Raw genomic sequence first — 57,139 nt, 5'->3', positions numbered from 1 at the left:
GCCGGTGCCGGGGTAGTCCTCGGCGCGGTTGAGACGCTGGAAGATCTCGAACATGCGCTCCCGGAACGCCTCGTCGAAGCCGATCCCGTTGTCCTCCACCTCCAGACGCACCACCGACGTCCGCCGCTGAGCGGCGACCCGGACCCGGGGTTCGTCGCGACCGGCACTGAACTTGAAAGCGTTCTCCAGCAGGTTGCGCAGGATCAATCCCAGACCGTCGGGATCGGTCTCGACCTCCAGTTCTTCCGGCACGTCGATCGCGGTCGTCGCCGCCGCCGGGTATTCCGGCTCCAGGGCGCGCAGAGTCTCCGCCACCAGGTCACGCAGCCGGATCCGGCGCTGTTCCAGCGGTCGCCGCTCCATGCGCGAGTACGTCAGCAGGTCGCCGATCAGTTCGTTCATCTGCGCCACGCCCTGGCGGATATTGCGCACGAATTCGCGCCCCTCGTCGTCCAGACGCCCGGCATGTTCCGCCTCCAGCAGCTGGCTGTAGCCCTCGATCCCGCGCAGCGGCGCCTTGAGATCATGGGAAACCGCGTAGGAAAAGGATTCGAGCTCCTGGTTGGCGACCTGCAGTTCCGCCGTGCGCCGCTCGACCCGGCGTTCCAGATCGGCGTTGAACGCACGCAACTCCAGCTCGGCCTGGTGCAGTTCGGTGATGTCCAGCACCGTACCCTGCACCCGCCACGCGCCACCGGGGCTTTCACCCGGAAACGACGACGCGCGCTGAATGCCGAACCGCAGCCAGGTCTCCGGCCCGCGCCCCGGGTGTCGGCGTACGTGCAGGTACTGGCTTTGCGGGGAGGTACCGGCGGCCATGCCCCGCAAGGTCGCAGCCAGGCGTGGCCCGTCGGCGGACTCGGTGTCGAGGTCACGCTCCAGCAGCGTGGCCACGTCCGGTTCGGGGCCGTCGGGCGGGCGCCCCAGCAACCGGAAAAGCTGGTCCGACCACCAGAACCCGTTCACCGGATCGTATTCCCAGCTGCCCAGGCCCGCGTCGCGTTCGGCCCGTTCCAGCCGTTCCATCTGCTGCTGACGCTCCAGCTCCAGCCGCCGGCGTTCGGTGACGTCCAGCAGCACCCCGTGGATGCGCGTCACCCGGCCATCCGTGTCCCGGCTGAGCCAGGTCCGGTCCTCCACCCAGACCGTACCCAGCACGGGCAGCACCAGGCGGTAGAGCTGGGTATAGCGATCGGGGCCGTGTGCGAGGTGCATTTGCACCTCCTCGACGATGGACGGCAGATCATCGGGGTGAATCAGGCTGGCGTAATCCGGATCGCCCGCCAGCAGGGCCTCGCGATCCAGCCCCCAGTCCGCGGCATTGGGCGAGACGTAGGTGACCGGCCAGCCGTCACGGGCCTCCCATTCGATCGCCAGCACCGGCGAGTGATCGATGATGCGCGCGGCCCGACCCGCCTCCGCGGCCGCCCGGTCGCGGGCGGCCAGCGCGCGATGGATCAGCACGAACAGCAGCCCGGCGGTCACCACCACATAGGCCCAGCCCTTACCGGTCTGCAGCCGGGACAGCAGTTCCACGTCGTCCACCAGCGCCAGCAGCGCCCGGTCGGAAAACCCGATCCACATCAGGCCGAGCACCAGATAGATCAGGGTGATGCCCAGCGCCGTGATTGCGGCACCGCGGCGGATCCCGGGACTCGCGTCGCGTGTCATGCCCCCTCCTTTCTACGCGGTGCTTCCTTCCCCCAAGAATCCGCCGGACGGCCACAAGACGCAAGATCCGGCCGCGCCGCGGCGCGGAATGTTATTCTCTGACGTTTGCGAACAAGCCGAACGACACGCCATGTTCAAGAACCTGGAAAAAGCCCCGGCCGGCCGCCGCGAGCCGCTCGCCGACGTCCTCGACCGCGTCCGCTTCAACGCCGACGGGCTGGTGCCCGCCATCGCCCAGCAGACCGACAGCGGCGAGGTCCTGATGATGGCCTGGATGAACCGCGAGGCGCTGGAGGAGACCCTGCGCACCGGGCGGGTCTGCTACTGGTCGCGCTCGCGCGGGGCGCTGTGGCGCAAGGGCGAGTCATCCGGCCAGGTCCAGCAGCTGCGGTCGCTGCATCTGGACTGCGACGGCGACACCGTGCTGGCGAAGGTCGATCAGACCGGCCCCGCCTGCCACACCGGGCGGCGCAGCTGTTTCTATCTGCAGGTCGACGGCGATCAGGTTGCCGTGACCAGCGATCCGCAGATCGACCCCGAGACCCTCTACGGCGCCTCCTGAAACCGCGACAAGGAACACCGACCATGGCCGACGCCAGCGCACCGCAGCTCGTCATCCACAACACCCTCGGGGGGCAGCGCGAGCCCTTCGTTCCCGCCGACCCGCAGCGGGTCACGATGTATGTCTGCGGTCCGACCGTGTACAACCGCGTGCACGTGGGCAACGGCCGCCCGGTGGTGGTGTTCGACGTGCTGTTCCGCGTGCTGCGCGCACTCTACGGCCCGGAGCACGTGGTCTACGCCCGCAACATCACCGACGTGGACGACAAGATCAACCAGGCCGCGCGCGAGAACGACGAACCCATCGCCGCGCTGACCGAACGCTTCACCCGGGCCTTCCACGAGGACATCGCGCGGCTCGGCACCCTGGAGCCGACCCTCGAGCCCCGTGCCACCGATCACGTGACCGAGATGATCGCCCTGATCGAGGACCTGCTCGCGCGCGGCCACGCCTACGCGGCGGACGGCCACGTGCTGTTCGACGTGACCTCTTACCCTGCCTACGGCGCCCTGTCCGGGCGCACCCTGGAAGCGATGCAGGCCGGGGCCCGGGTAGAGGTCGCCGACTACAAGCGCCATCCCGGCGACTTCGTGCTGTGGAAGCCCGCCGGCGCGGACGAACCCGGCTGGGACAGCCCCTGGGGCAACGGGCGCCCGGGCTGGCACCTGGAGTGCACCGCGATGATCCGCACCCATCTGGGCCGCAGCATCGACCTCCACGGCGGCGGCCACGATCTGGTGTTTCCGCACCACGAGAACGAGATCGCCCAGGGCTGCGCGGCCGAAGGCTGCGACGAACACGGCGGCCATTACGCGCGTTACTGGATGCACAACGGACACGTGACCATCGAAGGCGAGAAGATGTCCAAGTCGCTGGGCAACTTCCGCCTGCTGCACGACCTGCTGCAGGTCTGGCCCGGCGAGGTCCTGCGCCTGGCGCTGCTGTCGCGCCATTATCGCGCGCCGCTGAACTTCTCCGAGGACACCCTGGAACAGAGCCGCAACGCGCTGGACGGCTTCTACCGTCTGCTGCGCGAGCATGCCGGGGTCGTGGCCACCCCCGCCGATGCGGCGGACACCCCGGTCTTCACCGCATTGCTGGACGATCTCGACACCGCCGGGGCGCTCGCCGCCCTGCACCGCATGGCGGATGCCCTGCAGGCCGCCGACAGCGCGGACGAACGCGCCCGCCGCAAGGGCGAGCTGCTGGCCGCCGGCGAACTCCTGGGTCTGCTGCAGCAGGACCCGGAGGCCTGGTTCCGCGGCGACGTCGCCGATGATGCCGAGCTCGCCGCATGGGTGGAGGAACAAATCGCCGCGCGTGCCGAGGCGCGGCGCGCGCGGGATTTCGCCACCGCCGATGCGATCCGCGACGAGCTGACCGCCAGCGGCATCGAACTGGAGGACACGCCGGATGGCACCCGCTGGCAGCGCGCCTGAGCGGGCTGTCCGCAGCGCCACCCGGGCACGCGCCCGGCTGGCGCTGGCATTGCTGCTCGCGGTGGCGGCCAGCCTGCCGGCGGGTGCTGCCGCCCACCCGCATGCCTGGATCGATCTGCGGGTAACCCTCGACTTCGACAGCGACGGCCGACTGGCCTCCATGCACCAGTTGTGGGTCATCGACCCGACCTACAGCCACATGCTGCTGGAGGAGATGACCCGCGACATGGACGGCGACGCCGGTATCGACTCGGTGCTGAAAAAGGTCGGCCCGCGCATGCTCGACAACCTCGCGGAATACGACCACTTCACCGAACTCGAGGCAGGCGGCGAAACGCTGGACACCCCGCCCGCCGAGTCCCCCGAACTGCGTCTGGAGGACCGGCGCCTGCACCTGGGCTTCGAGATCCCGCTGGACCGGCACGACATCGGCGCCGAAGAGGATTTCACCTACCGCGTCTATGATCCCACCTACTGGATCGAGATCCGCCATGACCCCGGTGACGTGATCCAGGTGAACCGCGGCGACGGCTGCCGGGTCGAACTCGAGGAACCGCGCCCCGATCCACAACTGGTGCGTTATGCCGCCACCCTGGAACGCGAATCCCGCAGCCCGATCGAAGATCTCGGACGCCATTTTGCCGAGATTGCGCGCCTGGAATGTGAATGACATCGGGTTCCTCGCGCCATTGCTACGTTATAAAATAACGAAATGATCCGACACGCCCTCTCTCGCAACCGCCGCCCGGGACGGGCCTCAGCGGTCCTGCTGCTCCTGCTCGGCATCCTGCTGCCCGCGCTCGCGCTGGCCGGCCACCCCCTCGGCGGCGGCCCGGAGTCCGACGCGGATGCCGATGCCACGGAACAGCCACCGCCCGCCGATGCCCCGGACGCTCGCACCGACGCCGGGCTCCCGGGAGGGGATGACGCCGGACCGCTGGAACGGCTGGTCGGCTGGGTCCTGCATACCCAGCGCCAGCTGCACCGCGAACTGACCCGGGGACTGCACGGACTGCGCGACGCGCCCTCGGCGCAGGCGGGCGCCCTGCTGATCCTCGTGAGCTTTCTCTACGGGGTCTTCCACGCCGCCGGACCCGGGCACGGCAAGGCGGTGATCACCACCTACCTGCTGACCCAGCCGCAGAACCTGCGCCGCGGCATCGCCCTGTCGGCGGCGTCATCGCTTGCCCAGGGCGTCACGGCCATACTGCTGGTCGGGCTGCTGGTCGGCCTGCTCGGCTGGCTGACACGCGAGACCCTGGGACAGGTCCGCCACCTGGAGATCGCCAGCTTCGCCCTGGTGGGACTGCTGGGCGTCTGGCTGATGGGGCGCGCCCTGCGGCAGGCCTGGCGGCGCCGTGCGTCCGCCGCGCACGGGCATGACCACGGGCACGACCACGAACATGACTGCGGCTGCGGCACACCCCACCACGTCGACCCCGATCACAAGGGCACCTGGTGGGGCACCGTGCTGGCCGTGGGCATCCGCCCCTGCTCCGGCGCCGTGCTGATCATGGCGGTATCCGCGGCCGTCGGTCTGGTCTGGGCCGGCGTGGCGGCCGTGCTCGCGATGTCCGCGGGTACCGCCATCACGGTCTCCGTGCTGGCCATGCTCGCGGTCTACGCCCGCGACTGGACCCGGCGGCGTTTCACCGGCACCCGCGCCGCGCGCCTGGCCTGGATCGGGCCGGCCTTCGGCCTGACCGGCGGCGCGATCATCGCGGTGCTGGGCTTCAGCCTGGTGCTGGGGGCGGTGGCCGCGGGTCCGGCGATGCATCCGCTCGGCATGTAGGGCTCCCGCCCCGCGCTTGCCCCTGCCCCGCGCCGTCCTCTACTTTGCAGGGCAAGACCAGTCCAGCGAGACCGCACATGTCCAATGCCCGGGTCCACCCCGCGACCATCCGTCCGGAAGACGCCCCCACCCTGCCGGCTCTGTTCCGCGCCCGCGTGGCCGCGACCCCCGATGCCCCGGCCTACCGCCAGTTCGACCCCGAGCGCGAGGAATGGACCTCCAGCAGCTGGGGCGAGATGGGCCGCACGGTCGACCGCTGGCAGGCGGCGCTGGCCACCGAGGGCCTGCGGCCGGGCGACCGCGTCGCCATCATGGTCGGCAACTCGCGCGAGTGGATCGCCGCCGACCTCTCCGCCATGGAAATGGGCCTGGTCACGGTCCCGCTGTACACCGATGACCGTCCCGAAAATGTCGGTTACATCATCGGGCAGACCCAGGCGCGCGCCCTGCTCATCGGCGACACGGTGCATGGCCGCCGCCTGCTGGAGCATCTGGAGAAGATGCCGTCGCTCAAGCGCGTGGTGCGCCTGAGCGACAACGCGGGCACCTCGGGCGATCCGCGGGTCCTGCCACTGGAAGACTGGCTGCAGGGCGGCGACCCGTCCGCGATCCGCTATCCGGAACTGGACCCCGACGCCCTGGCGACCATCGTCTACACCTCCGGCACCACCGGACGTCCGAAGGGCGTGATGCTCTCGCACCGCAACATCCTGGAGAACGCCTGGGCCTCGTCTCTCACGGGCCCGCTCGGGCCGTCGGACCGGTTCCTGTCGTTCCTGCCGCTGTCGCACATGATGGAACGCACCGCCGGCTGTTACATGCCGATGATGGTTGGAGCCGAGGTGGCTTTCGCCCGCTCCATTCAGCTCCTCGGCGAAGACCTGCAGACCATCCGGCCGACGGTGCTGATCTCGGTGCCACGGATCTACGAACGCGTGCGCGGGCGGATCCGGGCCGGTCTCAGGCAGAAGTCGGCGCTCGGCCGCTGGCTGTTCGAGAAGACTGCCGCCGTGGGCTGGCGCCGGTTCGAACACCAGCAGGGCCGCGGTGGCTGGTCCCCCGCCTTCCTGCTGTGGCCACTGCTCGAGCGCGTGGTCGCGCGCAAGGTGCTGGACCGCCTCGGCGGCCAGGTCCGGTTCGCCGTCTGCGGCGGGGCACCGCTGCCGCCTCCGGTGGCGCAACTGTTCATCGGCCTGGGGCTGCCGGTGCTGCAGGGCTACGGCATGACCGAGGCCGGCCCGGTGGTCACGGTGAACACCCCGGATGACAACCTGCCGGCCTCCATCGGCAAGCCGCTGAAGGATGTCGATGTACGCATTGGCGAAAACAACGAGCTGCAGACCCGCTCGAACTGCGTGATGCTGGGCTACTGGAAGAACGAAGAGGCCACGCGCGAGACCATCGACGCCGACGGCTGGCTGCGCACCGGCGACCAGGCGCGCATCGACGACTCCGGCCATGTCTACATCACCGGCCGCATCAAGGACATCCTGGTACTGACCAACGGCGAGAAAGTACCGCCGGCAGACATGGAGATGGCCATCGGCCTCGACGGCCTGTTCGACCAGATCATGGTGGTGGGCGACGGGCAGCCGTTCCTCACCGCCCTGATGGTTCCCGAACCGGACGCCTGGCAGACCTTCGCCTCCGACCAGGGGATCGACCCGGCGACCGCGGGCGAGCCCCCGCGCAAGGTGGAACGCGCGATCCTCGACCGCATCCACCACCAGCTGGAGGACTTCCCCGGCTACGCGCGCATCCGCCACGTGTACGTGATCCACGAACCGTGGAGCGTGGAGAACGGCATGATGACCCCGACCATGAAACTCAAGCGGCCGGTGATCCGGGAGCACTACCGCGAGGCGATCGAGACCATGTACAACGGCCGCGACCGCTGAAGGAAACGCTGATCAGGACGGTTCCCGGGATTCGCCGGCTTCCGCTGCGTCCCCCTCCCCGTCGCCGTCATCGTCGGCCTCGTCGGTCGCCAGTGACAGCCCGGCGTCGGTGGCCACGTCGGCCAGATCGCGGATCTCGTCCAGCGGCGGTAGCTGGTCCAGGGCCTGCAGTCCGAGGTCGTCGAGGAAGCTGCGGGTGGTGCCGTACAGCGCCGGCCGCCCCGGCAGCTCCTTGTGCCCCACCACGTAGATCCATTCCCGTTCCTGCAGCCCGCGCATGATCCCCGAACTGACCGCCACCCCGCGCACCGATTCGATCTCGGCGCGGGTGACCGGCTGGCGATAGGCGATGATCGCGAGGGTCTCCAGCAACGCGCGCGACAGCCGCTGCGGGCGTTCCGGCCGCGCCGCGCGCACGCTGCCCGAGTACTGCGACCGGACGCGGAAACGATACCCGCCGGCCGAACGCACCAGTTCGATCGCGCGGTCGGCATAGCGCGCCTCCAGATGCGCCAGCGCCGCCTCCACCGACGCGCGGTCGACCTCGCCCGATTCCGCGCAGGCGGCGCGCAGATCGCGCAGGGGTACGGGCTCGGTGGCGGCAAACAGAACCGCCTCCAGGGTCAGCTCCAGCGCGTCGGGTGCCGGCGGCTCCGCCGCAGGCCCGGCGTGGTCGGGGACATCGTTGCTGGACATCGGCCCTCCCGGGCATGCCTGGACGAACCGCCGATTATAACGGTGGCGGCGGGCAGACACCGTCGCGACAGCGGGAACGCCAGCGCGAACGGGCGAACACGTTGTACACCCGGTCCATCAGCCAGACCACCGGCGGCAGCCGATGCAGCACCGCCCCCGCCACGCGGTAGTACGGCAGGTGCCGCCAGGTGGCGACGAAGGCGTAAGCCCCGCTCACCACCCGGCCGTGTTCGTCCACCGCATGCATGCGCCGCATGGCGTCCTCCCACGCGATGCCGCGGGCTTCCAGCGCCGCGGCGTCCGCATGGATGTCCCGCCAGTCGATCCGGCCGGCCGTGTCCAGGCGCCGGTAGTGGCCGATCTCGCGGCGGCACAGCGGGCAACCGCCGTCAAAGAACACCACGGGCCGTTCGCGCGTGTCAGGCATGGCCGACGGGCCCGGTCATTTCATGGCGCGCCTCGGGCAGCGCCCGGAGTGCACGCTCCACCACATCGCGCGCGAGACCGCGGGTCATCTCGCCGTCGGCGGGGATCATTTCCGTGCGCACCGCCAGCGCCATCGCCAGCGCCTGCAACAGATCACCGTTGCAGGTGTCACCCAGCACCGCCACTTCGTGATCCACGGTGGTCAGCACGCGATCCAGCAACTGCTGCACGCGCACGGCCGAATCGGTCTCGGGATGCAGCGCGAACTCGAAGGTCAGCTGCTCCCCGCTTCCGCTGGTGTAGCGATACGGCAGGTATTCCATGGCTCGCCTCCTTGTTGTCTCTGATGGGCCGGAACGCGTCCGGCCGGCCTGTCGCGTGATCCGCGGCGAATGGCGATCTCCGTGATCCTTGGGCCGCGCGGAGGTCGCGGAGTTCGCCACAGCCGGACCTTTCCTGCGCTATTCTTGCTTCCGATGAAACGGTACTCCGGGTACAACCACCACGAAACCCCGATGGCGGAGGGGCGCCCGCGATGATGCTCCTGGGTCGACGTCGCCGCGCCCGGCCACCGGGGCCGCTGCGCTACCTCTTGTGGCTGCTCGTCGCCCTGCTGGGGCTGGTGCTGGCCGCGGTGGTCGCGGTGCTGCTGTATTTCGCCCGGGTCGATCCACCTTACGGCATGGCGATGGTCACGGCCACCGACCGCGCGACCGCCTCCCGGCACCGCCCCCAGTGGCGCTCGCTGGACGAACTGCCGGACGCCGTGCTGCTGGCGGTGATCGCGTCCGAGGACCAGCGCTTCCCGCGGCACCGCGGATTCGACTGGTCGTCGGTGCGCCAGGCCCTGACCGACCACGCCCGCGGCGGACGCCTGCGCGGGGCCTCGACCATCACCCAGCAGACCGCCAAGAACCTGTTTCTCTGGCATGAGCGTTCCTGGCTGCGCAAGGCCCTGGAGGCGGGTCTGACCGTGGGCATGGAGGTGCTGTGGTCCAAGGAACGCATCCTGGAAGTCTATCTCAACCTGGCCCAGTGGGGAGCCGGCATCTACGGCATCGAAGCCGCCGCGCAGCACTATTTCGACGTCCCCGCCAGCGAACTGACGCCGCAGCAGGCCGCACGCCTGGCGGCCATCCTGCCGTCACCGGGAAGGCTCGACCCGGTCACTCCGGGCGAAGGTCTGGAGCGCCGCATCGCCTGGATCGAGGAACAGATGCGGGTGCTGGGCCCCGGCTGGCTGCGGCCCGTGCGCGAGCCCGGGCTTTAGCGGGACGCGCTGTAACCTTTACACTCGCAGGCCTTTCCTCCAACCCGTCCGAGGTTCCGCGTGCCCGCACGACTTCCCGTCCCGCATCGCCTCCTGGCCGTTCTCGTCTTCCTGCTGACCGCACTGACCCTGCTGGTCTCGGGCTCGGCGGTCGCGGACGAGACGCCGTCCTCCGCCGAAACACACGCCGCGCTGATCGAACTGCTGGAGGATCCCGAGGCACGCGACCGGCTGCTGGAAACCCTGCGGGCCAGCGACACCCCTGGGGATGAAGGCGCCGCGGACGCTGCACCGGAGAACGCCGACGAGGAAGCCGTGGCCCTGCCGCGGCGCATCGCCCGCATGACCCAGGGACTGGCCGAGGGGGCCGTCGCCGAGATCCGTACTCTGGGGACGGTCGTCGAGGACACCGCCGCACAGCTGCGGGCGATCGAACCGATAGCCTTCGGCATGGCAGTGACGGACCTCGCGCTCGTGATCGTTTTCACGCTGATCGTTTACTGGGTACTGCGCCGCGCCGTCTCGCCGATGTTCGGGGGGCTGAACCGCTGGGTCCTCAATGCCGCAGAACGGTACCGGCTGCTGCGCACCCTTCCCGGAGTCGGGCTGGCCGCGGTCATCGATTTCGTCGCCGTGGTTCTGGCCTGGATCGCGGGTTACGCGCTGGCGCTGTTCGTACTCGGCGAAACCGGCGCCATGGAGACCCGGCATTCGCTGTTCCTCAATGCGTTCCTGCTCATCGAGCTTGCGCGCGCCGCGCTCCGGCTGATCTTCGCGACCCGTTACCAGGGCCTGCGCCTGCTCCCCATGGAGGGCGAGGAAGCGGCCTACTGGAACGCCTGGCTGGCCCGCATCGTTTCCTATATCGGCTACGGCCTGCTGCTCCTGGTCCCGCTGACCAGCCTGCACATCTCGCTGGAGGCCGGACGCACGCTGGGACTGCTGGTGATGCTGACCGCCTTCCTGTACGCCGCGACCATCATCCTGCAGAACCGCCAACGGGTGCACGACCGCCTGATGGTCCTGGCGAACCGTTCGTATTTCTCCTTCACCCGCATCACCACCGGCCTGCTGGCCCGTTTCTGGCACGTCCTGGCGCTGCTGTACTTCCTCGCCCTGACGGTGGTCAGCGTCGTGCGGCCCGAAGACGCACTGCCGTTCATGGCCACGGCCACCCTGCAGACTCTGATCGCCGCGTTCGTCGGCTTCTTCGTGGCGACCCTGCTGACCCAGATCATCGGGCGCAGAATCGCCCTTCCCGAAGAAACGCGGGAAAAGTTCCCGCTGCTGGAAACGCGCCTGAATGCCTACGTACCGAAGGCACTCAAGACCATGCGCCTGGTGATCCTGCTGATCGTGCTCGCGGTCATCGCCGACGGCTGGGGCGCCTTCAACCTGTTCGACTGGGTGCGCTCGGGTGCGGGCACGCTGATCCTGGGCACCGCCATCTCCGTCGCCCTGATCCTGCTCGGTGCGGCACTGGTGTGGCTGGTGTTCGCCAGCTGGATCGAGCACCGCCTCAACCCCAATACCGGCAACGGCGAACCCACGGCGCGCGAGCAGACGCTGCTGACCATCTTCCGCAATGCGGTCGCCATCGCGCTGCTGGTGTTCACGCTGATGATCGTGCTCGCCGAGCTCGGCATCAACATCGGCCCTCTGCTGGCCGGCGCCGGCGTGCTCGGCCTGGCGATCGGCTTCGGCGCGCAAAAGCTGGTACAGGACATCATCACCGGGGTGTTCATCCAGCTGGAGAACGCCATCAACGTGGGCGACGTGATCACCGTCACCGGCATCACCGGCACGGTGGAGAAGCTCACCATCCGCTCCCTCGGGATGCGCGATCTTGCCGGAACCTACCACCTGATCCCGTTTTCCTCGGTGGATGCGGTCTCCAACTACATGCGCGAATACGCCTACCACGTGGGCGAGTACGGGGTGGCCTATCGCGAGGACATCGACGAGGTCATCGTCCGCCTGCGCGAGGCCTTCGAGGAGCTCAAGCAGGACCCGGAACAGGGCCCCAACGTACTCGACGAGATGGAGGTGCACGGAGTCACCGCGCTGGACGACTCCTCGGTCAACATCCGCATCCGCATCATGACCGCGCCCGGCACCCAGTTCGGCCTGGGCCGCGCGTTCAACCGCCTGGTCAAGCGCCACTTCGACGCTGCCGGCATCGAGATCCCGTTCCCGCACACCACGCTGTACTTCGGCGAGGACAAGGACGGCTCGGCGCCGGCCGCCAACCTTCGGGTACTGGAATCGCGGCGCGTGCCCGAAGCGGATACCGACGATACCGATTACTCGCGGGACCGCCGGGCACGCCCCAATCCGAAGCACAAGGGCGACTACGACGACGTCGACGAGTGACCGGCCAGTAACCCGCCGGACAGTGTACGCCCCGCAGGCCGCCGGGGGTTCTTGGACCGGCGGGCCGCTCCGGCGAAGATCATGGCATGCGTCTGCTGATCCTGGTCATACCGCTGCTGCTGCTCGTCGCCTGGCTGCCCGGGTGGTGGGTCCGACGCACGATGGAGAAATATCACCGCCCGGAGGACCGCTACCGCTACAGCGGCGCGGCCATGGCGCGCGAGCTGCTGCACCGCCACGGTCTGACCCATGTGGACGTGGAGACCACGAAAGACGGCGACCACTACGATCCCGGCGATCGCACGGTGCGGCTGTCGCAGGAGAACTATCACGGCCATTCGCTGACCGCGGTCACCGTGGCGGCCCACGAGGTCGGCCATGCGGTGCAGCACGCACGGGGCTACCGCCCGCTGCAGCTGCGCGGCACCCTGGTGGCCGCCACCCGTCACGCCCAGCGGCTGGGCGCGATCCTGATGATCGGCATCCCGATCATCACCCTGATCACCCGCCACCCGGCGCCGGGCATCCTGTTCTTCCTGGCCGGCGTGCTGTCGATGGGCATGGCGGCGCTGGTCCATTTCGTGACCCTGCCCACGGAACTGGACGCGAGTTTCCGTCGGGCGATGCCGATGCTGCGCGAGGGCGGCTACCTGCACGAACCGGATTACCGCCACGCAGAGCGTATCCTGCGCGCGGCCGCGTATACCTATCTCGCCCAGTCACTCGCCAGTCTGCTGAACATCGCCTCGTGGTTCCGCTACCTGCGGCGCTGATCGGGCGAGTCGCCCGCCAATGGAACGCAAGGGCCTCCTGCGCGGTCTCTCCACCACCGCCACAGCCGGCATCATGCCCCGTTGGCGGGCCGACACCCGGCCCTCGAGGCTGTTAAGCTGTGGTTCATCACTCGCCTTCAGAGTGGCAAGAGACATCCTTTCAGGAGAGCAGTACGATGCAGAAACATTCCCGGTCGATCATCGGCCTGACCGCCGCCGCGGTCCTCGCACTGGCCAGCGGCATGGCCCACGCCCAGGGCATGGGCCAGGGCATGGGCGGCCAGCAACAGCAGGGCGGCCCCCAGGTGGAGATGCAGGAACTCCAGCAGACCCTCGCGCAGACCCAGCAGCAGGCCATCGAAAACAACCCCGAGCTGGAGCGCAAGGGCGAGGAACTGGAAGAACTGGTCCTCGACAAGATGGAAGCCGCCGGTTTTGAACCGCGTTCCGATCTGGACACCCTGGAATCCGCCGAGGAAGGCCTGCGTGATCCCGACCTGAGCGCGGAAGAACGCCAGCAGCTGATCCAGTCCGAAGACGTTCAGCAGGCGCAGCGCAACCTGCAGGAAGCCCAGCAGGCCGTGGCCGAGGATCCGGAGATCCTGGACGCCCAGGAATCCCTGCGGGAAGACCTGATGAGCGCCATGCGTGCGGAAAACGCCGACATTGACGATGTCATCGAGCGCATGGAAGCCCTGCAGCAGGAAATGATGCAGCAACAGCAGCCCGGGGGTGGCGGTGGCGCGCCCGGCATGGCGCCCCAGCAGTAGGAGCCTGCTCGCAGGCGAACTCGCAGGCAGCCAGCAAGGCCCGGTCCTCTCAGGACCGGGCCTTTTTCATTGTGGCCCGTGGGGTTCCCCGCGGGGACCGCGAGCTCAGGAGTCGGGCGGAAGGCGCCCGTGCGCCTCGGCCAGTGCCCGCATCTCGCCGGCTCGCTCTCCGGGCACCCACTCCCAGTCAAAACGCCAGTCCCAGTTACCCTCCACCGTCCCGGGACGGTTCATCCGGTGTTTGCTGTCCAGCTCGAGCACGTCCTGCATCGGCAGGATCGCGATACGCGCCGGCGAGGCGTACGCCGTGCGGATCAGCGGCCAGGGCATGGTGTCGGCCGCATCTTCCGGTTCGCCCAGGACATTCAGCACGTGCTGCTGCATGGGTTCATCCAGTGACGCGAACCAGCCTACGGTGGTGTCGTTGTCATGGGTGCCGGTATACACGGCGCTCATCTCGTCATGATTCGCCGGCAGGTACGGGTTGGCCTCGCCGCCCTCGAACGCGAACTGCAGGATCCGCATGCCGGGAAAATCGAAGCGCTCGCGCAGCGCGGTGACCTCCGGCGTAATCACCCCCAGATCTTCGGCCAGCACCGGCAGGTACCCGAGTTCGTCGGCCAGCGCCTCGAAGAATTCGGCACCGGGCCCCTCGAACCAGTAACCCCGGGTGGCATCCGGCTCCTCGGCCGGGATCGCCCAGCTCGACTCGAACCCCCGGAAATGGTCGATGCGCAGGGCATCCACCGTCTCCAGCGCACGCCGAACGCGGCGAATCCACCAGGCATAGCCGGTCTCGGCCAGACGGTCCCAGCGGTATTGCGGATTGCCCCAGCGCTGTCCGGTCTCGGAGAAGTAATCCGGCGGGACCCCGGCGACCGTGCGCGGCTGCCCGCGCTCATCCAGATCGAACAGATCCCGGTGGCTCCAGACATCCGCGGAGTCGTGGGCGACGAAGATCGGCATATCCCCCAGCAGCAGCAGTCCGCAGTCGTTCGCGTGGCGGTGCAGTGCGCGCCACTGATCGGCGAACACGAACTGCACGAACCGCACCTGTTCCAGCGCCTGCGCTTCTTCCCGCGCGACACGCGCCAGGGCCTCCGGCTGGCGATCGCGCAGTTCCGGATCCCATTCCCACCAGGGGCGATCGTCGTGGCGCGCACGGATCACGCAGAACAGCGCGAAATCGTCCAGCCAGACCGGCCCCTGCTCCTCCAGAAAGACGCGGTACGCCGCATGCAGGGCATGCTCTTCCCGCGCCACCGCGGCACCGGCTCGTTCCAGGAGTTCCTCGACCGCCCGCCCGTCATCGACGATCCCGGTCGCCTCCGCCAGCCGGGAGCGATCGATCAGGCGCGGATCACCGGCAAAGGCCGAGATGCTGGCGTAGGGGGAACCATCACTCTGCACCGGGTGCAGCGGCAGGACCTGCCACAGGGTGAAACCCGCCGAGGCCGCCCAGTTGACGAACCGGAACGCCTCGTCGCCCAGGGTCCCCACCGAATGCGGGCCCGGCAGCGAGGTCGGATGCAGCAGTATGCCGGCACGACGCCGCTGCAGCAGGGGATTGGAATGCTGCGTTTCTTCCATGAATCAGTCCTGCCCTTTCCGCATGGTCCCTCCGGCAGCCGGATCGCCACCGCCCACCGACAGCACCTCCTCCAGGGCCTCGGGCACCGCCAGGCCGGCGAGCTGGTACAACCGGGCCAGGTGGCGCCGATAGAGCTGTTCGAAGTCACTGACCGAACCCGCCGGGTTGTAGGCCCCGAACCACCAGCACCAGTCGGAACCCTCGCAGATGGCGAGCTGTTCGCGCAGTTCCGGTGTATCCAGCGAGGGGTCCTTCGCGATCGCCGCATCCACGGCCTCGCGGGCCTCGATCAGCCGATCCCAGCCACGGTTCTTGTCAGGGTCGCCAATCCAGGTGGAAAAGGTCCCGTAGACCCAGGAACCGGCAACCAGGGACGGGAGCTCGACAGGCGCCGCTCCACCGGCGGTACTGGCATGGGCGCACACGTCGTCGAAGGTGCACAGGTTGAGCCGCTCGTGCTGCGCCAGGGCCTCGTACAGCCCGCTGAGGAAATGGAAGCCGTTCTCGGGGTAGTACTCCCAGGCGTTCTCGCCGTCGAGGATCACCGACACCACGCTGCCGGCCGGGGCCACCTCGGCGATGTTCCCGATGTGGTGCACGAAGTCGGCCACCGCGTCGTCGGCGTGCCAGTCGGCGTAGCGGAAACCGATCGCGTCGGACAGTCCGTCATCGCGGAAATACAGCGCAATCTCGGTGTCGCGCAGTCGATAGCCACGGTGCAGCCAGCCCTGCAGGTCGCGGGGCCCGTCTTCCTCGCCCTCGCCGTTGCCGTTACCGTTGTCCTCCGCGTCCGGTGCGCTGCCGGCCGCTTCCAGGCTGTTGCCCAGCACGCCCTGGCCGCTGGCCGTCCATCGCAGGCCGTATTCGTCCAGCAGGCGAATGGTGGCCTCGCTCAGGCTGCCCTCGGACGGCCAGCAACCGGTCGGACGCATGCCGAAGTGCTTCTCGAACACCTCCAGCCCGCGTTCGATGTGCCAGCGCACCCGGGCTTCACCATCGGGATACGCCGGGGCCTCCGGCAGTTCGGCCTCGGGCATGGCCTCGCGGGCCGAAGCCAGGTCCTGCAACAGCGGCATGATGGGGTGCGCGTAGGGGGTGAACGACAGCTCCACCCGCCCCTGTTCCGCCAGCTTGCGGTAGCGCGGGATCACGTTGTGCAGCTCATCGCGCAGGATCTCCAGCAGGCGTCGGCGCACCCCGGACTCGAAACCGGCTTCGGCCTTCAGCCAGCCCTGCAGTTCGGGCCGCGCGCGACGCACGGTCTCGCCGGTCCAGGCCAGATGATAGCAGGTGGCCAGTTCCTGGAAGAAGCGCCCGTCCAGATGCGCCAGCAGAATGTCGTCCTCCAGCGCCTGACGGCCGATCGCGGCCAGGCGCGCGAACAGCGGGAACGGGTCGATCATGCGCGGCGCGTGGGCGCGCAGACAGGCGCGGATGATCTCGCGGCGCTGGTCCGGCTCCACCGGCACGATGTCCATATGGAGCATGTCCAGCACCGGATCCCCGACCGGCACACAGTTCTTCAGGGCCCGGTCCACGCGCCGCGCATAGTCGGCGATCTGTTCCAGCAGGATGGGGGCGAAGTTCACCACCGCCCGCGCCCGCGGGCAGGCCTCCAGATGGGCCGCCATGTCGGTGTAGTCCTTCAGCGCGTGGAGGTAGGTCCACGGCAGGGCATACTCCCGGCGGCCGCCGTCGAAGTACTGCGGCTGGTGCATGTGCCAGCACAGCACCACGTCCAGCTTGTCCGGGACGCGGGCGAGGGCCTTCGAGGAGCGCTCAGCGGACATGGTGACGCGCCTGGCCGAGCATCTCCGGGGTGACCACGCGCACGCCCCCGGGGGAGACGTAGTAATCGCGGGCATCGGCCTCGTCGTCCAGCCCGATCTCGGTCCCCGGCGGGATGCGGCAGGCCTTGTCGATCACCGCGTTGCGGATCACGGCGTTTTCGCCCACCTGCACGTCGGGCAGGATCACCGAGTTCTCCACCTCGCCGCAGGCGCTGACCTCCACGCTGGAAAACAGCAGCGAATGCCGCACCCGACTGCCGGAGATGATGCAGCCCCCGGAGACCATCGAGTCGATCGCCATGCCACGGCGGTCGTCGTCATCGAACACGAACTTGGCCGGCGGGAGCTGCTCCTGGTAGGTCCAGATCGGCCATTCGCTGTCGTACAGGTTGAGTTCGGGGGTCACGCCGATGAGCTCCAGGTTGGCCTTCCAGTAGGAATCGATGGTGCCGACGTCCCGCCAGTAACCCTGACGCTGGCCGGCCTCGTCGCGGAACGGGTACGCCATCACGCGGTGTTTCTCGATGATGCGGGGGATGATGTCCTTGCCGAAATCGTGGCTGGAAAAGGTGTCGTCGGCATCCTGAATGAGCTGTTCGAAGAGGAAATCGCGGTTGAAGACGTAGATCCCCATGGAGGCCAGCGAATGGGTCTCGCTGCCCGGGATGGTCGCCGGATCGTCGGGTTTCTCCTCGAACGAGGTCACGCGCCCCTCGGCATCCACGCCCATCACGCCGAACCCGGTGGCCTCCTCCTTCGGTACCTCCAGGCAGCCCACGGTCATGTCCGCCCCGCTTTCCACGTGCTGGGCGATCATCTGTCCGTAGTCCATCTTGTAGATGTGATCGCCGGCGAGGATCAGCACATAACTGGGGGCGTGCTGCCGGATGATGTCGACGTTCTGGTAGACCGCGTCGGCAGTCCCGGAATACCAGGAGGTCTCGATGCGCTGCTGCGCCGGCAGCAGTTCGATGAATTCGCCGAACTCGCCGCGCAGAAAGCTCCAGCCGCGCTGGATGTGCTGGATCAGCGAATGCGCCTTGTACTGGGTCAGGATCGCCACGCGGCGGATCCCGGAATTGATGCAGTTGGACAGCGGGAAATCGATGATGCGGAACTTGCCGCCGAAGGGTACGGCGGGCTTGGCCCGCCACAGCGTCAGTTGCTTGAGTCGCGACCCGCGACCTCCGGCGAGCACCAGTGCCAGGGTTTCCCGGGTCAGTCGGCTGACGAACCGTTGCGGCTGAGGGTTCATAGGCCCATCCTTGCAGAAAGCTGCTGGTTGCGGGTTCCCCCGCGGATTCCGTTGACCGGCCCCACTCTACGTGAAGCGGATGCCTCGAGTATGACAACTGACCGGAACAATTGCATTACGGAAGTCGCGGATGAAATCCGGCGTCTGGCACAGGCCCGTCTGCACGACGCGCATGCGGTCCTGGGGGCCCACGCCCTTAACCGCCAGACCACCTGCTATCGCGCCTGGTTCCCGCAGGCCGACGAGGTCTGGCTGGTTCCGGAACCCGACGCGCCCCCGGAGCCCATGGACACCACCGACACCCCGGGGCTGTTCGTATGGAAGGGCGCCTCGCGCAAGCTGGCGGAACATCCGGAGCTGCGCTGGCGCCCGTCCGGCCACAAGGAGATCGTCAGCGTCATCGACCCGTGGAGCTTCGCCCCGAACATCCCGGATTTCGACCGCCACCTGTTCGGCGAGGGCCGCCACTGGCACGCCCACCGCATGTTCGGCGCGCACTGCGAAAACCGTGACGGGATCGACGGCGTGCGTTTTGCCGTATGGGCGCCGGCGGCCGAGCGGGTCAGCGTGGTCGGCGACTTCAACCACTGGGACGGACGCTGCCATCCGATGACCGTGCACGGCTCCAGCGGCATCTGGGAGCTGTTCATCCCCGGACTGGGTCCGGAAACCCTGTACAAGTACGAGATCCGCAACCGTGACACCGGCGAGCTGCGTCTGAAGTCCGACCCCTACGCGGCCGCCTACCAGGTACGCCCGGAGACCGCCTCGCGGGTCATCCCGGAGAGCGGTTACGCGTGGAACGACCGCGAGTGGATGGAGAACCGCGACCCCGAGGCCTGGAAACACCGGCCGATGAGCATCTACGAGGTGCATCTGGGGTCCTGGCAGCGCAGCCCCGACGGGGACTGGCCGAACTACGCCGAACTGGCCGAACGCCTGGTGCCTTACGCCCGCGACATGGGCTTCACCCATCTGGAGCTGCTGCCGGTGACCGAACATCCGTTCGACGGCTCCTGGGGTTATCAGTCCACCGGCTTCTTCGCGCCCACCTCGCGTTTCGGCGACCCGGATGACTTCCGCCGCTTCGTCGATACCGCCCATCAGGCCGGTCTGGGGGTGATCCTCGACTGGGTGCCGGGCCATTTCCCGCGCGACGACTTCGCCCTCGCCCGCTTCGACGGCACCGCGCTGTACGAGCACGAGGACCCGCGCCTCGGCGAGCACCGCGAATGGGGCACGCTGATCTTCAACTACGGCCGTCCCGAGGTGCGCAACTTCCTGCTGTCATCGGCGCTGTGCTGGATCGAGGACTTCCACCTCGACGGCCTGCGGGTGGATGCGGTCGCCTCCATGCTCTATCTCGACTACAACCGCGAAGACCACGAGTGGATCCCCAACATCCACGGCGGCAACGAGAACCTGGACGCCATCGAGTTCCTGCGCGACGTCAACGAGACCGTGCAGACCGGCCACCCCGGCGTGGTGATGATCGCCGAGGAATCCACCGCCTGGCCCGGCGTGAGCCGGCCGCCGTCGATGGGCGGGCTGGGCTTCACCATGAAGTGGAACATGGGCTGGATGCACGACACCCTGACGTATTTCGGCATGGACCCGATCCACCGGCGTTACCACCACAGTCAGCTCACGTTCGCGCAGATCTACGCCTATTCGGAGAACTTCCTGCTGCCCTTCTCGCACGACGAGGTCGTCCACGGCAAGCGCAGCCTGCGCGGGCGCATGCCCGGCAACGAGTGGGAGCAGCATGCCAACATGCGCCTGCTGTACGCCTGGCAGTGGCTGTACCCGGGCAAGAAATTGCTGTTCATGGGCCAGGAGTTCGGCCAGGGAACCGAATGGTCGGAGGCCGGGGAGCTGGACTGGTACGTGCTGCAGTATCCGCTGCATCAGGGCCTGCAACAGCTGGTAAAGGACCTCAACGGGGTGTATCGCGAGCAGCCCGCGCTGCACGGTCGCGAGTTCGAGCCCGATGGCTTCGCCTGGCTGAATGCCGACGACGCCGACAATTCGGTGCTCAGCTTCGTGCGCCGGGACGTGGAGGGCCACGAACGCATCGTGATCCTCAACCTGACGCCGGTGGAACGCAGCGCCTACCCGATCCCGAGCCCGCGTTCCGGGACCTGGCGGGTGTTGCTGAACACCGACTCGGAGTTCTACGGCGGGGCATCGCGTGGCCCGCTGCAGTGCGAGGCCACGACCGAGGCGTATCACGGCCAGCCGGCCACCCTCCACGTGGACCTGCCGCCGCTGACCGCACTGCTGCTGGAGCCGACCGGGGGCTGAAGCCCCGCGCAGCGCCGGGGCACGGCCGGGAGGCGTCCGTCAGGACGCCATCCGCGCACGAACCTCCGGCTGCGTCACCGCCTCGCCCAGCCGGGCCTCTATCGGCCCGGCCTCGCGGGTCAGGGCCCCGGACAGGGCGAAACCCGCCAGACGGCCGTTGGCATGGAACTCCATCCGGCGGCCGTCGGCATCGCCCCCCACGAGCACCCACTCACCGGTGGCCGCATCCGCGGCCGATGGCGGGCAGACCTGCATCGGCAGGCTGGTGGTCTTGACCTGCACGGTGCCGGCGTCCGGTTCATAGCGCGCCGTTCCCCCGGCCAGGCGATCGGCGATCACTTCCGCCTGGGCCCGCAGCGTACCCACGTAGGGGCGCAGGACGCCGTCGTATTCGGCGCAGTCCCCGAGGGCGCGGATCGCCGGATCGGAGGTCGCCAGCGTGGCATCCACCCGGATGCCGCGCCCGCAGTCCAGGCCGGCCCCGACAGCCACGTCGATGTTCGGCCGCAAACCGAGGGCGGTAATCACGACGTCCGCTTCCAGGGTCTCGCCACCGGCCAGTTTCAGCCGGGACGCCACGGGACCTTCGCCCGCCGCCGGCAAGGCCTCCAGACAAGCCACCGAGGTCCCGGTGTACAGGGCGATCCCGCGCTGCGCCAGTGCAGCCGCCAGGTCATCCCCCAGCTCGGGCGGCGCGAGCCGCGCCAGCGGGCGCTCGGCCATCTCGATCAGATCCACCGAATAGCCGCCGGCCGCCAGATCATCGGCCAGCTCGCTGCCGACCAGCCCCGCGCCCACGATCGCCACGCGGGCCCCGGGTTGCAGTTCCGCACGCAGCGCGCGGTAGTCATCCAGGGTGTTCACCACCCGCGGCGGGGGTCCGTCGCCCGGAATGTCGAGCCGTATCGGGCTCGCGCCGGTCGCCAGCACCAGATCGCCGTAGGGAATGCCGCCGCGCGGGGTGATCAGGCGCCGGCGTTCACGGTCGATGTCCAGCAGGCGCACGTGCGGCAGCAGCTCGACGCCCAGGCGCGCGGCCCGCGCCACGCCGGATTCCTCCATCAGGTCGTCCGGGTCCACGCCGCGCGCACAGGCCGTGGAGATCCGCGGTTTGGTGTAATAATCGCCGCGATCCCCGGTCACCAGACGAATACTGCGCTCCAGGTCGCGGGCGCGCAGTTCCTCGGCCATCGCCCAGCCGGCCATGCCGCCGCCGACGACCACCACCGCATCCGGGTCGTCCGCCAGCGGGGTGCGCCAGGCCTGCGCCGCTTGTGCCTCGACCGGGTCCTCGGCACGCGGCTGCAGGCGGTCGAAATCGGCCTTGGTGACGTTGCAGTCGGGGCAGTACCAGTCGTCCGGGATGTCCTCGAACCGGGTCCCCGGTGGCAGACCCGAGTCCGGGTCGCCCTTCGCCTCGTCGTAGATGTAGCCGCACACGCGGCAGATGTAGCGTCGATATTCGGTTTCGGCTTCAGCAGACATCACGCAACCTCCGGCAGACGGGCGACAATCGCCTCGAACAGCGGGTCCAGCTCCGCGCCCAGCGCATCCAGCTCGGCGCTGCCCCACGGGGCGAACACCTCCGACGGACGCCGCGCCGTTACATGCAGCTGCTCGCCGTCGCTCCAGACATGGATGCGCAGGGGGATGTCGATACCCGCGGGCTTGCAGGCCTCCCACACGCGCAGGGCATATTTCGGGTGAAATACCTCGAGGATACGGTCGACCGGGACCTCGGCCCCGATCATCGCGGCATTGGCCTGGCCGTTGATTTCTCCGGCCACGCGCAGGCCCTGCGCCTCCACGGCCTCCTTCAGGGCCGCCACGGCCGCTTCGGCATCGAGTTTGGTGGTGGTTTCCAGCATGATGTCTCCTCCGGGCGCCGGTCAGTGGGCGTGGATACGCGCCAGCTCCTTGCGCAGGTGCTTGATGGCGGGCGTAACGATGGCCACGAAATAGGATTCGCGCAGCTTGCGCTGGGCGGCCGCGCTGGACAGGTAACCGCGCGCCCCGCTGTGCAGCAGCGCCGACTGCGAGGCCCGCAGCGCCAGTTCCGAACCGGTCAGACGCATCTGCAGCACGTCGGCAAAGAAGGCGTCGCTGGTGTCGAAGGGATCGCGGGCCAGGGCATAGGTCGCCTGGCGTGCGTCTTCCAGGACCTCCTCCAGCTCGCCCGCCTGGTCATCGAGATAGCCGTTCACGTGCGACAGGGTCTCGTTGGCCTCGTGCATGGTGTTGATGCAGCCCTCGATCAGGCCCAGGCCCATGCCCATCTGCAGCAGCACGAAACCGGGACGGATGCGCTGGATGTACTCCGGCAGCGGATCCGCCAGCACGTGCTCGTCGGGCACGAACACCCGGTCGAAATGGCAACCGAAGGTGCGCGAGCCCTCCAGGGCGATGAACTCGGGGCACGGAGTCAGGCTGAAGCCGGGGTCGGCGCAGTTGATGACCGCCATCAGCGGACGCGGGTTGTCATCGGTGGTACGGAAGATCGCGCCGAAGTAGTGGTCCTCGCCCAGATTCGACACCCACGGCAGCGCCCCGGACACCACGTAGCCGCCTTCCACACGCTCGGCCGAGAGCTTGAGCTCCTCGATGCTGGCGAACCACTTCATCGGATTGGACAGCGCGGTGGCGCCGAACGCCTCGCCGTTGGCCAGCTTCGGCAGCACCTCGCGCTTGAGCGTGGAGGAATCGCTGTTCTCCACGTACCAGGCGCAGGCGTTCTGGCACCAGGCAACGAAGCCGGTGGTCATGCATTCGGCGGAGATCACCTCCTCGGCGCGGATCGCGGACACCAGGTCCGTGACCCCCGCGGGGTTCTGGCTGGCCAGATGGGCATTGAACGCACCCAGCTGACCCGCCTGATGCAGGAATTCCTCGGGGTAATGGCCGTCACGGTCGATGCGGACGGTGAGCGGGGCAAGCTGCCCCGCCACCAGGTCCCGCAGCCCGTCCTCGGCGTACACCGGTGCGGAGACCGGCGCCACCCCCGTTGCTTGTTCACGGGTCTCGAGCATTACGGGTCTCCTCGGCCTCAGGCCTTTTCCACGGCCACGTTGACCGGGTTGCGCATGGTGTTGGCGACCGGCGACCAGAAGTCGGCGTGCGCCACCAGTTCCTGCAGCTCTTCCTCGCTGGCGTCGCCCTCGAGGTCGACCTTCACGCGGATGTCGGTGAAGCCCAGGCGCTTGGACTTGTCGGTGTCGCCCACGCCCCAGACCGCGGTCACGTTGATGTCACCCTCCAGCGAGAGCTCCAGCTTGGTGAGGGTGATGCCGCGATCGATGGCGTTGGCATGCATCCCCACCGACAGGCAGGCCCCCAGGCTGGCCAGCGCGGCCTCCGAGGGGTTGGGCGCAGTGTCGTCGCCCAGCAGATGCGGGGGCTCGTCGATCACGTGGGCATCGAGGTCACGCACGTAGGTAAGGTTGCGGAACTTGCCCTCGCACACGGTGCGCGCCTTGAGGGTCACGACACTGTCGGGGTTGGACTTGCCCTTGTCGGCGAGCTTGTTCAGCCCGTCCTGGTCGATGGGATCCAGGGCATTCATGGAAATCGTGGTGGTGGCTTCTGCGGTCGACATGATCAGGTCTCCTGACGATTGTTTGGTCACTGCCCGAACCTTTTTGGCCGGGTCGCCAGTCCCGTTGCAGAAGCCGTGCCATGTTGGCCCCGATGGCGCCATGCCGCGGTTTTCGGCCGATCGGCAGTCCATCCGGGGAGATTGCCCTGACCCGCAGTCGGACAAAGCGGACACTTTGTCCGCCCCTTGCACCAACATTGTCGACACAATGCCCCGTTGCACCACGACGAAACGTCGGCCACCGCCACCCGGCGTCACCGCCAGCGCCGGCCCGTGACCCCCGCCTGGTCCCCGCTGATCCGCGTCCTGCAGCCGTTTCACCCCCTCCGGAGCCACCCCGTTTCGCGCCCGGTCCGCCGCCGTTCTGCATCTGGCACGCCTCTTGTAAGGGTTCCTGTGAGCGCGCCGTGAGAACCACGGCCCATCAACGTTCCCGGAAGAGGAGCATCGCCATGGGCGCAGCCATCTCCATCGACTACATCACGCATCACTATCCGAAACAGACGGACCCGACGCTCCAGGACATCGAGCTGACCGTCAGCCCCGGCGAGACCATCGCCCTGATCGGGCAGAGCGGCTGCGGGAAATCCACCCTGCTGCACATGCTCGCGGGCCTGCTGATCCCCAGCGAGGGCGCGGTACGCATCAACGGCCACCAGGTCATCAAGCCCAGCCCGCGCTGGAACATGATGTTCCAGAAGCCCTCGCTCTACCCGTGGATGACCGTGCGCCGCAACGCCTCCCTCGGCCTGATCTTCCAGGGCCGTCAGGAAGGCATGAACAAGCGCGTCGACGCCCTGCTGGAGACGGTGGGCCTGGCCGAAAAGGCCGAGGTCAACGTGCAGTCGCTGTCCGGTGGCCAGCAGCAGCGCGTGGCCCTGGCGCGCAGCCTGGCCACCGACCCGGAACTCCTGCTGCTGGACGAGCCGTTTTCCGCCCTGGATGCGTTCACCAAGACCGAACTGCAGGACGAGGTCGTGCGGCTCTCGCGGGATCGCGGCATCACCGTGGTGTTCGTCACCCATGACATCGAAGAGGCCGTCGCCATGGCCGATCGCGTGGTCGTGATGGGTTCCAACCCGGGCACGCTGCAACACCAGCTCAAGGTGGACCTGCCGCATCCGCGCGACCGCACCAGCCCCGGATTCACCGAACTGAAGGCCGAGCTGATGGAGTTCTTTGGCGCGACGCGTCATCCGGCCTCGCGCCCCGACCCGACCGATGACACGTCGTCATCCGCCGAAGCCCCCGAAGCCGACGATCCCGCCGCATCCGGATCCGCCCCCGCCCGTCGCGCGATTCGCGCGGCCTGAACCGTCCCTAGCCCGTCACCCGAGAGGAACCTCACCATGTGCAACTGTGACAACCACCACCACATCGACGCGGAACTCGACCGCATCCTTGGCGGCAGCCTGTCCCGCCGTACCTTCCTGCGCTCGGCGGCGGCCGGCTCGCTGGTCGCCGGCGCCGGCCTGACCGCCCCGGGCTCGCTGCTCGCCCAGCAACCCGACCTGGGTGGCGTCGACCCCGAAGTGGACGACTTCGACGGCGTCGTCCGCATCGGCTACATCCCCATCACCGACGCCGCGGCCCTGCTGGTCGCGCATTCCGAGGGCTATTTCGAGGACGAAGGCCTGGAGGTGGCCGAACCGCAGCTGATCCGCGGCTGGTCGCCGCTGATCGAATCTTTCGCGGCCAACCGCTTCAACCTGGTCCACCTGCTCAAGCCGATCCCGCTGTGGATGCGCTACCAGAACGACTTCCCGGCCAAGATCATGTCCTGGGCCCACACCAACGGCTCGGCGGTGGTCACCGGGCGTCACGTGGAGGTCAACGACTTCTCCGACATGGGTGGCATGAGCGTGGCCGTGCCCTACTGGTACTCCATGCACAACGTCGTCATGCAGATGGCCCTGCGCGACGCCGGCCTGAAGCCGGTCATCAAGGATCAGGGCGACGATCTGGCACCGGACGAGGTCAACCTGATGCTGATGCCGCCGCCGGACATGCCGCCGGCCCTGGCTGCGCGTTCGATCGACGCCTTCATCGTCGCCGAGCCCTTCAACGCCGCCGGCGAGATGCTGGCCCACGGCAATCTGCTGCGCTTCACCGGCGACATCTGGAAGAACCACCCCTGCTGCGTGGTGTGCATGAACGAGACGCTCACCGACCGCCAGCCGGAATGGACGCAGAAGACCATGAACGCCGTGGTCCGCGCCCAGGGGCATATTCAGGACAACAAGAAGGAGGTCGCCCACCTGCTGTCGCGTGACGGCAAGGGCTATCTGCCGATGCCGTCCGGGGTGGTGGAACGCGCGATGACCAACTACGCCGACGACAGCACCTACATCGACTCCGGCGCGATCCGCCACGCCGACTGGGGCAACGGCCGCATCGACTTCTCCCCGTGGCCCTACCCGTCGGCGACGAAGATGCTGGTCGGGGCGATGAACGAGACCCTGGTCGGCGGCGACACCACCTTCCTGCAGGGCCTGGACCCGCAGGAAGTGGCCGATGACCTGGTCAACTACGAGTTCGTCGAGAAGGCCATGGAGAAATACACCGCCTGGCACAACGCACCCGGCGTGGACATGGATTCGCCGTTTGCCCGCGAGGAGATCGTACAGCTATGAACCGTGACGCGACATTCGACCTGCCGGCCACCCCCGGGGAGTGGGGGTGGGCCTCGCTGCGCACCGCCAATCACCTGCGTCGGGCGCTGCAGTATCCGGTACTGGGCATCGCCGGACTGCTCGCCCTGTGGTGGTGGGGTGGCTGGCTGATCGCCAACAACCCCGACACCATGGCGTTCGCCAGCTTCGCCCCCGGGCCCACGCTGACCGCCTTCTGGGACATCGTGAGTTCCGGGCAGGTGTGGTCGCCGATCGAATCCAGCCTGCACCGGGTCGGCTTCGGCCTGCTCTACGCGATCCTGATCGGGGTCCCGCTGGGGGTGATGATCGGCTATTTCAACGTGCTGCGCGAAACCACCCACGTGCCGTTCCAGTTCCTGCGCATGATCTCGCCCCTGGCGTGGATGCCGATCGCGGTGCTGGCCTTCGCCACCTGGGATGCGGCGATCATCTTCCTGATCGCCATCGCCGCGGTCTGGCCGATCACCTACGCCACCGCACACGGGGTGCAGCGCATCGATCCGATGTGGCTGAAGGTCGGCTCCAACCTGGGCGCCAACCCCTACCACACGCTGCGCTACATCGTGATGCCCGCGATCGCCCAGGACGTGTTCGCCGGCATCCGCCTGGCCGTCGGCGTGGCCTGGATCGTACTGGTGCCGGCGGAATACCTGGGCGTGACCTCGGGACTCGGCTACGCCATCAACGATGCCCGCGACACGCTCGAGTACGACAAGCTGGCGGCCTTCGTACTGGTGATCGGCCTGATCGGCTATATGCTGGACGCCATCTGCGTGCGGCTGATCCGGCGCAGCAGCTACCACGCCGAAAGCTGAACCACCCCCTTCCTCCCTGCTCCCTCCATCTGCCCGGCCGTTCGCGGCCGGGCCTTTTTCCCTTTCCACCTGCACCGCCGAAGCACGGATATCGCAGGATTGCACCATTCGCGTGCATTACGGGGCCCCACCGCCGGACCAACCGGGCGCTGCATGGCGCCGTGCCCGGCTCCCTGACACTGGCAGGGTTTCTGCATGTCCACCGGGCATGAACGACACCGCCACCGAAGACCGCACCGACCAGGCGACCCGCGAGCAGGAGATCACCCTGCTGCTGGAGGTCGCCCGGCTGATGGGCCGTTCGCGCGACCCGGACGCCGCCATCTACCGCATCCTCGGCATGATGTCCCAGCTGCTGGGGCTCAACCGCGGCCGGGTCCTGCTGCCCGACCCGGACAGCGGACAGCTGAAGATCCGGCATGCCTACGGCCTGACCGACGCCGAACGCGAGCGCGGCAGCTACTCGCTGGGCGAGGGCGTGACCGGCCGGGTGATGAAGACCGGACAGATCGCGCTGATCCAGGACATCGACAACGAGCCGGAATATCTCGCCCGGGCGGTCGATCGCGCCACCCTGCCGCAGGAGACCGTGGCGTATATCGGGGTCCCCATCGTGCAGGACGAACAGCCGATCGGCGTACTCGGCGTCCACCGTCTGCGCCGGCGCTCGCGCCAGTTCCAGGACGATCTCAACGTGCTGCGCGTTGTCGCCTCCATGATCGGCCAGGTCCTGCGCATCAACCAGCTGATCGCCGAACGCACGGCCGAACTGGTCTCGGAAAACCGCTACCTCAAGAGCGCCCTCGACACCCAGGGGGCGAAATACGGAATCCTCGGCGAGAGCCCCGCCCTGCGCAGCGTCCTCAAGCAGGTCCACCGCATCGCCGACACCCAGGCCACGGTGCTGATCACCGGCGACTCCGGGACCGGCAAGGAAAAGATCGCGCGCATGATCCACCGGATCAGCCAGCGCAACGCGCGACCGTTCATCTCCCTGAACTGTGCCGCGATCCCGGCCGACCTGCTGGAATCGGAACTGTTCGGCCACGAGAAAGGGGCCTTCACGGGGGCCTCCAGCGCCAAGACCGGCAAGATCGCCCTGGCCGACGGCGGCACCCTGTTCCTCGACGAGATCGGCGACATGCCGGAGGCGCTGCAGTCCAAGATCCTGCGCGTGCTGCAGGAACGGGTCGTGCAGCCGATCGGGGGATCGCGCGACATCCCGGTGGACGTGCGCGTGGTCGCCGCCACCCACAAGGACCTGCAGAAAGCGGTCAATGCCGGGGAATTCCGGCTCGATCTGTTCTACCGCCTCAACGTGATCCCGCTGCACATGCCCGCGCTGCGCGATCGCGCCAGCGACATTCGCCTGCTCTCACGGCACTTTCTCGACCGTTACACCCACGTCCATGGCTGGAACGTGGTCCTGGACGACGGGGTGATGGAGCGTCTGGAGACCTTCGACTGGCCGGGCAACATCCGCCAGCTGGAGAACGTGCTGGAACGCGCGGTGCTGCTCTCCAGCGAGGGCCGCATCGGCACCGCCCTGATCGACGAGATCCTGCACGAAGAATCGCGCATCAGCCCGGGGCTGCACGCCAGCGGTCCCGCCGCTTCCCCGCAACCGGACGCCGCACCATCGCCGGACACCCCGGCCTTTCCCGGCACGCACGGCAACGAGGCGCACTCCGACGGGGCGGCCGGCCCCGGCATCGTCCGCCCCTACCGCCGCGTGCACGCCTCCGAGGCCGACCAGCTGCGGGACGCCATCGAACGCAGCGGCGGCAACAAGACCCGTGCCGCCATGGACCTGGGCCTCACCCCGCGCCAGCTGCGCTACCGCCTGAAGAAACTGGGACTGGCCTGAGACCCCGGTGCGGACATTGTCGACACTTTGTCCGCACCGGGAGCGGACAAAGTGTCCGCCTCACCCGACCCGTGCTCCCGTACGGCCGTCCCGGAGCGGATCCGGTGAACGGCGTCCAGCTGGCACGGGATCTGCAGAGCATTGGGTGGCAACACTGATCCGACACCAACCGGGAGGCCACCATGACCCTCAGCAAGACCGAAATGACCGCCACCATCCTCGAAGCCAAGGAGAGCCGGTCCGCGACCTGGGCCGGCATCGCCGAGGCCACCGGCCTGCACGAGGTCTACGTGACCTCGGCCTGCTACGGCATGAATCACCTCGACGCCGAGGCGGCCGACCGGCTCACCGCGTTTCTCGACCTGGGCCCCGACGTGTCGAAGGCCCTGCAGGCGTTCCCGCACAAGCACTGGGACAAGACCATCCCGACCGACCCGGTGATCTACCGCTTCTACGAGGCAATCAACGTGTACGGTGACACCATGAAGGCGCTGATCCACGAAAAGTTCGGCGACGGCATCATGAGCGCCATCGACTTCACCATGGACATCGACAAGGTCGAGGACCCGAAGGGGGATCGGGTGAAGATCACCTGGAACGGCAAGTTCCTGCCCTACAAGAGCTGGTGAACACCGGCCACTCGCCCCCTTGCCCGCCCGTGGCCGTGGCCCGGGCGGGGCTCTGCCAGCCTTTCCTCCCTGCCCTCCCTGCATTTCCCTGCCCCTCGCGGGCACGAAAGGTTCCCGAATCAAACCGTTGTCTGCACGTACGAGCATCCACTGCCCGGTTCGTAGTAGGCTGACCGGCATGCAATGGTTGCCCCGCACCCTCGTCCTGGCCGTGATGCTGCTCCCGTCCCTCCCGGGCGCGGTCGCCGGCGCTCCGGATGGGGCCACGACGGTGGACATCGGTGTGCTCGCGGTGCGCGAGGCAAGTGCAGCCGAGGCCCGCTGGCAACCGACCGCGGACTACCTGACCGAGGCCGTCGGCGAGGATTTCGGCGTCCATTTCCGCATGCGGGCGATGAACTACCCCGAGCTGGAAGACGCGGCTGCGGGGGAAGAGATCGATTTCGTTCTCACCAATACCGGGCACTACGTCCAGCTGGAATACGCCCACGGCATCAGCCGCCTGACCACACTGATCGCGTCACACGAAGGCGAACCGGTCCGGCTGTTCGGCGGCGTCATCTTCACGCGCGCCGACCGCGACGACATCACCGCGCTGGAGGACATCGCCGGCCAGCACCTGTTCGCGGTGCAGGAAGGTTCGCTGGGTGGCTGGCATGCCGGGCACGAGGCCCTGCTGGATGCCGGCGTGGATCCGCGCGAGGATCTCGCCGAACTGACTTTCACCGACATGCCACATGACCGCGTGGTCGAGGCCGTGCTCGACGGCCGCGCGGACGCCGGCACGGTCCGCACCGGCGTGCTCGACCGCATGGCCGGGGCCGGGGCGTTCGAACCCGGCGAGCTGCGGGTGCTGGAACCGCGCGACACCCCCGGCTTTCCGTTCGAGCACACCACCCGCCTGTTCCCGGAATGGCCGTTCTCGCGCATGGAACATGCCGACGAAGCCCTGGCCAACGCGGTGACCGTGGCCCTGCTGGAGATGCCGGAGGGTCACCCGGCAAGCGGGGCCGGCGAATATTTCGGCTGGGCCGCGCCCCTGTCCTACGCCCCGGCACATGACCTGCTGGAACGTCTGGGCGCCCCGCCCTACGAACGCAACCCGGCCCTGGACCCGCTGCTCTACTGGCGCGAGAACCCGGCGGTCACCATCGCCTTGCTGCTGGGGCTGCTGGCGCTGATGGCTGCGGCGACCATGCGCTACCACCGGATCAACCGTGACCTCGGGCGCGAGGTGCAGCAGCGCCGCGAGGCCGAGACCCGCCTGCGCCGGCACGAGGCGGAGCTGGCGCATCGCGCCAGCCACGATCCGCTGACCGACCTGCCCAACCGGGTGCTGCTGACCCAGCGCATGCGTTCGGCGATCAACACCAGTGCCGAAGATGGCGGGCGGGTCGCGATCCTGTTCCTGGATCTCGACCGTTTCAAGACCATCAACGACAGCCTCGGTCACCAGGTCGGCGACGAACTCCTGAAGATCCTCGCCGACAGGCTCAAGGACCGGGTACGGGCCAACACCATCGCCCGCCTGGGCGGCGACGAGTTCATCGTCCTGCTGGACGATGTCGAATCGCTGGAGGCCCTCGAGGAGCGGGCCCGGGAGATCCTGGCGGTGATCGCCGAGCCCTTCGCGGTGGGCGGGTGGCGCTCGCTGCAGGTCGGAGGCTCGCTGGGGATCACTCTGTTCCCCGATAACGGCGGGTCGCCCGAGGCCCTGATCACCCAGGCGGACGCGGCCATGTACCGCGCCAAGGCCCAGGGCCGCAACACCTACAGCTTCTACAGCGAGGACCTCACCGCCGCCGCCAGCGAGCGCCTGGAGACCGAAAATCATCTGCGCGAGGCCCTGAAGAACGGCCATCTCGAGGTGTTCTACCAGCCGCAGATCGACCTGCGCGAACGCCGCGTGTCCGGGGTCGAGGCGCTGGTACGCTGGCGCGACCCGGACAAGGGGCTGATCTCGCCCGGACGCTTCATCCCGGTGGCCGAGGAAACCGGCCTGATCAGCCCGCTGGGCGAGTTCGTCCTGCGCGAGGCCTGCCGCCAGGTGGTGGAATGGGACCGGCAGGGCCTGCCGGAGCTGTCACTGGCGGTGAACCTCTCGGCCCACCAGATGAACGACCCCGCACTGGTCGCGCGCGTGCGCGAGGTGCTGGATTCCACCGGGATGGACCCCGGGCGTCTGGTGCTGGAGATGACCGAAACCACCCTGATCCAGGCCGAGGGCTCGCGCGAGGTCCTGCTGCAGCTGAAGGGCCTGGGCGTGGCGCTGGCCATCGACGACTTCGGCACCGGGTACTCCTCGCTGGCCTACCTCAAGCGCTTCAACATCGACTGGCTCAAGATCGACCGGGCCTTCGTCCAGGATCTGCCGCACGACCCCAACGATGCCGAACTGACCGTAACCATCATCAACATGGCCCACAACCTGGGGCTGGAAGTGCTGGCCGAGGGGGTCGAGACCGAAGACCAGCGCAGCTTCCTCCAGACCCGCTACTGCGATGCCTGGCAGGGCTTTCTGTGCAGCCCGCCGGTCCCGGCGAACGAGCTGCCGCAGCTGCTGGAAGACTGCGAGGGCGGGGTGGCCGCCGCCGGCGTCCCGCGCTGAGGAAAACGCCGAGGGACTCGCCGAAACCCGGGTCGGCGCCGGTCAGCGGGCAAAATCCGCCAGATGCACCGGCTGGCGACGCGGCCCCCAGTCCCCCGGCCGCGCCTCGAACACCCCGGCGACGGCCGCCCCGCAGGCATTGCAGCAGCCATCGGCGGTGAGGTTCCAGTCCGACAGCCGGTACCAGTCGCGCCCGATCAGCCGTTGCCCGCAGGAAGGACACCAGGTGCTCTGCCCGTCGCGGTCGTGCACGTTCCCCGTATACACGTGATGCAGCCCCCGCTCGCGGGCGATGTTGCGCGCCCGTTGCAGGGTCTCCGGCGGCGTGCGCGGATGGTCGGTCATGCGGAAATCGGGGTGGAAGGCGGTGAAGTGCATGGGCACTTCCGGACCCAGATGCCGGTACACCCAGTCGGCCATCGCCACGATCTCGGGATCGCTGTCGTTCTCTCCGGGGATCAGCAGGGTGGTGATCTCGGTCCACACGTCGGTCTCGTGTACCAGCCATTCCAGGGTATCCAGCACCGGCTGCAGATGCGCGCCGGTCAGGCGGTGGTAGAAGCGCTCGGTAAATGCCTTGAGATCCACGTTGGCCGCATCCATCGCGGAGAAGAACTCGCCGCGCGCGGCCTCGGTGATGTAGCCCGCGGTGACCGCCACCGTGCGGATCCCGCGCGCACGACAGGCCGCCGCCACGTCGATCGCGTATTCGTGGAAGATCACCGGATCGTTGTAGGTGAACGCCACCGAGCGGCATTCCAGCTCCTCGGCCGCCCGCGCGATGGTCTCCGGATCCGCCCGGTCGGCCAGGGTATCGACCTCGCGCGACTTGCTGATGTCCCAGTTCTGGCAGAACTTGCAGGCCAGGTTGCAGCCGGCGGTCCCGAACGACAGCACCGGCGTCCCGGGCAGGAAATGGTTCAGCGGTTTCTTCTCGATCGGATCCACGCAGTAACCGGAAGAGCGCCCGTAGCTGGTCAGCACGACCTCGTCGTCCAGCCGGGCGCGCACGAAACAGGCGCCGCGCTGCCCCTCCTTCAGCTTGCAGAAACGCGGGCACAGATCGCACTGCACACGGCCATCGTCGAGGGCGTGCCAATAGCGGGTGGACACCGTGAAGGCGTCATGCTGCGGGGTATCGGTGGTACGGCTCATACCCTTGAATGTGGGCGCCGCGGCGCCACAATTCAAGTTACGAACACCGAGATATTGTGGAGTGAACATGTCCGCCACCGCCGCCATCCGCGAACCCGCCGTCGCCGGGCGCTTCTACCCCGCCGATGCCGCCACCCTGCGGCAGATGGTGGAGGGCTTTCTCGCCGAGGTGTCGCCGCCGGAGGCGGATGCTCCGGCGCCCCGGGCGATCGTCGCCCCGCATGCCGGTTTCCCGTTCTCCGGGCCGGTCGCGGCGGCAGCCTACGCCCGAGTGCGTCCGCTGGCCGGCCGCATCCGGCGCGTGGTCCTGCTCGGGCCCTCGCACCGCGTGCCGTTTCGCGGGATCGCCACCACCGACAGCGCGTACTACCGCAGCCCGCTGGGCGACATCCCCGTGGACCGCGAGGCCGTGAATGCCCTCGCCGGGCTGCCCGGCGTGCAGTCCCTGGACGCCGCCCACGGCCCGGAACACAGCCTGGAGGCGCAGCTGCCGTTCCTGCAGGTGGCCCTCGAGGACTTCCGCCTGATCCCGCTGGTCGTCGGCGATGCGTCCCCGGACCAGGTCGAGGCGGTGCTCGACCGGCTGTGGGACGACCCCGGCACGCTGGTGGTGGTGAGTTCGGACCTGTCGCATTTCCACGACGAGGCGACCGCGCAGCGCCTGGACGCGGCCACCCAGCAGGTCATCGAGCGCATGGATGACACCGCGCTGGGGCCGGAAGACGCCTGCGGCTGCCGCCCGCTGGCCGGGCTGCTGCGGGCCGCGCGACGCCGCGGACTGGGCATCACCACCCTGGACCGGCGCACCTCGGCGGATACCGCCGGACCGCGCGACCAGGTGGTGGGTTACGGCGCCTGGGCCCTGCAATGACGGTCCCGTTCGAACCCGATACTCCGGCGCGTGAACGGCTGACCGGACTGGCCCGCGACGCCATCCGCCACGCCGCCGGTGACGGCCCCGCGCCCGAGCTCCTCGCGGAGGCGGAACCCGCGCCCCTGAATGCCCCCGGGGCGAGCTTCGTGACCCTCAAGTGCGGGGGTGAGCTGCGTGGCTGCATCGGCTCGCTGGAAGCGCGCCGTCCGCTGGCGGAAGACGTGCTGCACAACGCGGTCGCCGCGGCCACCCGCGACCCGCGCTTCCCGCCACTAACCGCGCCCGAACTGGCAGGACTGGAGTACTCGGTGACCCTGCTGGGGCCGTCCGAGCCACTGGAGGCCACCAGTCGCCACACCCTGCTGGACCGGCTGCGCCCGCGCGAGGACGGGCTGATCCTGCAGGCGGGGCCGCGGCGCGCCACCTTCCTCCCGGCGGTCTGGGAATCCCTGCCCGATCCGGAGGCCTTCGTCGACGCCCTGCTGCGCAAGGCCGGCCTGCCGCGCCATCCGTGGCCCGAGGGCCTGCAGGCCTGGCGCTACGGCTCGCTGGAGTTCCCCGGACGCATGGATACGCGCAATGACTCATAGCGCCCGCGCATGCGATCCAGCAGCACCAGCATCGCCGGGGTGAACAGCAGGGTCAGCGGGGTCGCGAACAGCAGCCCGCCGGCGATCGCCGTTGCCAGCTGGATCCAGAAGCCCGTCACCGGTGCACCGATGTAGAAATCCCGGCCGGCGAAATCCACGGTCCAGGCCAGCACCATCGGCAGCAGGCCGAGGATGGTGGTGATCGCGGTCAAAAGTACCGGCCGCATGCGCTGCGCCGCCGCCCGCAGGGCCGCCTCGTGCGCCGTCAGGCCGCGACCGCGCTGTTCGTTGTAGTTGTCGATCAGCACGATGTTGTTGTTGACCACGATCCCCGCCAGCGCCAGCACGCCGATCCCGCTCATCACGATGCCGAACGGCTCGCCGCGCGCCAGCAGCGCCAGCAGCACTCCGGCGGTGGAGAACACGATGGCGGACATCACCAGCAGCGCCTGGGAGAACCGATTGAACTGGGTGACCATCATCGCCAGCATCAGGAACAGCGACATCGCGAAGGCCCCCAGCAGGAAGCGCGCGGCCTCCTCCTGCTCCTCGGCCTCGCCGCGGAACCGGATCTCCACCGCGTCATCCAGCTCGAGGGTGTCCAGCCGTGCCTGCAGCGCCCGCACCCGTTCGTCCACCAGGTAACCGGGCGCGGCATCCGCCTCGATGGTGTAGGCGCGCTGGCCGTCGAGGCGCTTGATCAGCCCGGTGGCCGGGACCGGCACCAGCTCGGCGAAATTCGCCAGCGGCACCAGCCCGCCCGGCGCCGGCAGGTTGAGATTGGCCAGCTGCTGCAGGTGGCGCTGCTCGGCCGGCAGCCGCAGGCGGATGTCCACCTCCTCGTCGGTGAAATCGGGGCGCCAGCTCCCCAGCAGGATGCCGTCGGTCAGCAGCTGCACGCCGTCGCCCAGCAGTGGCACGTCCACACCAAAACGCGCCGCCTGCTCGCGGTCGAAGCGCACCTCCAGCTCCACCCCGGGCAGCGGCAAGTCGTCGCCGATGTCCTCGAAGCCCCCCAGTTCGTCCATCTGCGCGCGGATCTCGCGGATCACCGGCGGGATGCGCCCGGGCTGCTCGCCGGAGGCGACGATGCGGATCGGCCGGCCCTCGCCCGGGCCGTGTTCCTGCGCCCGGAACTGCAGCCGCAGTCCGGGCAGATCCGCGGTGCGCTCGCGCAATTCGGCGATGACCGCCTCCGCCGGCGGGCGGGTGCGCCAGTGGGTCAGCTCCAGCTGGATCACCCCGACCACGTCCTCCGGATAATCGCCCTGCAGGCGCGCGAGCTGGGTCCCGAGGGTGCGGGCATAGGCGTGTTTCACCTCGGGCGACGCCATCAGGCGGCCCTCCACCTGGCGCACCAGCGCGTCCGCCTCGCGCACCGAGAGATCGCCGCGGGCCTGCACCTGGACCTGCACGTTCTCCGGCTCGATCGACGGGAAGAACTCCACCCCGCGACCGAAACTCGCATAGGCGGCGTACGCGAGGACCAGCAACCCGACCGTGGCCCCCAGGGTCAGCCCCGGCCGGTCCACCAGCGGCCGCAGCATACGGATGTAGCGGGCGGTGAAGCCATGCAGCTGGTCGAAGCGCCCTTCCTCGGCCGCGCGCACGAAACGCGTCTGTTCCGCGTTGATCGGATGCGACGGGCCGATCACCGAACCCAGCACCGGGATGAACACCAGCGCCATTGCCAGAGAGGCGATCAGGGTCACGATCACCGTCGCCGGCAGATAAACGATGAACTCGCCCACCATCCCCGGCCAGAACAGCATCGGCGCGAACACCGCCAGAGTGGTCGCGATGGCGGCCGTGATCGGCCAGGCCATGCGCTGGGCCGCGGCGCGGAAGGCCTCGACCCGCCCGCGCCCCTCGGCGATATAGCGGTCCGCCAGTTCCACGACCACCACCGCGCCGTCCACCAGCATCCCCACCACCAGGATCAGCGCGAACAGCACGACGATGTTGAGCGTGAAGCCCAGCAGGTGAATGGCCAGAATCCCGCCGAGGAACGCGCCGGGGATCGCCAGCCCCACCAGCAGCGCGGCGCGCCCGCCCATCATCACCAGGATCACCAGGGCCACGATCAGCACCGCGGTGATCACGTTGTTCTCCAGGTCACCCAGCAGATCGGCGACATCCTTCGCCTGATCCTGGGTATACGTCACTTCCAGCGAGTCGGGCCATTCGGCGCGCGAGGCCTCGATGGTCGCGCGCGCGGCCGACACCACTTCGAGGATATTGGCGTCCGTCTGCTTGCGGATCTCCAGCGACACCGACGGCTGCCCGTCGATGCGGGTGAAGCCCTCCGGATCGCGATAACTGCGGCGCACCTCGGCCACGTCGCGCACGCGCACCACGGTGTCGTTCTCCACCCGTACCGCGGTGTCCAGCACGTCATCGATGTCGTCGATGGTGCCCGGCACCCGCAACGGGATGCGTCCCACCCCGGTGTCCACCGCGCCGGCGGCCACCAGCCGGTTATTGCGTTCGATCGCGCGACTCAGATCGCCGAAGGACAGCTCGTAGGTCTCCAGCACCAGCGGATCGACCAGCACCTCCATCTGCTCCTCGCGGTCGCCGCCGATGTCGGCCTCCAGCACCCCGGGCAGCGCCTCCACGCGGTCGCGCAGCTCGCGTGCCAGGCGCACCAGCGTGCGCTCCTCCAGCGGCCCCGAGAGATTCACCGTCACCACCGGAAACAGCGACAGGTCCACCTCGGACACCGACGGCTCCTCGGCCCCGTCCGGCAGCTCCGGACGAACCAGATCGACCTCCTCGCGCAGATCCGACAGAGCCTGGCGGTTGTCCCAGCCGGGTTCGAAATCGATTCGCAGCAGAGCGAAACCCTCGCCGGCCCAGGACTGCATCTCGTCCACCCCCGGAAGCCCCTGCAGCTCCCGCTCCAGCGGCTGCACCATCAGGCGTTCGGCATCCTCCGGCGAGATCCCCGGGTAGGGCACGGAAACGAAGAAGATCGGGATGTCGATCTCGGGAGCGGCCTCCTTCGGCGCCACCACCCAGGCCATGGACCCGGTGACCAGGATCAGCAGCAGGAACAGCAGGACCGTCCGGGCATGCGTCACCGCCCAGGCGATCAGCGCATTCACCGCTCGGTCTCCCCGGCCGCCTGCGGACGCACCCGCTCGCCCTCGGTCACGAAGCCCTGCCCCACAGTGATGACCCGGACCTCGTCCGGCAGACCGGTCACCCACACGCCCTCGGCCGCAGTCCGCACGACTTCCACCGGGTGGAAGACCACCCGATCGGCGTCGTCGACGGTCTTCACCCCGACGCGGCCGTCATCGCCCAGGGACATGACCGCCGGCGACACGCGATGGGCCCGGACGATGTCGGTGGGGATCTCCACACCGGCGCTGAGGCCCGACGGCAGCGCACCATCGGGATTGGGGACCTCGACCTCGAGACGGAAGGTGCGGGAGCCCGGCTCGGCCACGCGCGCGACGAAGCGCACCTCGCCTTCCGCGGTGCGCCCGTCGAGGAAGCGGATGCGCGCCGTCTGCCCGCGTTCGACCCGCCCGATCTGGTGCTGCGGCACCTGGACCACCGCCCGCAGCGGGTCATTGTCGATGATCTCGGCCACCGGATCGCCGCGGCCGACAAAGTCCCCGACTTCCGCCAGCCGCTGATGGACGATGCCCGCCAGCGGCGCGCGGATGCGGGTGTTGCGCAGATCCAGCTCGACCGCCTCGCGCGCGGCACGCGCCGCCTCCAGTTCGGCCTCGCGCGCCTCCAGCTCGGTGCGCGAGGCATGCCCCTGCTGATGCAGCCGCCGGGTCGCCTCGAAATCACTCTCGGCGCCGCGCTCGCGCGCGATGGCCTGGCGACGCTGGGCCTCGCGGTCGTCGATGCGCAGGCGGGCCAGCAGGTCCTCCGCTGCCACCTCGGCACCGCGTGTCACCGCCCATTCGGCCACCTGCCCCTCGGTCTCGGCGCGCATGTGAACCCGCTGGTCGGGTTCCACCTGTCCCTGCAGGACCAGGATGCGCTCCACCGATTCGGCCGCCCGGGTTTCCACCGCCACCGCCATCGGCTGTGCCGCCCGCGGCTCCGGCTCCGCGGGCGGCTCGCGGGTCAGCACTCCCGAAGCGATCCAGGCCACCGTCAGGAGCACGATGCTCCCGGCCGCGATCCACCGTCCGTATCCCGCCATCATGGGTCGCCTCTCGCCATGGCCCGCCCGCGTTCAAAATGTCACTATGCCTTATCACTATAAACGGGGCGGCGACCACCTGTCGGCCGGCACCCCGGAAACGGGCCCCGCGCCCGCACGCGACAGACCCCTGATGACCGAACAACCGGACGAACCCAGCACCGAAATCCGTGAACTCCGGGCCCGCAAGCGCCTGGTATATGCGCTGGTACTTGTCGGCGGGATCGCGATCACCCTGCTCAGCTGGTGGTTCCGCGGACCCGATGACCCCTTTCTGTCCCAGGTCTACCCGCCGTTCGCGGCCCTCCTGGCCGGGCTGCTGGTCGTGCTGTGGCGGCAATGGCTGACGCTGGAACACCTCGAAGGGCTGATGGTGCTGGTCGCCTCCGCGCTGATCCTCGGGCGGCTGGCCTGGCACATGCACTTCGCCGCCGGGATCGAGCAGCAACTGATGGTGCTGGTCGGCGGCCACTTCTGGGCCGTGGGACTGCTGGTCGCCGGCGCCTTCGTGATGCTCGACCGGCGCCGCGGCGTGATCGCCGGGATCGTCATCCTCGGGCTCTCGATCCTGCTGACGGTTACCGGAGTCCTGCGGGAATACATGGCAGCCGCCCCGCCCACGGCCGAGACCCTGATGTACCTGGTGCGCGTACATGTGTTCCTCGGGCTGCTGCTGGCCCTGCTGGCCGCGGTCGCCGGGATGCGCGACCAGCTGCAGCGCGCCCTGCTGCGCGCCGAGATCCTGCACGACTGGGCGACCACCGATCCGCTCACCGGCCTGGCCAACCGCCGCGCCGCCGAGGCCGGGCTGGAACGCGAGATTGCCTATGCGCGCCGCTACGGGCAGCCAATGAGCGTGATCATCGCCGATCTTGACCATTTCAAGGACGTGAACGACACCCACGGCCATGCCCATGGCGATCGGGTGCTGCGCGAGGTCACCGCCCGGCTGCAGGCACGCGTGCGCGACAGCGACCTGACCGCCCGCTGGGGCGGCGAGGAACTCCTGGTGGTCGCCCCCGGCATCGACCTGCGGGAAGCCACGGCGCTGGCCGAGCGCTGCCGGCGGGCCCTGGCCGAGGAGCCCGTGGCGGGCCTCGGCATCACGGCCACCCTGGGCGTAGCCGAATTCGCCCCGGAAGACGACCGCGACTCCCTCCTCGCCCGCGCCGACCGCCAGCTCTACGCCGGCAAGGCCGCAGGCCGCAACCGCGTCGTTCCCCCGCCCGACCCGCTACCGGGCCCGGACTCCGGCACGACCCCGCGCACGACCACCTGAACGCATTCCCGCGAGCGGCGCATGCGGGACGCCGTCCCGTTCGCTATTCGGCAACGCCCGACTCACCTTCGGGCTCCTCGCCGAACCACACCAGGGCATATTCCTCCGACAGCGCGGCGCCGATGGCCTCCCATTCGACCTCGGACCATACGCCCCGATTGACCATCACCTCGTGATGCGGGTCGCTGTCGCGCCAGATCCGCAGCGCCTCCTCCCGGTCCATGCCGGAACTGCGCCAGGCCGCGATCTCGTAACCCGCATGAGGGTAGTCCCCGCCGGTAATCTCACGCGGCTTGCGCCGCATGCACTCCGCCGAGGCCTCGTCGCCAGGGCGATAGCAGCAGGCCGTCCAGTCCCCGTCATCGGACCAGCTGTGCAGGTTGCACTGTTCGCCCTCCGCGGCATCCGCGGACTCCAGATCCTCCAGATGGATCTTTGCGACCTCCGCCAGCGCGGGTGACCAGGCCACCGGTTCCAGCCCCCGATCCTCGCGGTGTTCGTTGACCGTCTCCACCAAACGTTCGCCCGGCGACGGAGGCGTGGCACAGCCGCTGACGAGAAGCAGCAGCACAACGGGCAACAGGCTCGGCCATGCGGCCGGGCGCGGGATCGGCAGGCGTCGCAAGGTCAGTCCTCCAGCATGTAGGCCAGGATCAGCGGCGCGACGATGGTCGCGTCGGAATGGATATCGAAGCGCGGGGTCCCGGGGCGCAGCTTGCCCCAGGTGATCTTCTCGTCCGGTGGTGCCCCGGAATAGCCGCCATAGGTGCTGTCAGCATCGGTGACCTGACAGAAATAGCCCCAGGTCGGGGTATCCTCCAGACCCAGTTCGCGGGTAATCAGCGGCACCACGCAGATCGCGAAGTCGCCCGGGATGCCGCCGCCGATCTGGAAATAACCAATCCCGGGGGCCGGGTCGCAGTTCTCCAGATACCAGCGCACCAGGCGGTTCATCTGTGCCGTACCCGGCTCCACGCAGTCGTGGCGGGCCACGTCACCGCGCATGACCGCGGCGGAAAACGCATTGCCGGTGGAGGAGTCTTCCCAGCCGGGGGTCCAGATCGGGACGCCGCATTCATCGGCGGCCAGCAGCCAGCTGGCCTCGGGCTCGATGAAGCGTTCGCGCAGCCACGCGTCGCGCAGCACGTCCTGCAGGTAATCGGCGGGCGAAGCCTGGCGCCCGGATCGCGCCGCCGCCTCCCAGCGCCGGATCAGCAGCGACTCCACCGTCTGCATCACCGTTTCCGGGATGCCGATGTCGGTCACCCGGCTGACCCCGCGGGCGTACAGTTCGGCCTCGCGCTGCGGCCCGAGGGTGCGCCAGTCCGGCAGGGTCTCGTAGGTGTCGGCGCCGATCAGGCGAAAGGCGTCCTCCTCGAGATTCGCGCCCGTGCAGGCGATCCCGTGGATCAGGCCGGCGCGGATGGCGCGCGAGAGGATGCGACCGAACCCGGCGCTGGACATCGCTCCCGACATCGACAGGAACATGCGCCCGCCGGCGTCGGCGTGGTCGCGCCAGGCGCGCGCGGCCGCGCGCAGCTCGCGGGCGTTGAAATGCCCGTAATGGCGCTCGATGAACTCTGCGACCTGCATCCGCTCAGCCCCCGGCCCCGGCGCCCGAGTAGACGCCGCCCGAGCTGCCCCGCTCGGAGATGGTCTGACCGAACCCCCCGCGATCGGAGCGGTTGCTCACCCGGCCGGCGATGGGCGCGCCCGGCGCCGGGATGATCGGCATCGGGATCACCCAGGTCTCGGGGTCGCCCAGGGTCATGCGGGCGGTGTCGAAGCCGGCGGTGTAGAGCTCGTGCAGCCAGTTGGCCAGATCGTCCTCGGGCGTGGCATCGGCGTCCGCGGCCACGTGCACGACCCGCGCGATACCGGCGGAGCGCAGGCTCTCCGGCCCGGGGAGGATGGAGTCATCGATGAAATAGCGGTTGTCGTAATCGCCGGGGCCCGGCGTCGCGGACGTCAGACGGCGGGCATCGCAGACCCACACCGGCGGCGCGTCCGCGGGCACGCCGCGCGCCCAGCGCGCCGCCACCCGCGGCGCCATGGTCACCATCGCGTTCACGACTTCACGCGAGTCGACCATGATGCGGGGATCCCCCGCGTGCGGGGGCGCGACCGTGGGTTCCGCGTCCAGCCGGCGCATCATGCCCGCGGGCTCGGAGTTGGCCCGCGGCCAGTGATCGAAGGTCGCGATCAGCTGACAGGTCCCTTCGGCAAAAAGCGTCGCCGCCATCTGCACGCTCAGACCGCCCGGCAGGTCCACCACCGTCAGGGTATCCGGACGCAGCCAGTCCCAGGTGCCCGGGGGACGCTCGGCGGCAATCCGCTCGTGCAGCTGCTGCTCGTGTGGTTGCAGCTTGAGGCGATCGATCCCGGCGAACAGCGTCGGGCAGTGATACGGCCGCCACGGCCCCTCCGGATGCGGCCCGTACAGGCGGTACAGCCGTTCATGGTGCATGTAGTCACGCCAGTCTTCGGAGACCGTCTGCCCCTCCACCGGCGGTGCGGCATCGGGGTCTTCGGTGCCGGTCCCCAGCGGGGACCCCAGGCGTTCAAGCAGTTGTAACCATCGTCGGGACATAGCTCGCATCATGCTGGATCACGGGATGACGGCTGACCCGGGTGTGATACCCGGCGAATTCGCCGTCGACGAGAAAGACCCCCACCACCGGGTAGCCCATGCCATGGGAAAACCACAGCGGTGCGGGTTCGAAGAATTCCTGCAGGACGAAGCCCTGCGGGTCCTGCAGCGCGGTATCCAGGGCCTCGTCCCAGGCCTGCGCCGACAGCGCGGCGCCAATCCGGATGCCCTCGCCCATGCGTCCGTAGGTGCGTTTCAGCACCCATTCCTCGCGCTCGGCCAGCCACGCGTCACGCCCCTCCGCCCGGGGATAGCACGAACGGGTGAAGTCACGCGCCAGCGTGGCCTGCGTGGCCTCGGACAGGCCCAGCGCATGTTCGGCCGGAGCCGCGTGAAAGCGCTTGCTCTCCGCCACCACGGCGGTCAGCGGGTTCATGCAGGGCACCTCCTGCGCAACCCGCAGCCACGCCTGCGGGTCGGGCAGCCCGGGAATCCATTCCGCGGGGTAATGCCGGAACAGCGCATCCACCGGCCGATCGAACAGGTGCGGACGGTCATCACGCCACTGCAGATTGGCCGGCGAGCCGATGACCGTCGCATGCCCGGCCGCTTCCAGCCATCGCGCCACCGCGGCGACCTGCTGCAGATCCACCGACCAGGCGGTTGCGTGGACCAGACCGATGCGCGGCCACGGCGCCAGCGCGGCGGTGATCGCCGCGGCCAGGTCCCCGGCCGGCTGCATCCCGCGCACGCCCGTCGCCGCGGCGACGGTGGCGTCCAGCTCCGCGGTCTCGGCCAGCCCGCCGGGCACGTCCTGATTGAACTCGCTGATCCGCCAGCATTCGTCGGTGCTCCAGTGGAAGTCACAGCGCGTCAGCCGCGGTCCGGGCGCAGGCGCCGTGGCCACGACCTCGCGCAGTTCGGCCGGCACCCCCACCGCCTCAAGACAGGCCGGCTGAGTGCGCACCGCCTCCTCCATCTCGCACTGTGCCGCCCAGGCGGTCTGCGCACGCCGCACCAGCGCCCGGTGCTCTTCGGCGCCCAGCACCAGGAAATCCGGCAGCACCGTGGGGTCGCCGGCCTGGTGCATGTCCCACTTGCCCAGCTGCAGGGACAGCCGTTCCAGCAGGCGGCGCACCTGCGGCGGCTCCAGCGGCCAGGGTTCGGTTCTCACCCGCGCAGTCCCAGCAGGGTCGAGACCAGCGGTGCCAGCACGACTCCGGCCAGCGCCAGCAGGATGTAGACCCCGCCCTCGCGATCGCGCGAGCGGACCGCCGGCACGCCTTCGTCGCCGGCCTGATTGCCGGCATGGGCCGGCGCGGGCGGCCGCATCACCTCGTGGCCCAGCACCGGCAGGGCGATCACGCTGAATCCGATCAGGGCATCGGCGAATCCGCGATAGTCGCCGTGTACCGCGTAGGTCAGGGTGATCGCACAGGCGATCATGAAATAGGCGGCCGCCTTGGCGTCCTCCATGTTGCGATCGCGCACCACACGGCGGTAGAAGTCGGTCTTCTCCCGTCGGATCCACAGCCCCAGGGTCAAGACCAGGATCAGCCAGCCCATGCCGAAGAACCACGGGGTGATCCACCAGCCATCCTCGTAGCCCGGCAGCACCTCGAAGACCCAGCCGTACTCCAGCCCGCCGGCCTCCAGATCGCCCCAGCTCGCGCCGCCGAAGATCATCCCGGTCGCCAGCACGAACGCACCGAGGAAGACCCCGGCGGCAAGATTGCCACGCTCGAACACGTCCACCTGCAGGCGCGGGCCGAACAGCTGCCCGGCCACCTGTCCGAAGACCTTGATCGCGGCGAACGCCATCAGGGCGTAGAGCACGAACCAGAACCCCTCGATGGTCGGGTCGGCGTGATGCACAAGCACCCACAGGCACCATGCAAAACCCAGGATGATCCCCAGACGCACCGCGCCGATCGCCGCATTGCCCCGCCGATACAACGGGTGCAGGCGCGAGGCGCGGTTCCAGAGCAGGCCAAAGAAGGAGATGACCAGCGCCATCCCGAACACCACACCGGTGTCCGGCCAGAAGATGTCGGCCTCATAAAAGAAGACCGCGGACAGGGCGCCGACCCACACCCCGATCATCAGGGGCCCGATCATCTTCTGCAACAGATAGACTTTATGATCCGTGTACATCTCGCGCCCCATCCGGAAACACGCCCAGCGGCTGGGCCATACAATGGAAGGTGCCCCCGAGATGCACCAGCGCGCGGGCATCCAGCCCCACCGGCCGGTGATCCGGCAGGCAGTCGGCCAGCACCCCCAGCGCGACCGCATCCTCGGGCACGCCGAACTGCGGCACGATCACGCGCCCGGGAGCAATGTAGAAATTGGCGTAACTCGCCGGCAGCCATTCATCATCGGGACCCTGCAGCACGGGGGCCGGCAGACTCACGACCTCGGGCGGGCCGGTCACCAGATCCAGCGCGCTCAGACGCCGATGCATGTCCTCCAGCATCGCCGCGTCCGGGTGCGCCCCGTCTGCCGAACGCATCGCCACGATGCGATCCGGGGCCACGAAACGGGCCAGGTTGTCGATATGACCGTCGGTATCATCCCCGCTCAGGCCACGCGGCAGCCAGTGCACCCGCCGCACGCCCAGGGTCGTGCGCAGGGCCCGTTCCATCTCCGGCGTGTCGGGATTGTCACGCGCGGGCGCGCCCAGCACCGATTCGGTGGTCAGCAGATCCCCGGCCCCGCTGGATTCCAGCGCGCCCCCCTCCAGCGTCAGCGGCAGGCGCTCGCGGCGCTGGCCCCAGCGGCGCGCCAGCATGAGCGGGACCAGCGCATCCAGTTCGCAGGGGTGCTTGTTGCCCCAGCCGTTGAAGCCACCGTCGACCAGCAACGTCCGTGAACCCTCGCGGACCCACAGGGGGCCGGCATCGCGCATCCAGATGTCGTTGACCGGCAGCGGCTCCAGCCGCAGCGAGATCCCGTCCTCGCCCCCCAGCAACGCACCCGCATCTTGGCGTTCCTCGGGCGATACCAGCACGCATACGGGTTCCACCTCGCGCAACTCGGCGACCAGCTCCCGAAAGGCCGCCAGCACGCCGGCGTATTGCCCGCGCCAGGCCTGCTCCGCGGACGGCCATGCGAGCAGCGTGCCGCCTCGCGGTTCCCACTCCGCCGGAAACCTGCGGACGGGTGCGGTCGGATGCGTTCTCGCCGCACCCGCAACATGATCGTCCGTATCCGCTGCCGCCGGCACCGCCCCCATGACCTCTCCCCTCCCCCCTTGAAGACACCCCGAAGGTCACACTCCGGGCGCGGATAATGCCACAACCCTGCGAAGCCCTCCACCGGACCACTCCGGCACGCGTTACACTGCGATGAACAGTCGTCACAATTACGGGCGAGGAGCCGGAACCACATGTGGCTTAGGGTCACCAGCGAACTGGACATGCATCTGACGGCGGCCAGCCCGATGCTGCTGCTCCTGCGCCCGCGCAGCGACGCCCATCAATGGGTGGCCGCCGATCGCTATCGGGTTACCCCCGACATCGACGTCGCCGAATACACCGACCGCCACGGCAACCTGTGCCAGCGGCTGATGGCGCCGGCCGGACCATTCTCGATCCATGTCAGCGCCGATGTGCGCATCCGCCCGGAGCCGGTTCACGTCACCGACGCGCTGTTCGTCCCGGTCGAACAACTGCCCGACGACGTGCTGGTCTACCTCCTGCCCAGTCGCTTCTGCGAAGCGGACCGGCTGGGCCGGAAGGCCTGGGAAATCGTGGGTGGCTGCCGCCCGGGCCACGAACAGGTCACCGCGATCTCGCGCTGGATCCATAGCCACATCGAATACCGCACGGAAACCGACCCGACCCCGATCTCCGCCAGCGAGGTCCTGGCGCGCGGCAGTGGGGTGTGTCGCGATCTCGCCCATCTGGGCATGGCCCTTTGTCGCAGCCTGAGCATCCCCGCACGGATCACCGCAGGGTACGTGCACGACCTGGAACCGATGGACCTGCACGCGTGGTTCGAGGCCTGGGTCGGCGGGCGCTGGCACACCTTCGACCCGACCCAGGCCCGGCCTGGCAACAGGCGGGTACGCCTGGCCTACGGGCGTGACGCGGCCGATGTCCCGCTTTATCATCTGTTCGGCCCCCCGGCGATCCCCACGCGCATGGAGGTCTCGGTGGAGACCCTGACGCCGGCCGGTTGACCCGGGCGCCGGTTTCAGGAGCCGACCTCAGGAACCGGCCGGCTTCTTCTTGCTCTCGGATTTCGAGGCATTCACCGCACGCTTGAAGCTCCAGTTCCGCAGCTCACGGATCTGCTCGACCATGGTCTTCGACAGCGGGACCGTGCTGATCGCCGCCCGGATGATGTCCTTCTGATTGAACGTCCGCCCCTCGCGGTAGGCCTCGATGCGGGCCGAACGCACCAGCTGCTCGATCTCGGCCCCGCTCCACTCCTTGGTGGTGGCGGTGAGATACCCCATGTCGAACTGGTCCGGATCGCCACCATGATGGCGAATGTGCAGCTCCAGGATCTCCCGGCGCTCGTCGGCGTTGGGCAGATCCAGAAAGAACAGCTGGTCGAAGCGGCCCTTGCGCATCAGCTCCGCCGGCATCAGCTCGATGCGATTGGCAGTAGCCGCGACGAACACCCTGGGCGACTTCTCCTGCAGCCACGTCAGGAAGCTGGAGAAAATGTTCACGTTACCGCCGCTGCCGGTGGAGTCGAAGCCGAAGGCATTCTCCAGCTCGTCGATCCACAGCACCACCGGCGCGATCTCGTCGGCGATTCGGGTCGCGCGGGCGAACGCGTACTCCGGCGTACCAAAACTGCCTGACAGCACCAGACTCATGTCCAGACGCGCCAGCGGCAGGTCCCACGCCGCCGCGATGGCCTTGGCCGCCATGCTCTTGCCGCAGCCGGAGACCCCCATGAACAGCACCCCGGCGGGCAGCGGCACCCCTTCCTCGTAGGCCTTTTCCGAGAACAGGTCGGCGCGCGTGGTGACCCACTCCTTGAGCACCCCGAGCCCGCCGATGTCCTCCAGCGAACGCTGCGGGGGATAGAACTGCAGCACGCTCTCCTTGCGCAGGATCTGGCCCTTCTCCTCCTGCACCTCGCGCAGCAGGGTGTCCTCGTCGACGTCCTGCATGCGCAGCAGGCGCGAGGCCAGGTGGCCGGCCTCGTTGAGCGACAGCCCGCGCATCCCCGCCGCCAGACGGAACAGCAGCTCGCGCGAATGCGCCTCGGCGCCGCGACGCCCCTCGAGAAACTCCAGCAGTTCCTCTTCGGTGGGCAGATCCACGTCGACCAGGAAGATCTCCTTCTTGATAATGTCCGGGAGATGCAGCTGCGGGCAACTGACGAAGACCACGTTGCTGGTCCCCTTCAGCTCGTAGTAGAGATCGCGCAGTCCGCGCACCAGTCCGGGGCGCTGGTCGAACCATACCGGCAGATCCTTGAACAGGCTCATGCGGGGCGGATCACGATGACCGGCGATGCGTGTCAGCGCCGCCTCGGGATCATGGACCGCCGGCTCGGCCTCCACCGCCGGCCCGCCCGACGGATCCTCCTCCAGGGCAGCGAAACCGCGCGCCGCTGACCACACCTGCAGCCGGCCCTCTTCCCCGTAATATTTGCGGGCCACCTGCTGGAGCAGGCGTTCGATGCGATCCTCGTCCCAACCCTGCAGGTAGATGATCGGGTAGCGCGAGTGCAGCCCGCGCAGGATCCGTTCCACCGTCGGGTTCCGCTTCGCCGCCATTTACGCTCCTGAGTCCGGGCTACGGGCCCCAGTATAGACCGCTGCCATCACCCGGGCGCAGCCCGCCACGGTTTGACGGGACCATGGCATTCGTGATTCTTTCCACACAGAATCACGAGGGGGCCAGCATGGTCGACCGCAGCCTGACCGGGCACGAAATCGTTCTCGAACCGCAGGACACCATCCAGTCCCGCACCGATACCCGCGGCGTCATCGACCTGGCCAACAACACCATGGTGCGCATCTCGCAATACAGCCGCGAGGAACTGATCGGCGCCCCCCACAGCATCGTGCGCCACCCGCACATGCCGCGCGCCGCCTTCTACGCGATGTGGCAGATCATCCAGGGCGGCGACGAGTTCTTCGGTTTCGTCAACAACCGCGCGAAGAACGGCGACAACTACTGGGTCTTCGTGCGGGTGGCCCCGCGCACCTCGGCCAGCGGCGAGATCACCGGCTACAGCTCGGTGCGCATTCGTCCCAAACGCGAGGCCGTCGAGGAATGGTCGAAGATCTATGCCGACATCCTCGCCGTGGAACAGAAATATCCCAGGGAAGAACAGGTCCAGGCCGGCTATCAGGCGATCCAGAAGGCCATGCGCAAGCGCGGTTTCCGTCACCTGACCGACTGGGTCATGAAATCCGTATAGCGCGGGGGCATGTTGCAGCACGGACGCCGCCGGCGTAACGTTTGAGTCCGTGAGAACAACGTTTTCGAGGCCTCGATCCATGCACGCCATCCAGGAAGATCCCCGGCAACAGGAACGCGAGCTGCGCGCCCGGCGCCGTTCGCTCAACCTGCTGGTGGCAGCCACCGCCGCGGTGCTGGCGTTCTGGGCCCCGCCGGGCTACGACTCCCCGGTGGCCACGGTAACCCAGGCGGACTGGTCTCAACTGGACTGGCCGGGCAGCGAAGCGCCGGGTTCGGCCGAAGTCACGGAATTCCGCCCGCAGCTCCCGCCGCCGGGCGTGGATGCCGATCAGGTCACCATGGAAGAGAGCGACGACACCATGGTTCTGACCCTGGATCGCGAGCTGGAGCGCACCTCCGGCGACCTGCGCTCGCGTGACCGCGTCGAGCGCGCGCCCGCCGACTGATCCCCTCTACGCAAGCCCGGATGAGGCCCCGAGGCGTTCGCCTGCCCGTCCTGCGGCTGCTGCCGGCGCTGTGCCTGCTGTTGCTGACGGCCGGCATTGCCGGGTCGGGAACGGCCCTCGCCGATTCCCCGGCCGCCACCGTCACCGCCGGGGGTGAGCCCGTCCCGGTGCAGCGCTACCCCGCCGACCACGGCCCCGTCCTGCTGTGGTTTCCCTCCGAGCATGGCCTGCAGGACGAGCACCGCCAACAGGCCCTGGCCCTGCAGGCACGCGGCGTGGAAGTCTGGCTCACGGATCCGTTCACCGGGCATTTCCTGCCGGAGGCCGCCTCTTCGTTCGACGACATGCCGCTGGCCACCGTACCGGATCTGCTGGACGCCGCACGCGAGGAGACCGAGCGCCCGGTGTTCGTCCTTGCAAGCGACCGGGCCTGGCCCTGGCTGCTCACCGGGCTGCACCAGTGGCAGCAGGCCAACCCCGGCTCGGAGGATCTCGCCGGCGTGCTGATGCTCAGCCCGTTCCTGCATACCGGGGCGGACGCCGCCGAGCCCGAGCTCCAGCCGATCGTCCACTACAGCAACCTGCCGGTCTTCATCCTGCAGCCCGTACAATCTCCGCAGTTCCAGCACCTGGGCCGCGTGCGCGCGGCGCTGGCCGAAGCCGGCAGTTCGGTGGGCGTGAGGCTGCTCCCCGAGCTGCGCGACCGCTATTTCTTCCGGCCGGACGCCACCGCCGCCGAACGCCTCGCACGCGAGGCGCTGCCGGGCGAACTGCTGCGCGGCATGGACCTGCTGGCCCGCACGCCCTCGGCACGCGAGCCGCGCGTGCCGGCGGCGGATGTCGACCTCGCGGTGCGCACCCCGTCGGGCACCGACGCCCGCCTGAACCCGGTGGAACAGCAACCGGACGCGCCGGAACTGATCCGTCCCGATCTGGCCGGTGAGGAACACGACCTGCGCGACTACCGCGGCGAGGTCATTCTCATCAACTTCTGGGCCAGCTGGTGCCCGCCCTGCGTGCACGAGATGCCATCGATGCAGCGCCTGGAAGACGAACTGCGCGACGAGGGCTTTCGCATCCTCGCGGTGAACCTGGGCGAACCGGAAGACACCATCCGCGCATTCATCGAGGACGAGGTGCAGACCGACTTCACCATTCTGCTCGACCCGCAGCAGGAGTCGCTGGAAGACTGGCGCGCCCTCGCCTTCCCCACCAGCTACGTGGTCGACCGCGAGGGGCGCGTGCGCTACGCCCTGTACGGCGCCATCGAATGGATGGAGCCCGGAGTCATCGAACAGATCCGCGGTCTGCTGGAGGAGTAGCCGGCAAACGCCGGGCGCGAACGTGCACATTGATCGGCGTTTGCCTAGGATACGGGCACCACAATGGAAGCGAGGACGATCATGACGGAAAACACCGAGGGACGACTCCCCAACCTGCCCGTACCCCTGTTCGCAACCGTGATGGGCATGGCGGGCCTGACCCTGGCCTGGCGCACCGGCGAAATCGTCTGGGACGGCCCGTCCACGATCAGTGCGGCACTGACCGGACTGACCACGGTGCTGTTCATCTTCCTCGCGATCGCCTACCTGTCGAAACTCAAGGGCTGGCCCGACAAGGTGAAAGAAGAGTTCAACCATCCAGTCAAGCTGAACTTCTTCGCCGCCACCTCCATCTCGTTGATCCTGCTGTCGATGCTCTGGTTGCCGGTGGCCGAAGGGTGGGCGCTGGCCCTGTGGATCGTCGGCGTGATCGCTCATCTGTTGCTGACACTGACTGCGATGGCCCGCTGGACCGGGGCCCAGCCGATGCCGATCGAGTCGATCAACCCGGCCTGGTTCATCCCGGTGGTGGGGAACATCCTGATCCCGCTGCCCGGCGTGGCCTTCGGCCTGATCGAGCTGTCGTGGTTCTTCTTCAGCATCGGGCTGGTGTTCTGGATCGTGCTGATGACGCTGGTGTTCTACCGCTTCATCTTCCACGACCCACTGCCCGAGCGCATGATGCCGACCCTGGCCATCCTGCTGGCACCCCCGGCGGTGGGCTTTCTGGCGTGGATCGAACTGACCGGCGAGGTGGACGCCTTCGCGCGCATCCTCTACTACATCGGCGCGTTCCTGTTCCTGCTCCTGCTGGTGCGCCTGCCGGCGTTCCTCCGCCTGCCCTTCTTCCTCTCCTGGTGGGCCTATTCGTTCCCGGTCGCGGCGTTCAGCATTGCCACCATGGAATTCGGCCGGCATGCGGCCCTGCCGCTGATGGAAACCCTGGGCGTGATCCTGCTGGCACTGACCACCATCCTGATCGTCGGCCTGGCGCTGCGCACCCTGAAGGCGGCCCGCGCCGGAGAGATCTGCCGCCCCGAGTAGGCCGGGACCGCGTCAGAGTTCGTCGCGGACCCAGCGGATGATGTCGGGGGCGCGCATCGCCCCCGGCTGCCGGGCAACCTCCCGACCCTCCTCGAACAGGGCGAGGGTCGGGATACTGCGAACGCCGAAACGGGCCCCCAGGGCCTGTTCGCTATCCGTATTGATCTTTGCGAGCCGCACCCGGGGTTCCAGCTCGGCCGCCGCACGCTCGAACTCGGGCCCCATCATCTTGCACGGCCCGCACCACGAGGCCCAGAAATCCACCAGTACGGGGATGTCGTTGCGCTGCAGGTGCCGGTCGACGTTGTCGCCGGTCAGTTCCGCAGGTCGCGCACAGAACAGTGCCCCGTGGCACTGACCACACTTCGGTGCGCCCCCGATGCGGCGCGACGGTATGCGGTTCACGGCATCGCAATGCGGACAGACGACATGTACGGATTCCTTCATTGCAATCACCTCGGGGCCGGAACCAGACTTCCCCCCCTGTATAGCATCCGGAACACGGGGCCGTGCGGAAGACCCGCACGAATTCCGGCACTGCCTCATGAATACCCGGTCAACGTTGCACGCAAGCGACGAGTTCTGTATTCGTATATGCGGACCTCCCGAAATACCCGGTCCGCGAGCCGCACCACAACGCCCCACCCGAACCCCGAACGGTACGCGCATGAGTGACAAGCTCGTCGTAGAGGATCTCTACAAGATTTTCGGGCCGCGCCCGCACCGCGCCCTGGAACTGATGGAGCAGGGTCTGGACAAGGATGCGATCTTCGCCCGCACCGGCAATACCGTGGGCGTGCGCGAGGCCAGTTTCAGCATCCGCGAGGGCGAGGTCTTCGTGATCATGGGTCTGTCCGGTTCGGGCAAGTCGACCATGGTCCGGATGTTCAACCGCCTGATCGAGCCCACCGCCGGCCACCTGTACGTGAACGGCGAGGACATCACCCGCATGAGCCGCAGGCAGTTGATCGACCTGCGCCGGCGCGACATGTCGATGGTGTTCCAGTCGTTCGCCCTGCTCCCGCACAAGACCGTCATCGAGAACGCCTCGCTGGGCCTGGACGTCTCCGGTTTCGATCGTGTCCGCCAGCACGAACGGGCCCTGCAGGCCCTGGAGGCCGTGGGGCTCGGCGCGCACGCCAACAGCTACCCCGACGAACTCTCCGGCGGCATGCAGCAGCGTGTCGGCCTGGCCCGCGCCCTGGCCACCGACCCCACCATCCTGCTGATGGACGAGGCTTTCTCCGCGCTGGATCCGCTGATCCGTACCGAGATGCAGGACGAGCTGCTGCGCCTGCAGCAGGAAAAGAGCCGCACGGTGGTGTTCATCTCGCACGATCTCGACGAGGCCATGCGCATCGGCGACCGCATCGCGATCATGCAGGGCGGGCAGGTGGTCCAGATCGGCACGCCGCAGGAGATCGTGTCGAACCCCGCCAACGACTACGTCCGCTCGTTCTTCTACGGCGTGGACGTGAGCCAGGTGTACTCCGCCGGCGACATCGCCCGCCACGATGCCATGCCACTGCTGCAGACCGGGCAGGCGGACGCCGCCGGGGCCCGGCAACAGCTGGGTGCCGATGGCTGTGCCGTGCTGCTGGACGAAGGGGCACGCTTCCGTGGCCTGGTCTCCGCACGCAGCCTGACGGACGCCGCCGATCTCGACGCCGCACGCATCGACGGCATCGACACGGTGGAGGCCTCCACCGCCATGTCCGATGTCCTCGGCCGCGCCGCCGCCAGTGACTGGCCGCTGGTCGTGGTGGAAGACGGCCGTTTCATCGGGACCCTGTCGCAGCGCGACCTCCTGCAAACCCTCGACCGGACCCATCAGTAGGCCCACCCCCATGACGCAAGACGAACCGGACCTCCAGGACCACGAAACCATCGGGCCGCTCGAATCACTGGCCGAGTGGTTCAACGAGACCGTACTGGAGCCGATCACCATCGGTGACTGGATCGAGGACGGGGTCGACTGGATCAGCGACAACCTCCAGGGACTGCTGGACGGGATCGAGGCGGTCATCCGCGCCCTGGTGGACGCGACCGAGTTCCTCCTGCTTTACCCGCTGTGGCTGACCGCCTTACTGATCGCCGGCGGCGTCTGGATGCGCCTCGGCCACAAGGCCGGGGCCATCACCACCAGCGTACTGGCCGCGGCCTTCGGCCTCGGGGTGTTCTCCGAAACCGTACAGGCCCTGCTGTGGTTCCCGCCTCCCTGGGTGCTGGCCGTGCTGATCGTGCTGGCGGGGATCTGGCGCGTGGGCTGGCGCTTCGGGCTGTTCGCGGCGGTGGCGCTGCTGCTGATCTTCTCGATGGAGCTGTGGCCGGAGACCATCCGCACCCTGTCGCTGGTGGTCGCCTCGTCGATCGCTGCCCTGATCATCGGCCTGCCGATCGGCATCGCGATGTCGCGCAACGACACCGTGGAGATGCTGGTACGCCCGGTGCTGGACCTGATGCAGACCATGCCACCGTTCGTGTATCTGATCCCGGCGGCGATCTTCTTCGGTCTGGGGACCGTACCCGGCGCGATCGCCACGCTGATCTTCGCCATGCCGCCGGCGGTGCGCCTGACCAACCTCGGCATCCGCCAGGTCAGCCGCGAGCACGTGGAGGCGGGCCAGGCTTTCGGCTGCACCCCGCGTCAGCTATTGTTCAAGATCCAGCTGCCGCTGGCGATGCCGTCGATCATGGCCGGCATCAACCAGACCATCATGCTGGCGCTGTCCATGGTGGTGATCGCGTCGATGATCGGCGCCGGCGGCCTCGGCGGCACCGTGCTCACCGGCATCCAGCGTCTGCAGGTCGGCGTCGGCTTCGAGGGCGGTCTGGCCGTGGTGTTCCTCGCGATCCTGCTCGACCGTATCAGTCAGAGTTTTGGCCAGCGCCGGCGCGAGGGCAATGCCTACGGCAATCTGCTGCGCTGGTTCTTCAGCGGCCGGCAGAAGGCCGATGCCTGATCATCCGTTCATCCACGCGGCCGCCCCGAATCCCGGCGGCCGGATGCTCAAGAAGCAACAAGGAGAACCGTAACCATGATGAAGAAGAAACTGCTGACGACCGCCACGGCCGCTGCCCTGTCCCTGGGCATGGCGACCTCCGCCGCGCAGGCGGACGACGTGCGCATCGGCTGGACCGCCTGGGCCGATGCCGAGTTCATCACCCAGGTCGCCGACCGCGTGATCCAGGAACGCCTGGACACCGGCGTGGAGCTGGTGCAGACCGACATCGCCCCGCAGTACGCCGGTCTGGCCGGGGGCGACCTCGACCTGATGCTGATGTCCTGGCAGCCGATCACCCACGAGGACTACATCGACCAGTTCGGCGATGACATCGTCGATCTGGGCGTGCTGTACGACAATGCCAAGCTGGGCTGGTTGGTGCCCGCCTCGCTGCACGCCGAAGGCCTGACCTCCATCGAAGACCTGCGCGATGACGAATGGCGCGATCGCCTGAACGGCGAGATCCAGGGCATCGACCCGGGCGCCGGCCTGACCCGTCTGTCGCACGACACCATCGAGGAATACGAGCTGGATTACACCCTGATCGAAGCCTCCGATGCCGCGATGACCGCCGCGCTCGACCGCGCCATCCGTCGTGACGACGCCATCGTGGTCACCGGCTGGAGCCCGCACTGGAAGCTGGGCGCCTACGAGCTCGAATACCTCGAGGATCCGAAGGGCTCGCTGGGTGGTGCCGAGTCCATCCACGCCATGTCGCGTACCGGCTTTGCCGACGACCATCCCAAGGTCGCCGCCTTTGCCGGCTGCATGAACATCGACATCGACCTGCTCAACGAGTACATGTACCTGGCCGACGAGGAGTCCACCGGCCACGCGGTGGACAAGTTCTTCAATGACGAGGCCGGGCTGATCGACGAATGGGTGGCCTGCGCCCGTAACTGATCCCGTCCAGGGAACGCACCGGCAGCCTCGCGCTGCCCCCGGGCCCGGCCTTCTGGTCGGGCCTTTTTTATATCCGGCGCCCTCCCCGATCGGGCCTCTAATCGGCCAGGGGGCTGGTCTCCTACGGTTGCACCCGGCCACGTAGGAGGCCGGCCCTCCGGCCGATTCCGCATCCGGGCTACCCCTGCGCCGAATCGGCCAGAGGCTGGCCTCCTACGGCCAGACCCTGCCCCGGTAGGAGGCCGGCCCTCCGGCCGATCTCACGTCCGGGTAACCTCCTGCGCCGGATCGGCCAGAGGCTGGCCTCCTTGTGTGTCGTCGCAGAGGGAGCGCTACCATCTGTGGCACCGGGCTCGGGGTAACCCGTTGGCCTCCTGAGGTCTTGAACCTGCTCCGTAGATCGGTCCCCGCGCCCTTCTCATCTCGAAGTTTGAACGGTATCCAAGCCCCCCGTGAAGGACGGGTGAGGCTGTACGGACAAGGCGAGAGGACGAGATGGCTCATATCGGCATTGATGTCAGCAAGAACAAGCTCGACTGCATGTGGGTTCGGGATCTGGAGGCGGGCAAGGTCAAGCCCAAGGTGTTTCC

At 68.4% G+C, this 57,139-nt stretch carries 49 protein-coding genes (1 of these 49 cut by a window edge); 27 read left to right on the top strand and 22 right to left on the bottom strand.

Annotation, left to right across the window (positions count from 1 at the left end):
- Positions 1 to 1,671 carry the 5' portion of an ATP-binding protein gene (locus tag D577_RS0111820; protein ID WP_018947680.1) on the bottom strand. It extends 108 nt beyond the left edge of the window, so the window shows 1,671 of its 1,779 coding nt (coding positions 1-1,671); the start codon lies at positions 1,669 to 1,671; its stop codon lies beyond the left edge, outside the window.
- A gap of 130 nt (positions 1,672 to 1,801) precedes the next feature.
- Between D577_RS0111820 and hisI the strand changes: the two genes are divergently transcribed.
- The 5 genes from hisI to D577_RS0111795 all read left to right on the top strand — a co-directional run bounded on the left by hisI (position 1,802) and on the right by D577_RS0111795 (position 7,362).
- Positions 1,802 to 2,233, top strand: a complete 432-nt coding sequence (hisI, locus tag D577_RS0111815) for a phosphoribosyl-AMP cyclohydrolase (protein WP_018947679.1) — start codon at positions 1,802 to 1,804, stop codon at positions 2,231 to 2,233.
- A gap of 23 nt (positions 2,234 to 2,256) precedes the next feature.
- Entirely contained in the window at positions 2,257 to 3,672 is a 1,416-nt protein-coding gene (gene cysS / locus D577_RS0111810) for a cysteine--tRNA ligase (protein WP_018947678.1), read from the top strand.
- Positions 3,647 to 4,342, top strand: coding sequence for a DUF1007 family protein (locus D577_RS0111805; protein ID WP_018947677.1), 696 nt, complete (start codon positions 3,647 to 3,649; stop codon positions 4,340 to 4,342). The genes cysS and D577_RS0111805 overlap by 26 nt, the downstream gene beginning before the upstream one ends.
- A gap of 42 nt (positions 4,343 to 4,384) precedes the next feature.
- A complete protein-coding gene (locus D577_RS0111800; RefSeq protein WP_018947676.1) occupies positions 4,385 to 5,464 on the top strand; it encodes a nickel/cobalt transporter in 1,080 nt (359 codons plus the stop codon).
- 77 nt (positions 5,465 to 5,541) lie between these two features.
- Positions 5,542 to 7,362, top strand: a complete 1,821-nt coding sequence (locus D577_RS0111795; protein ID WP_018947675.1) for a long-chain fatty acid--CoA ligase — start codon at positions 5,542 to 5,544, stop codon at positions 7,360 to 7,362.
- Positions 7,363 to 7,374: 12 nt separating this feature from the next.
- Here the strand turns inward: D577_RS0111795 and scpB are convergent, their stop codons facing one another.
- The 3 genes from scpB to D577_RS0111780 are packed head-to-tail and all read right to left on the bottom strand — an operon-like array spanning position 7,375 to position 8,807.
- Positions 7,375 to 8,058, bottom strand: a complete 684-nt coding sequence (gene scpB, locus D577_RS0111790; RefSeq protein WP_018947674.1) for an SMC-Scp complex subunit ScpB — start codon at positions 8,056 to 8,058, stop codon at positions 7,375 to 7,377.
- Positions 8,059 to 8,092: 34 nt separating this feature from the next.
- The gene (locus tag D577_RS0111785; RefSeq protein ID WP_018947673.1) at positions 8,093 to 8,485 is read right to left on the bottom strand and encodes a thiol-disulfide oxidoreductase DCC family protein; all 393 of its coding nucleotides are present in this window, start codon (positions 8,483 to 8,485) and stop codon (positions 8,093 to 8,095) included.
- A complete protein-coding gene (locus D577_RS0111780) occupies positions 8,478 to 8,807 on the bottom strand; it encodes a hypothetical protein (RefSeq protein WP_018947672.1) in 330 nt (109 codons plus the stop codon). Before D577_RS0111780 ends, D577_RS0111785 begins: the two co-directional genes overlap by 8 nt.
- 212 nt (positions 8,808 to 9,019) lie before the next feature.
- On the opposite strand from D577_RS0111780, the gene mtgA reads away from it, so the two are divergent.
- The 4 genes from mtgA to D577_RS0111760 all read left to right on the top strand — a co-directional run bounded on the left by mtgA (position 9,020) and on the right by D577_RS0111760 (position 13,670).
- Positions 9,020 to 9,754: a monofunctional biosynthetic peptidoglycan transglycosylase gene (gene mtgA / locus D577_RS0111775; protein ID WP_018947671.1), complete on the top strand. Its 735-nt coding sequence runs from the start codon at positions 9,020 to 9,022 to the stop codon at positions 9,752 to 9,754.
- Positions 9,755 to 9,814: 60 nt separating this feature from the next.
- On the top strand, positions 9,815 to 12,127 hold the full coding sequence (locus D577_RS0111770) for a mechanosensitive ion channel domain-containing protein (protein ID WP_018947670.1): 2,313 nt from the start codon (positions 9,815 to 9,817) through the stop codon (positions 12,125 to 12,127).
- Between the two features lie 86 nt (positions 12,128 to 12,213).
- Positions 12,214 to 12,900, top strand: a complete 687-nt coding sequence (locus D577_RS0111765; RefSeq protein WP_018947669.1) for a zinc metallopeptidase — start codon at positions 12,214 to 12,216, stop codon at positions 12,898 to 12,900.
- 176 nt (positions 12,901 to 13,076) lie between these two features.
- Entirely contained in the window at positions 13,077 to 13,670 is a 594-nt protein-coding gene (locus tag D577_RS0111760; RefSeq protein ID WP_018947668.1) for a hypothetical protein, read from the top strand.
- A 105-nt stretch (positions 13,671 to 13,775) separates the two neighbouring features.
- Here the strand turns inward: D577_RS0111760 and malQ are convergent, their stop codons facing one another.
- Genes malQ through glgC form a run of 3 tightly spaced genes read right to left on the bottom strand, consistent with a single transcriptional unit; the run spans position 13,776 to position 18,306 of the window.
- Positions 13,776 to 15,260, bottom strand: a complete 1,485-nt coding sequence (malQ, locus tag D577_RS0111755) for a 4-alpha-glucanotransferase (protein WP_018947667.1) — start codon at positions 15,258 to 15,260, stop codon at positions 13,776 to 13,778.
- A gap of 3 nt (positions 15,261 to 15,263) precedes the next feature.
- The gene (locus D577_RS0111750) at positions 15,264 to 17,051 is read right to left on the bottom strand and encodes a glycoside hydrolase family 57 protein (RefSeq protein WP_018947666.1); all 1,788 of its coding nucleotides are present in this window, start codon (positions 17,049 to 17,051) and stop codon (positions 15,264 to 15,266) included.
- Positions 17,041 to 18,306, bottom strand: coding sequence for a glucose-1-phosphate adenylyltransferase (gene glgC / locus D577_RS0111745; protein ID WP_018947665.1), 1,266 nt, complete (start codon positions 18,304 to 18,306; stop codon positions 17,041 to 17,043). Before glgC ends, D577_RS0111750 begins: the two co-directional genes overlap by 11 nt.
- A gap of 90 nt (positions 18,307 to 18,396) precedes the next feature.
- Between glgC and glgB the strand changes: the two genes are divergently transcribed.
- A complete protein-coding gene (glgB, locus tag D577_RS0111740; RefSeq protein WP_018947664.1) occupies positions 18,397 to 20,610 on the top strand; it encodes a 1,4-alpha-glucan branching protein GlgB in 2,214 nt (737 codons plus the stop codon).
- A 39-nt stretch (positions 20,611 to 20,649) separates the two neighbouring features.
- Here glgB and D577_RS0111735 read toward each other — a convergent pair whose 3' ends face one another.
- Genes D577_RS0111735 through D577_RS0111720 form a run of 4 tightly spaced genes read right to left on the bottom strand, consistent with a single transcriptional unit; the run spans position 20,650 to position 24,202 of the window.
- On the bottom strand, positions 20,650 to 22,095 hold the full coding sequence (locus D577_RS0111735) for an FAD-dependent oxidoreductase (protein WP_018947663.1): 1,446 nt from the start codon (positions 22,093 to 22,095) through the stop codon (positions 20,650 to 20,652).
- Positions 22,095 to 22,478, bottom strand: coding sequence for a DUF302 domain-containing protein (locus D577_RS0111730; RefSeq protein ID WP_018947662.1), 384 nt, complete (start codon positions 22,476 to 22,478; stop codon positions 22,095 to 22,097). Before D577_RS0111730 ends, D577_RS0111735 begins: the two co-directional genes overlap by 1 nt.
- A 21-nt stretch (positions 22,479 to 22,499) precedes the next feature.
- Positions 22,500 to 23,636 carry an acyl-CoA dehydrogenase family protein gene (locus D577_RS0111725; protein ID WP_018947661.1) on the bottom strand — a complete coding sequence of 379 codons (1,137 nt, stop codon included), beginning with the start codon at positions 23,634 to 23,636 and terminating at the stop codon, positions 22,500 to 22,502.
- 17 nt (positions 23,637 to 23,653) lie between these two features.
- Positions 23,654 to 24,202: an OsmC family protein gene (locus D577_RS0111720; RefSeq protein WP_018947660.1), complete on the bottom strand. Its 549-nt coding sequence runs from the start codon at positions 24,200 to 24,202 to the stop codon at positions 23,654 to 23,656.
- A 452-nt stretch (positions 24,203 to 24,654) separates the two neighbouring features.
- On the opposite strand from D577_RS0111720, the gene D577_RS0111715 reads away from it, so the two are divergent.
- From D577_RS0111715 to D577_RS0111690, 6 genes are all read left to right on the top strand, one after another.
- Positions 24,655 to 25,515 carry an ABC transporter ATP-binding protein gene (locus tag D577_RS0111715; RefSeq protein WP_018947659.1) on the top strand — a complete coding sequence of 287 codons (861 nt, stop codon included), beginning with the start codon at positions 24,655 to 24,657 and terminating at the stop codon, positions 25,513 to 25,515.
- 36 nt (positions 25,516 to 25,551) lie between these two features.
- Positions 25,552 to 26,835, top strand: a complete 1,284-nt coding sequence (locus D577_RS0111710) for an ABC transporter substrate-binding protein (protein WP_018947658.1) — start codon at positions 25,552 to 25,554, stop codon at positions 26,833 to 26,835.
- Positions 26,832 to 27,671 (top strand): ABC transporter permease, encoded by an 840-nt coding sequence (locus D577_RS0111705; protein ID WP_018947657.1) that lies wholly within the window; start codon positions 26,832 to 26,834, stop codon positions 27,669 to 27,671. The genes D577_RS0111710 and D577_RS0111705 overlap by 4 nt, the downstream gene beginning before the upstream one ends.
- 208 nt (positions 27,672 to 27,879) lie before the next feature.
- The gene (locus D577_RS0111700) at positions 27,880 to 29,538 is read left to right on the top strand and encodes a sigma-54-dependent Fis family transcriptional regulator (RefSeq protein ID WP_018947656.1); all 1,659 of its coding nucleotides are present in this window, start codon (positions 27,880 to 27,882) and stop codon (positions 29,536 to 29,538) included.
- A gap of 182 nt (positions 29,539 to 29,720) precedes the next feature.
- Positions 29,721 to 30,167, top strand: coding sequence for a cyanase (cynS, locus tag D577_RS0111695; RefSeq protein WP_018947655.1), 447 nt, complete (start codon positions 29,721 to 29,723; stop codon positions 30,165 to 30,167).
- A gap of 178 nt (positions 30,168 to 30,345) precedes the next feature.
- Entirely contained in the window at positions 30,346 to 32,775 is a 2,430-nt protein-coding gene (locus tag D577_RS0111690; RefSeq protein WP_018947654.1) for an EAL domain-containing protein, read from the top strand.
- A gap of 42 nt (positions 32,776 to 32,817) precedes the next feature.
- On the opposite strand, the gene amrS is transcribed toward D577_RS0111690, so the two are convergent.
- A complete protein-coding gene (gene amrS / locus D577_RS0111685; protein WP_018947653.1) occupies positions 32,818 to 33,930 on the bottom strand; it encodes an AmmeMemoRadiSam system radical SAM enzyme in 1,113 nt (370 codons plus the stop codon).
- 67 nt (positions 33,931 to 33,997) lie between these two features.
- On the opposite strand from amrS, the gene amrB reads away from it, so the two are divergent.
- Complete coding sequence (amrB, locus tag D577_RS0111680; RefSeq protein ID WP_018947652.1) at positions 33,998 to 34,801, top strand: AmmeMemoRadiSam system protein B; 804 nt, start codon at positions 33,998 to 34,000, stop codon at positions 34,799 to 34,801.
- Complete coding sequence (gene amrA, locus D577_RS0111675; protein WP_018947651.1) at positions 34,798 to 35,394, top strand: AmmeMemoRadiSam system protein A; 597 nt, start codon at positions 34,798 to 34,800, stop codon at positions 35,392 to 35,394. The genes amrB and amrA overlap by 4 nt, the downstream gene beginning before the upstream one ends.
- On the opposite strand, the gene D577_RS0111670 is transcribed toward amrA, so the two are convergent.
- Positions 35,343 to 38,501, bottom strand: a complete 3,159-nt coding sequence (locus D577_RS0111670) for an efflux RND transporter permease subunit (protein ID WP_018947650.1) — start codon at positions 38,499 to 38,501, stop codon at positions 35,343 to 35,345. The two genes, amrA and D577_RS0111670, sit on opposite strands and share 52 nt — an antisense overlap.
- On the bottom strand, positions 38,498 to 39,565 hold the full coding sequence (locus tag D577_RS0111665) for an efflux RND transporter periplasmic adaptor subunit (protein ID WP_026289043.1): 1,068 nt from the start codon (positions 39,563 to 39,565) through the stop codon (positions 38,498 to 38,500). Before D577_RS0111665 ends, D577_RS0111670 begins: the two co-directional genes overlap by 4 nt.
- 133 nt (positions 39,566 to 39,698) lie before the next feature.
- Here D577_RS0111665 and D577_RS0111660 point away from each other — a divergent pair, with 133 nt between their 5' ends.
- A complete protein-coding gene (locus tag D577_RS0111660) occupies positions 39,699 to 40,844 on the top strand; it encodes a GGDEF domain-containing protein (RefSeq protein WP_026289042.1) in 1,146 nt (381 codons plus the stop codon).
- A 43-nt stretch (positions 40,845 to 40,887) separates the two neighbouring features.
- On the opposite strand, the gene D577_RS0111655 is transcribed toward D577_RS0111660, so the two are convergent.
- From D577_RS0111655 to D577_RS0111630, 6 genes are read right to left on the bottom strand one after another with little or no spacing between them, the layout of a single operon-like run.
- A complete protein-coding gene (locus D577_RS0111655) occupies positions 40,888 to 41,469 on the bottom strand; it encodes a CAP domain-containing protein (RefSeq protein ID WP_026289041.1) in 582 nt (193 codons plus the stop codon).
- A gap of 2 nt (positions 41,470 to 41,471) precedes the next feature.
- Complete coding sequence (locus tag D577_RS0111650) at positions 41,472 to 42,437, bottom strand: deoxyhypusine synthase family protein (RefSeq protein ID WP_018947647.1); 966 nt, start codon at positions 42,435 to 42,437, stop codon at positions 41,472 to 41,474.
- A 4-nt stretch (positions 42,438 to 42,441) separates the two neighbouring features.
- Entirely contained in the window at positions 42,442 to 43,434 is a 993-nt protein-coding gene (locus D577_RS0111645) for a hypothetical protein (RefSeq protein ID WP_038036335.1), read from the bottom strand.
- On the bottom strand, positions 43,406 to 44,608 hold the full coding sequence (locus tag D577_RS0111640) for a glutathionylspermidine synthase family protein (RefSeq protein WP_018947645.1): 1,203 nt from the start codon (positions 44,606 to 44,608) through the stop codon (positions 43,406 to 43,408). The genes D577_RS0111645 and D577_RS0111640 overlap by 29 nt, the downstream gene beginning before the upstream one ends.
- The gene (locus D577_RS0111635; protein ID WP_018947644.1) at positions 44,605 to 45,588 is read right to left on the bottom strand and encodes a hypothetical protein; all 984 of its coding nucleotides are present in this window, start codon (positions 45,586 to 45,588) and stop codon (positions 44,605 to 44,607) included. The genes D577_RS0111640 and D577_RS0111635 overlap by 4 nt, the downstream gene beginning before the upstream one ends.
- The gene (locus tag D577_RS0111630; RefSeq protein ID WP_018947643.1) at positions 45,572 to 46,669 is read right to left on the bottom strand and encodes an agmatine deiminase family protein; all 1,098 of its coding nucleotides are present in this window, start codon (positions 46,667 to 46,669) and stop codon (positions 45,572 to 45,574) included. Before D577_RS0111630 ends, D577_RS0111635 begins: the two co-directional genes overlap by 17 nt.
- A gap of 153 nt (positions 46,670 to 46,822) precedes the next feature.
- Between D577_RS0111630 and D577_RS0111625 the strand changes: the two genes are divergently transcribed.
- Positions 46,823 to 47,617 carry a transglutaminase family protein gene (locus D577_RS0111625; protein ID WP_018947642.1) on the top strand — a complete coding sequence of 265 codons (795 nt, stop codon included), beginning with the start codon at positions 46,823 to 46,825 and terminating at the stop codon, positions 47,615 to 47,617.
- Between the two features lie 27 nt (positions 47,618 to 47,644).
- On the opposite strand, the gene D577_RS0111620 is transcribed toward D577_RS0111625, so the two are convergent.
- Entirely contained in the window at positions 47,645 to 49,177 is a 1,533-nt protein-coding gene (locus D577_RS0111620) for an AAA family ATPase (protein WP_018947641.1), read from the bottom strand.
- A 128-nt stretch (positions 49,178 to 49,305) separates the two neighbouring features.
- Here D577_RS0111620 and D577_RS0111615 point away from each other — a divergent pair, with 128 nt between their 5' ends.
- From D577_RS0111615 to D577_RS0111600, 4 genes are all read left to right on the top strand, one after another.
- A complete protein-coding gene (locus D577_RS0111615) occupies positions 49,306 to 49,827 on the top strand; it encodes a PAS domain-containing protein (protein WP_018947640.1) in 522 nt (173 codons plus the stop codon).
- A gap of 79 nt (positions 49,828 to 49,906) precedes the next feature.
- Positions 49,907 to 50,275 carry a hypothetical protein gene (locus tag D577_RS0111610; RefSeq protein ID WP_018947639.1) on the top strand — a complete coding sequence of 123 codons (369 nt, stop codon included), beginning with the start codon at positions 49,907 to 49,909 and terminating at the stop codon, positions 50,273 to 50,275.
- Positions 50,276 to 50,295: 20 nt separating this feature from the next.
- A complete protein-coding gene (locus tag D577_RS0111605) occupies positions 50,296 to 51,597 on the top strand; it encodes a peroxiredoxin (RefSeq protein ID WP_018947638.1) in 1,302 nt (433 codons plus the stop codon).
- A gap of 81 nt (positions 51,598 to 51,678) precedes the next feature.
- Complete coding sequence (locus D577_RS0111600; RefSeq protein ID WP_018947637.1) at positions 51,679 to 52,641, top strand: SLAC1 anion channel family protein; 963 nt, start codon at positions 51,679 to 51,681, stop codon at positions 52,639 to 52,641.
- A gap of 12 nt (positions 52,642 to 52,653) precedes the next feature.
- Here the strand turns inward: D577_RS0111600 and trxC are convergent, their stop codons facing one another.
- Positions 52,654 to 53,088 carry a thioredoxin TrxC gene (trxC, locus tag D577_RS0111595; RefSeq protein ID WP_018947636.1) on the bottom strand — a complete coding sequence of 145 codons (435 nt, stop codon included), beginning with the start codon at positions 53,086 to 53,088 and terminating at the stop codon, positions 52,654 to 52,656.
- Positions 53,089 to 53,308: 220 nt separating this feature from the next.
- On the opposite strand from trxC, the gene proV reads away from it, so the two are divergent.
- From proV to D577_RS0111580, 3 genes are all read left to right on the top strand, one after another.
- Complete coding sequence (proV, locus tag D577_RS0111590) at positions 53,309 to 54,478, top strand: glycine betaine/L-proline ABC transporter ATP-binding protein ProV (RefSeq protein WP_018947635.1); 1,170 nt, start codon at positions 53,309 to 53,311, stop codon at positions 54,476 to 54,478.
- Between the two features lie 10 nt (positions 54,479 to 54,488).
- Positions 54,489 to 55,604 carry a proline/glycine betaine ABC transporter permease gene (locus tag D577_RS0111585; protein WP_018947634.1) on the top strand — a complete coding sequence of 372 codons (1,116 nt, stop codon included), beginning with the start codon at positions 54,489 to 54,491 and terminating at the stop codon, positions 55,602 to 55,604.
- A 75-nt stretch (positions 55,605 to 55,679) separates the two neighbouring features.
- On the top strand, positions 55,680 to 56,549 hold the full coding sequence (locus tag D577_RS0111580; RefSeq protein WP_018947633.1) for a glycine betaine ABC transporter substrate-binding protein: 870 nt from the start codon (positions 55,680 to 55,682) through the stop codon (positions 56,547 to 56,549).
- The last annotated feature ends 590 nt before the right edge of the window (positions 56,550 to 57,139 follow it).

This window comes from Thioalkalivibrio sp. AKL17, assembly GCF_000377885.1.
Classification (GTDB): Bacteria; Pseudomonadota; Gammaproteobacteria; order Ectothiorhodospirales; family Ectothiorhodospiraceae; genus Thioalkalivibrio; species Thioalkalivibrio halophilus.
Note: the sequence above shows the minus strand (reverse complement) of the source record. Positions and strands in the feature narration are given on the sequence as shown.

Bases quoted from the DNA above. Each gene is read 5' to 3' on its own strand.
- hisI (WP_018947679.1), top strand. From the start codon at position 1,802: ATGTTCAAGAACCTGGAAAAAGCCCCGGCCGGCCGCCGCGAGCCGCTC.
- cysS (WP_018947678.1), top strand. From the start codon at position 2,257: ATGGCCGACGCCAGCGCACCGCAGCTCGTCATCCACAACACCCTCGGG.
- D577_RS0111805 (WP_018947677.1), top strand. From the start codon at position 3,647: ATGGCACCCGCTGGCAGCGCGCCTGAGCGGGCTGTCCGCAGCGCCACC.
- D577_RS0111800 (WP_018947676.1), top strand. From the start codon at position 4,385: ATGATCCGACACGCCCTCTCTCGCAACCGCCGCCCGGGACGGGCCTCA.
- D577_RS0111795 (WP_018947675.1), top strand. From the start codon at position 5,542: ATGTCCAATGCCCGGGTCCACCCCGCGACCATCCGTCCGGAAGACGCC.
- scpB (WP_018947674.1), bottom strand. From the start codon at position 8,058: ATGTCCAGCAACGATGTCCCCGACCACGCCGGGCCTGCGGCGGAGCCG.
- D577_RS0111785 (WP_018947673.1), bottom strand. From the start codon at position 8,485: ATGCCTGACACGCGCGAACGGCCCGTGGTGTTCTTTGACGGCGGTTGC.
- D577_RS0111780 (WP_018947672.1), bottom strand. From the start codon at position 8,807: ATGGAATACCTGCCGTATCGCTACACCAGCGGAAGCGGGGAGCAGCTG.
- mtgA (WP_018947671.1), top strand. From the start codon at position 9,020: ATGATGCTCCTGGGTCGACGTCGCCGCGCCCGGCCACCGGGGCCGCTG.
- D577_RS0111765 (WP_018947669.1), top strand. From the start codon at position 12,214: ATGCGTCTGCTGATCCTGGTCATACCGCTGCTGCTGCTCGTCGCCTGG.
- D577_RS0111760 (WP_018947668.1), top strand. From the start codon at position 13,077: ATGCAGAAACATTCCCGGTCGATCATCGGCCTGACCGCCGCCGCGGTC.
- malQ (WP_018947667.1), bottom strand. From the start codon at position 15,260: ATGGAAGAAACGCAGCATTCCAATCCCCTGCTGCAGCGGCGTCGTGCC.
- D577_RS0111750 (WP_018947666.1), bottom strand. From the start codon at position 17,051: ATGTCCGCTGAGCGCTCCTCGAAGGCCCTCGCCCGCGTCCCGGACAAG.
- glgC (WP_018947665.1), bottom strand. From the start codon at position 18,306: ATGAACCCTCAGCCGCAACGGTTCGTCAGCCGACTGACCCGGGAAACC.
- glgB (WP_018947664.1), top strand. From the start codon at position 18,397: ATGACAACTGACCGGAACAATTGCATTACGGAAGTCGCGGATGAAATC.
- D577_RS0111735 (WP_018947663.1), bottom strand. From the start codon at position 22,095: ATGTCTGCTGAAGCCGAAACCGAATATCGACGCTACATCTGCCGCGTG.
- D577_RS0111730 (WP_018947662.1), bottom strand. From the start codon at position 22,478: ATGCTGGAAACCACCACCAAACTCGATGCCGAAGCGGCCGTGGCGGCC.
- D577_RS0111725 (WP_018947661.1), bottom strand. From the start codon at position 23,636: ATGCTCGAGACCCGTGAACAAGCAACGGGGGTGGCGCCGGTCTCCGCA.
- D577_RS0111720 (WP_018947660.1), bottom strand. From the start codon at position 24,202: ATGTCGACCGCAGAAGCCACCACCACGATTTCCATGAATGCCCTGGAT.
- D577_RS0111715 (WP_018947659.1), top strand. From the start codon at position 24,655: ATGGGCGCAGCCATCTCCATCGACTACATCACGCATCACTATCCGAAA.
- D577_RS0111710 (WP_018947658.1), top strand. From the start codon at position 25,552: ATGTGCAACTGTGACAACCACCACCACATCGACGCGGAACTCGACCGC.
- D577_RS0111705 (WP_018947657.1), top strand. From the start codon at position 26,832: ATGAACCGTGACGCGACATTCGACCTGCCGGCCACCCCCGGGGAGTGG.
- D577_RS0111700 (WP_018947656.1), top strand. From the start codon at position 27,880: ATGAACGACACCGCCACCGAAGACCGCACCGACCAGGCGACCCGCGAG.
- cynS (WP_018947655.1), top strand. From the start codon at position 29,721: ATGACCCTCAGCAAGACCGAAATGACCGCCACCATCCTCGAAGCCAAG.
- D577_RS0111690 (WP_018947654.1), top strand. From the start codon at position 30,346: ATGCAATGGTTGCCCCGCACCCTCGTCCTGGCCGTGATGCTGCTCCCG.
- amrS (WP_018947653.1), bottom strand. From the start codon at position 33,930: ATGAGCCGTACCACCGATACCCCGCAGCATGACGCCTTCACGGTGTCC.
- amrB (WP_018947652.1), top strand. From the start codon at position 33,998: ATGTCCGCCACCGCCGCCATCCGCGAACCCGCCGTCGCCGGGCGCTTC.
- amrA (WP_018947651.1), top strand. From the start codon at position 34,798: ATGACGGTCCCGTTCGAACCCGATACTCCGGCGCGTGAACGGCTGACC.
- D577_RS0111665 (WP_026289043.1), bottom strand. From the start codon at position 39,565: ATGGCGGGATACGGACGGTGGATCGCGGCCGGGAGCATCGTGCTCCTG.
- D577_RS0111660 (WP_026289042.1), top strand. From the start codon at position 39,699: ATGACCGAACAACCGGACGAACCCAGCACCGAAATCCGTGAACTCCGG.
- D577_RS0111650 (WP_018947647.1), bottom strand. From the start codon at position 42,437: ATGCAGGTCGCAGAGTTCATCGAGCGCCATTACGGGCATTTCAACGCC.
- D577_RS0111645 (WP_038036335.1), bottom strand. From the start codon at position 43,434: ATGTCCCGACGATGGTTACAACTGCTTGAACGCCTGGGGTCCCCGCTG.
- D577_RS0111635 (WP_018947644.1), bottom strand. From the start codon at position 45,588: ATGTACACGGATCATAAAGTCTATCTGTTGCAGAAGATGATCGGGCCC.
- D577_RS0111630 (WP_018947643.1), bottom strand. From the start codon at position 46,669: ATGGGGGCGGTGCCGGCGGCAGCGGATACGGACGATCATGTTGCGGGT.
- D577_RS0111625 (WP_018947642.1), top strand. From the start codon at position 46,823: ATGTGGCTTAGGGTCACCAGCGAACTGGACATGCATCTGACGGCGGCC.
- D577_RS0111620 (WP_018947641.1), bottom strand. From the start codon at position 49,177: ATGGCGGCGAAGCGGAACCCGACGGTGGAACGGATCCTGCGCGGGCTG.
- D577_RS0111615 (WP_018947640.1), top strand. From the start codon at position 49,306: ATGGTCGACCGCAGCCTGACCGGGCACGAAATCGTTCTCGAACCGCAG.
- D577_RS0111610 (WP_018947639.1), top strand. From the start codon at position 49,907: ATGCACGCCATCCAGGAAGATCCCCGGCAACAGGAACGCGAGCTGCGC.
- D577_RS0111605 (WP_018947638.1), top strand. From the start codon at position 50,296: ATGAGGCCCCGAGGCGTTCGCCTGCCCGTCCTGCGGCTGCTGCCGGCG.
- D577_RS0111600 (WP_018947637.1), top strand. From the start codon at position 51,679: ATGACGGAAAACACCGAGGGACGACTCCCCAACCTGCCCGTACCCCTG.
- trxC (WP_018947636.1), bottom strand. From the start codon at position 53,088: ATGAAGGAATCCGTACATGTCGTCTGTCCGCATTGCGATGCCGTGAAC.
- proV (WP_018947635.1), top strand. From the start codon at position 53,309: ATGAGTGACAAGCTCGTCGTAGAGGATCTCTACAAGATTTTCGGGCCG.
- D577_RS0111585 (WP_018947634.1), top strand. From the start codon at position 54,489: ATGACGCAAGACGAACCGGACCTCCAGGACCACGAAACCATCGGGCCG.
- D577_RS0111580 (WP_018947633.1), top strand. From the start codon at position 55,680: ATGATGAAGAAGAAACTGCTGACGACCGCCACGGCCGCTGCCCTGTCC.